At 57.9% G+C, this 57,671-nt stretch carries 41 protein-coding genes (2 of these 41 cut by a window edge); 15 read left to right on the forward strand and 26 right to left on the reverse strand.

Annotation, left to right across the window (positions count from 1 at the left end):
• A protein-coding gene (yidC, locus tag GSQ91_RS02515) for a membrane protein insertase YidC (RefSeq protein WP_158819687.1) crosses the window boundary here: on the forward strand, positions 1–1,629 show its 3' portion. The gene continues 183 nt to the left of window position 1, outside the view; 1,629 of the gene's 1,812 nt are visible here — the last part of the coding sequence; the start codon falls outside the window, past its left edge; the stop codon is at positions 1,627–1,629.
• Between the two features lie 210 nt (positions 1,630–1,839).
• Positions 1,840–2,430, forward strand: coding sequence for a R3H domain-containing nucleic acid-binding protein (locus GSQ91_RS02520; RefSeq protein ID WP_158819688.1), 591 nt, complete (start codon positions 1,840–1,842; stop codon positions 2,428–2,430).
• A 263-nt stretch (positions 2,431–2,693) separates the two neighbouring features.
• On the opposite strand, the gene GSQ91_RS02525 is transcribed toward GSQ91_RS02520, so the two are convergent.
• From GSQ91_RS02525 to GSQ91_RS02560, 8 genes are all read right to left on the reverse strand, one after another.
• The gene (locus tag GSQ91_RS02525; RefSeq protein ID WP_158819689.1) at positions 2,694–3,602 is read right to left on the reverse strand and encodes an NADP-dependent oxidoreductase; all 909 of its coding nucleotides are present in this window, start codon (positions 3,600–3,602) and stop codon (positions 2,694–2,696) included.
• A gap of 205 nt (positions 3,603–3,807) precedes the next feature.
• Positions 3,808–4,161 carry a hypothetical protein gene (locus GSQ91_RS02530; RefSeq protein ID WP_158819690.1) on the reverse strand — a complete coding sequence of 118 codons (354 nt, stop codon included), beginning with the start codon at positions 4,159–4,161 and terminating at the stop codon, positions 3,808–3,810.
• A gap of 12 nt (positions 4,162–4,173) precedes the next feature.
• Complete coding sequence (thrS, locus tag GSQ91_RS02535; protein WP_158819691.1) at positions 4,174–6,210, reverse strand: threonine--tRNA ligase; 2,037 nt, start codon at positions 6,208–6,210, stop codon at positions 4,174–4,176.
• Positions 6,211–6,493: 283 nt separating this feature from the next.
• Positions 6,494–10,039: a TonB-dependent receptor gene (locus GSQ91_RS02540; RefSeq protein WP_254064333.1), complete on the reverse strand. Its 3,546-nt coding sequence runs from the start codon at positions 10,037–10,039 to the stop codon at positions 6,494–6,496.
• Between the two features lie 113 nt (positions 10,040–10,152).
• Positions 10,153–11,082, reverse strand: a complete 930-nt coding sequence (locus GSQ91_RS02545) for a ParB/RepB/Spo0J family partition protein (RefSeq protein WP_158819692.1) — start codon at positions 11,080–11,082, stop codon at positions 10,153–10,155.
• 101 nt (positions 11,083–11,183) lie between these two features.
• Positions 11,184–12,083: a ParA family protein gene (locus GSQ91_RS02550; protein WP_158819693.1), complete on the reverse strand. Its 900-nt coding sequence runs from the start codon at positions 12,081–12,083 to the stop codon at positions 11,184–11,186.
• A gap of 441 nt (positions 12,084–12,524) precedes the next feature.
• On the reverse strand, positions 12,525–13,139 hold the full coding sequence (gene rsmG / locus GSQ91_RS02555; protein WP_158819694.1) for a 16S rRNA (guanine(527)-N(7))-methyltransferase RsmG: 615 nt from the start codon (positions 13,137–13,139) through the stop codon (positions 12,525–12,527).
• A 158-nt stretch (positions 13,140–13,297) separates the two neighbouring features.
• A complete protein-coding gene (locus GSQ91_RS02560) occupies positions 13,298–13,936 on the reverse strand; it encodes an FMN-dependent NADH-azoreductase (RefSeq protein WP_158819695.1) in 639 nt (212 codons plus the stop codon).
• A gap of 93 nt (positions 13,937–14,029) precedes the next feature.
• Here GSQ91_RS02560 and GSQ91_RS02565 point away from each other — a divergent pair, with 93 nt between their 5' ends.
• The 5 genes from GSQ91_RS02565 (at position 14,030) to GSQ91_RS02585 (ending at position 19,131) form a co-directional block, all read left to right on the forward strand.
• Entirely contained in the window at positions 14,030–14,389 is a 360-nt protein-coding gene (locus GSQ91_RS02565; protein WP_158820077.1) for a helix-turn-helix transcriptional regulator, read from the forward strand.
• Positions 14,386–14,814, forward strand: a complete 429-nt coding sequence (locus tag GSQ91_RS02570) for an SRPBCC domain-containing protein (protein ID WP_158819696.1) — start codon at positions 14,386–14,388, stop codon at positions 14,812–14,814. Before GSQ91_RS02565 ends, GSQ91_RS02570 begins: the two co-directional genes overlap by 4 nt.
• Positions 14,815–15,135: 321 nt before the next feature.
• Positions 15,136–16,755, forward strand: a complete 1,620-nt coding sequence (locus GSQ91_RS02575) for a DUF3300 domain-containing protein (protein WP_158819697.1) — start codon at positions 15,136–15,138, stop codon at positions 16,753–16,755.
• Between the two features lie 269 nt (positions 16,756–17,024).
• A complete protein-coding gene (locus GSQ91_RS02580) occupies positions 17,025–18,551 on the forward strand; it encodes a hypothetical protein (RefSeq protein ID WP_158819698.1) in 1,527 nt (508 codons plus the stop codon).
• A 124-nt stretch (positions 18,552–18,675) separates the two neighbouring features.
• Positions 18,676–19,131, forward strand: coding sequence for a DUF5615 family PIN-like protein (locus GSQ91_RS02585; RefSeq protein WP_158819699.1), 456 nt, complete (start codon positions 18,676–18,678; stop codon positions 19,129–19,131).
• A 98-nt stretch (positions 19,132–19,229) separates the two neighbouring features.
• Here the strand turns inward: GSQ91_RS02585 and GSQ91_RS02590 are convergent, their stop codons facing one another.
• From GSQ91_RS02590 to GSQ91_RS02600, 3 genes are all read right to left on the reverse strand, one after another.
• On the reverse strand, positions 19,230–20,528 hold the full coding sequence (locus GSQ91_RS02590; RefSeq protein ID WP_158819700.1) for a hypothetical protein: 1,299 nt from the start codon (positions 20,526–20,528) through the stop codon (positions 19,230–19,232).
• Positions 20,529–21,990: 1,462 nt separating this feature from the next.
• Positions 21,991–22,395, reverse strand: coding sequence for a c-type cytochrome (locus tag GSQ91_RS02595; RefSeq protein ID WP_158819701.1), 405 nt, complete (start codon positions 22,393–22,395; stop codon positions 21,991–21,993).
• 285 nt (positions 22,396–22,680) lie between these two features.
• On the reverse strand, positions 22,681–23,262 hold the full coding sequence (locus GSQ91_RS02600; RefSeq protein WP_158819702.1) for a dihydrofolate reductase family protein: 582 nt from the start codon (positions 23,260–23,262) through the stop codon (positions 22,681–22,683).
• Between the two features lie 702 nt (positions 23,263–23,964).
• Here GSQ91_RS02600 and GSQ91_RS02605 point away from each other — a divergent pair.
• The gene (locus GSQ91_RS02605; protein ID WP_158819703.1) at positions 23,965–27,570 is read left to right on the forward strand and encodes a TonB-dependent receptor; all 3,606 of its coding nucleotides are present in this window, start codon (positions 23,965–23,967) and stop codon (positions 27,568–27,570) included.
• Positions 27,571–27,816: 246 nt separating this feature from the next.
• On the opposite strand, the gene GSQ91_RS02610 is transcribed toward GSQ91_RS02605, so the two are convergent.
• The 3 genes from GSQ91_RS02610 to GSQ91_RS02620 form a co-directional block, all read right to left on the reverse strand.
• Positions 27,817–29,124 carry an MFS transporter gene (locus tag GSQ91_RS02610; protein ID WP_158819704.1) on the reverse strand — a complete coding sequence of 436 codons (1,308 nt, stop codon included), beginning with the start codon at positions 29,122–29,124 and terminating at the stop codon, positions 27,817–27,819.
• Between the two features lie 328 nt (positions 29,125–29,452).
• Positions 29,453–30,877, reverse strand: a complete 1,425-nt coding sequence (locus GSQ91_RS02615) for an erythromycin esterase family protein (RefSeq protein WP_158819705.1) — start codon at positions 30,875–30,877, stop codon at positions 29,453–29,455.
• Positions 30,878–31,006: 129 nt separating this feature from the next.
• Positions 31,007–31,669, reverse strand: coding sequence for a hypothetical protein (locus GSQ91_RS02620; protein WP_158819706.1), 663 nt, complete (start codon positions 31,667–31,669; stop codon positions 31,007–31,009).
• 555 nt (positions 31,670–32,224) lie between these two features.
• Here GSQ91_RS02620 and GSQ91_RS02625 point away from each other — a divergent pair.
• Complete coding sequence (locus GSQ91_RS02625) at positions 32,225–32,854, forward strand: hypothetical protein (RefSeq protein WP_158819707.1); 630 nt, start codon at positions 32,225–32,227, stop codon at positions 32,852–32,854.
• Positions 32,855–33,043: 189 nt separating this feature from the next.
• Here GSQ91_RS02625 and GSQ91_RS02630 read toward each other — a convergent pair whose 3' ends face one another.
• The 7 genes from GSQ91_RS02630 to ruvA form a co-directional block, all read right to left on the reverse strand.
• Positions 33,044–33,790: a gamma-glutamyl-gamma-aminobutyrate hydrolase family protein gene (locus GSQ91_RS02630; protein ID WP_158819708.1), complete on the reverse strand. Its 747-nt coding sequence runs from the start codon at positions 33,788–33,790 to the stop codon at positions 33,044–33,046.
• A gap of 42 nt (positions 33,791–33,832) precedes the next feature.
• Positions 33,833–34,846: a flavin reductase gene (locus GSQ91_RS02635; RefSeq protein ID WP_158819709.1), complete on the reverse strand. Its 1,014-nt coding sequence runs from the start codon at positions 34,844–34,846 to the stop codon at positions 33,833–33,835.
• Between the two features lie 202 nt (positions 34,847–35,048).
• Entirely contained in the window at positions 35,049–36,083 is a 1,035-nt protein-coding gene (locus tag GSQ91_RS02640) for a hypothetical protein (RefSeq protein WP_158819710.1), read from the reverse strand.
• Positions 36,070–37,350, reverse strand: a complete 1,281-nt coding sequence (locus GSQ91_RS02645; protein WP_158819711.1) for a putative sugar O-methyltransferase — start codon at positions 37,348–37,350, stop codon at positions 36,070–36,072. Before GSQ91_RS02645 ends, GSQ91_RS02640 begins: the two co-directional genes overlap by 14 nt.
• A gap of 32 nt (positions 37,351–37,382) precedes the next feature.
• On the reverse strand, positions 37,383–37,712 hold the full coding sequence (locus GSQ91_RS02650; protein WP_158819712.1) for a cytochrome c: 330 nt from the start codon (positions 37,710–37,712) through the stop codon (positions 37,383–37,385).
• The gene (locus tag GSQ91_RS02655) at positions 37,712–38,767 is read right to left on the reverse strand and encodes a hypothetical protein (protein ID WP_158819713.1); all 1,056 of its coding nucleotides are present in this window, start codon (positions 38,765–38,767) and stop codon (positions 37,712–37,714) included. Before GSQ91_RS02655 ends, GSQ91_RS02650 begins: the two co-directional genes overlap by 1 nt.
• 165 nt (positions 38,768–38,932) lie before the next feature.
• Positions 38,933–39,529, reverse strand: coding sequence for a Holliday junction branch migration protein RuvA (ruvA, locus tag GSQ91_RS02660; RefSeq protein ID WP_158819714.1), 597 nt, complete (start codon positions 39,527–39,529; stop codon positions 38,933–38,935).
• 151 nt (positions 39,530–39,680) lie between these two features.
• Here ruvA and mnmE point away from each other — a divergent pair, with 151 nt between their 5' ends.
• On the forward strand, positions 39,681–41,078 hold the full coding sequence (mnmE, locus tag GSQ91_RS02665) for a tRNA uridine-5-carboxymethylaminomethyl(34) synthesis GTPase MnmE (protein ID WP_158819715.1): 1,398 nt from the start codon (positions 39,681–39,683) through the stop codon (positions 41,076–41,078).
• 93 nt (positions 41,079–41,171) lie between these two features.
• On the opposite strand, the gene GSQ91_RS02670 is transcribed toward mnmE, so the two are convergent.
• Positions 41,172–42,161 (reverse strand): TIGR03435 family protein, encoded by a 990-nt coding sequence (locus tag GSQ91_RS02670; protein ID WP_158819716.1) that lies wholly within the window; start codon positions 42,159–42,161, stop codon positions 41,172–41,174.
• Positions 42,162–42,637: 476 nt separating this feature from the next.
• Between GSQ91_RS02670 and GSQ91_RS02675 the strand changes: the two genes are divergently transcribed.
• A complete protein-coding gene (locus tag GSQ91_RS02675) occupies positions 42,638–42,994 on the forward strand; it encodes a PadR family transcriptional regulator (RefSeq protein ID WP_158819717.1) in 357 nt (118 codons plus the stop codon).
• Position 42,995: 1 nt separating this feature from the next.
• Positions 42,996–45,647 (forward strand): ABC transporter permease, encoded by a 2,652-nt coding sequence (locus tag GSQ91_RS02680; RefSeq protein WP_158819718.1) that lies wholly within the window; start codon positions 42,996–42,998, stop codon positions 45,645–45,647.
• Between the two features lie 353 nt (positions 45,648–46,000).
• Here GSQ91_RS02680 and GSQ91_RS02685 read toward each other — a convergent pair whose 3' ends face one another.
• The gene (locus tag GSQ91_RS02685) at positions 46,001–46,744 is read right to left on the reverse strand and encodes a hypothetical protein (RefSeq protein WP_158819719.1); all 744 of its coding nucleotides are present in this window, start codon (positions 46,742–46,744) and stop codon (positions 46,001–46,003) included.
• A 143-nt stretch (positions 46,745–46,887) separates the two neighbouring features.
• Entirely contained in the window at positions 46,888–47,448 is a 561-nt protein-coding gene (locus GSQ91_RS02690; protein WP_158819720.1) for a hypothetical protein, read from the reverse strand.
• A 168-nt stretch (positions 47,449–47,616) separates the two neighbouring features.
• Here GSQ91_RS02690 and GSQ91_RS02695 point away from each other — a divergent pair, with 168 nt between their 5' ends.
• Positions 47,617–48,606: a hypothetical protein gene (locus GSQ91_RS02695; RefSeq protein WP_158819721.1), complete on the forward strand. Its 990-nt coding sequence runs from the start codon at positions 47,617–47,619 to the stop codon at positions 48,604–48,606.
• Positions 48,607–48,665: 59 nt separating this feature from the next.
• Here GSQ91_RS02695 and GSQ91_RS02700 read toward each other — a convergent pair whose 3' ends face one another.
• The gene (locus tag GSQ91_RS02700; protein WP_158819722.1) at positions 48,666–52,871 is read right to left on the reverse strand and encodes a DUF3857 domain-containing protein; all 4,206 of its coding nucleotides are present in this window, start codon (positions 52,869–52,871) and stop codon (positions 48,666–48,668) included.
• Positions 52,872–53,196: 325 nt separating this feature from the next.
• Here GSQ91_RS02700 and GSQ91_RS02705 point away from each other — a divergent pair, with 325 nt between their 5' ends.
• Entirely contained in the window at positions 53,197–56,232 is a 3,036-nt protein-coding gene (locus GSQ91_RS02705) for a DUF2339 domain-containing protein (protein ID WP_158819723.1), read from the forward strand.
• A 20-nt stretch (positions 56,233–56,252) separates the two neighbouring features.
• Positions 56,253–57,134, forward strand: a complete 882-nt coding sequence (locus GSQ91_RS02710; RefSeq protein ID WP_158819724.1) for a M48 family metalloprotease — start codon at positions 56,253–56,255, stop codon at positions 57,132–57,134.
• 117 nt (positions 57,135–57,251) lie between these two features.
• On the opposite strand, the gene GSQ91_RS02715 is transcribed toward GSQ91_RS02710, so the two are convergent.
• On the reverse strand, positions 57,252–57,671 hold the 3' portion of the coding sequence (locus GSQ91_RS02715) for a hypothetical protein (RefSeq protein WP_158819725.1). The gene runs 528 nt beyond the window's last position; the window shows 420 of its 948 coding nt (coding positions 529–948); its start codon lies off the right edge, out of view; the stop codon is at positions 57,252–57,254.

Below are 57,671 nucleotides of genomic sequence, written 5' to 3' on the forward strand. Positions count from 1 at the left end.
ACGGCTCCCGCAACCGCAGGCGCGCCTAATGCTGCCTCCAGCGCTACTTCCACTGCCGCTGCAGTGCAGGCTGCAGGGGAGAGCTCGACGATCGTCGAGAACGAGCTCTATCGCATCACCTTCTCCAACCGCGGAGCACAGGTTACTTCCTGGATTCTGAAGGGCTTCAAGGACAATGCAGGCCACCCGCTGGATCTTGTGCATGAGGTAGCGGCGAAGCAGTTCGGCTATCCCCTCTCGCTCTATACCTACGACGAGAACCTGACGGAGAGCCTCGCACAGGCGCTCTATGTGCCTTCTGCGACGGGCACGCTCCAGGCGCCTGCAAGCCTCAGCTTCGACTACTCTGCCGGCAACATCACCGTGCATAAGACATTCTCGTTTGGCGCCGACTATGTCGTCCATGCCGATGCGGTCCTGCTGCGAGACGGTGCACCGATCAGTGCCCTGCTCTCCTGGCCCTCCGGTCTTGGAGACATGGAGACCCCGCAGGCCTACGGCAGCGAGCAGATCGACACCAGCACCGATGGCAAGGATCAACATCTCGCCTTCAAGAACATCTCCGGTGGCGCGACTCTCAAGCAGCCGTTCGACTTCGCAGGCCTCAGCGATCAGTACTTCGCTGCAGTCTTTATGCCGGACCATCCGCAGGACGCGATGCTGGTAACACTGCACAAACAGATCGACGTGAACAAGGTTTCGCGCATGCCGGGCTTCTCCAAGGGCACAGCGCCGGCTCCGGTGCTCGGCGCAGCGATCGGCAGCCTGGCAGGCCACGACAGCGTGCGGCTCTTCGTTGGGCCTAAGTCCATCAAGGTACTCAAGAGCATCAAGACGGCCAACGGCAGCACGCTGGAAACGCTGCTGGACTTCGGCTTCTGGGGGCCGGTCGGCAAGGTGCTCTTCCTCGGCCTGCAGGCGGTCCACTCCGTACTTCCGCACTCCGTGGAGGCAGTCCACAACTACTCGTGGGGATGGGCGATCGTTATCTTCACCATCTTCATCAACCTGCTGCTGCTACCGCTACGCGTGCAGGGTATGCGGTCGATGCTGAAGATGCAGCGCATCCAGCCGCAGATCGACGCGATCAAGGCGAAGTACAAGAACCCCAAGGCCACCGATCCCAAGATGGCCGATATGAACGCCGAGATCATGAAGACGCAGAAGGAAAACGGCGTCAGCATGTTCGGTGGTTGTATTCCGTCGTTGATCCAGTTGCCGCTGCTCTTTGCCTTCTTCACCATGATGACGCGCGTGGTCGAGTTGCGGCAGGCGCACTGGTACTGGCTGCCGGATCTCTCGTCGGCCGATCCGTATCACATCCTTCCGATCCTGATGGTCATCACGTCGTTCCTGGCGCAGTACTTCACGCCGTCGCCGGGTGTGGACCCTCAGCAGCAGAAGATGATGGCCTTCATGATGCCGGTGTTCTCCGGCTACATGACGTGGCAGTACGCGTCGGGTCTGGCGCTGTACTGGAACATCGGCAACATCATCATGATCCTGCAGCAGCAGGTGATGAACCGTACCTCGCTGGGACGCGAGATGCGGGAGATCGCCGCCAAACGCTCTCGTAAAGCTGCCGCCGCCAAGGTTGGCGGAGCGAGGACCATCCAGGGTCGCCGCTAGATTCGAAATAGAAAGTACTCTGGTGCCCCATCCTGCCGCGCAGAAAGCGCGTGTCAGGATGGGGCACTTTTGTATTTGCGGTGGTCTTCGTGTCTACGCCTCTCCTTTAAAAGGCCGTGCGCGATACGATAAGGACTGGCAAGATGCGCGCCTTGCTATCGCACGGCTCTGTAAGGCATAGTTTTCAAGGGACCGAAGGATAAAGAAGAGATGGAAGACTTACAGCAGGCCGCCGAAAAGGTAGCCTCCCTCATGCGGCTACTGACAACCACCGGCGGGCTCCGCCTTAAGTTTCGTATTACGGCAGGTGCGGGCGCAGCCGACCCTGACGGGTTCGAACGTCGCGACATCTATGTCGAGTGCAAGGGTCCCGATGCGGATCTGCTGACCGAACGCGATGGCGAACTCCTGCGCTCGCTCGAACACATCGCGGCGAAGATTCTGCAACTGGAACCTGAAGATCACGACCGCGTCTCGTTCGACGCCGATGGCTTCAAAGCCGAACGCGCTCAGAGTTTACGCGAGGCCGCGGAGCGGGCTATTGATCAAGTTGAGGACACCGACCAGCCCTACAACTTTCCTCCGATGAGCTCTCGCGAGCGACGCATGTTGCATCTGTTCCTGCGCGACTCCGGCCTGCAGACGGCCAGCAGCGGCGAAGGGCCGCGGCGCTTTGTCGTGCTTTACCCCGAGGGCTATCGCATTCCACAGGAACGGCCCAGCTATGGTGGCCGCGGTCGCGGCAGGGGTCCTTCTCGTGGCCCACGTCGTGATGGTGGCGGTGGCCGCGGGCGGTATTAGCGACACGAGTGTTTTCCCCTTTGTCGATATTCCACTAATAGCGTCATCTCGACCGGAGCATGACGGTTCTATGTCATGCGAAGCGGAGAGACCCCTAGCTGCAGAGCGTGATGCAAATGTTTGTGGCGCGCTTTGCGTCAAGAGACCCCTGTATTTTGCTTGGAGTGGCATTGCTGCTCCAAGCGAAATACAGGGGTCTCTCCACTACGGCGCAAAAGCGCGCCTCCGGTTGAGATGACAAAGTTATTGGTGCTACAGATGCCCTACGCCAGTAGCACAATCTTCCCCAGGCCGCCCTTCTCTGCTGCTGCATGAGCGTCCGCTGCATCGGCCAGCGGGAGCATACGATCGATCGGCAGCACGAGCTTGCCATCGCGAATGACCTCCGCATAATGCACGATGGTCTTCGCATCCGGATGTGAGCTGAAGGCATTGACCTCGACCGTCGGGTGTAGCGCTGCGTTGCTTACAGGACCAACGGTGCTGCCAAAGGCGCCGCCCGGCTTGACCTTGGCAATCAACTTTGTCGCAAGCGCGCCGCCCAGAGTATCGGCGATGGCATCCACGATGCCAAGTTTGTCCAGTTCATCGTCATCGCTGACGTCGATAGCTATAGTCGCTCCGAGCGAGAGTGCCTCTTCGATCTGCTTCTTGCGTACGCCAGCGATGACCTTCGCCCCAATCTCGAGCGCGCAGAACAAGGCCACACGCCCCACACTGCCCAGTGCGCCGGTGAGCAGGACGGTCTGGCCCGACTGTAGCTTCGCTGCTTCGCGGATGAGTTGATCCCCGGTCGTGGTAACGACCGCAAGCGCTCCGGCAGTCGTCATCTCGACGCCTTCCGGTACCTTCGCCAACTCGTCGGCTTTGATGACGGCCAACTCGGCATAGGCCGCACCCGTGCGCCCAAAAACGCGGTCGCCTACGGCAAACTTCGTAACATCCTCGCCCACCTCGCGTACGACACCCGAAAAGTCGTAGCCAAGGATGACAGGAAGTTGCAAGGGCATGTACTCCTTCATCGCACCCGAGCGCAGCTTCCAGTCGATGGGATTGAGCCCTGCAGCCGCAACCCGTACCAATACCTCACCCTTGCCTGGTTGCGGGTCGGTAAAGTCCTCATACTTTAGCTTGGATGGTCCACCATACTCATGCAGAACAACTGCCTTCATCGCAGCACCTCTGCGGAATGAGATGCAGAGGACCGGTACTACGTCTCAGGGCTTGTGACGCATTTAGATGGCGTTGCCCCGTTTCGTCGCGATGAGAGTGAGATTGTTCTCATTGACCTCATCCATAAGTTGCAGGCACTTCGCTTTGAACTCACTGGCAGCTTTCATGACCCTAGCCTATGACCATGGTTATGAAAGCTGCAAGCTATACGAAATCTCGTTCTTCTTGTGCGCGTCGATGACAGGCATGGCAGACCAACTGGGTATTCTCAGCCGTATAGCCATCGATGGCGCGAAAGCGATCTAATTCTGCTCCACGTTCAGGAAGTTCGCCTTTGCATCCGGCGCAGAGGCCTCGCTGGCTCTTCCACTTCTGATCCTTCAACTTCCTTCGTTGAGTGGGAGTGCCGCGTTCGTCAAACTCTAAGCGTTTGGCGATGTACCTCTTCATCGAAAAGAGAATCTCGTCGTTACCACCAGAGGCTTCCTGAAGCTCGAGCCGAAGTTTTTCCAAGAGGGGCAAAATCTTGGCCCTTGCTTCATCAGGTAAGACTGGCATGAGACCTCTTTCCTACAACTCCATCGCGTGACCATCCACCAATTTCTTCGCCCGTTCGATGAATGCGTCGACAGTTACGCTGCCCTCGTCACCCTTGGCGCGAACGCGCACGCTGACGGAGTCGCTCGCAGCTTCCTTGTCGCCGAGGATCAGGATGAATGGCAGCTTCTGCAGACCGAAGTCGCGGATCTTGGCATTCATCTTGCCATTACCGCCATCGAGTTCCACGCGCAACCCAGCGGCCTCGAGACGAGTCTTCACGCTCTCAGCGTAAGCCAGATGCTTCTCGTTCGAGATCGGCACCAGACCTACCTGCACAGGTGCGAGCCACATCGGGAATGCGCCCGCGTAGTGCTCGATGAGCACGCCGAAGAAGCGCTCCACCGAACCGAACAGTGCGCGATGCACCATCACCGGCTGGTGGCGTTCTCCATCTTCGCCGACATACTCCAGCTCGAAGCGTGCCGGCAGATTGAAGTCGAACTGAACTGTAGACAACTGCCACAACCGTCCCAGCACATCGACAAGTTTCACGTCGATCTTCGGGCCGTAGAAGGCGGCTTCGCCGGGAATCTCAACGAACGGAATGCCCTTGCGGCCAAGTGCGGACTTCAATGAGTTAATCGCTCGCGCCCAGTTCTCTGCGGAGCCCGTATAGTCCTGCGGCTTCTTCGGGTCCCATGTTGAGAGCTCGACTTTGAAGTCTGTAAATCCGAAGGTGGTGAGTACGCTCTGCGCGAACTCGATGCACGCTACGACTTCATCTTCTATCTGCTCTGGCGTGCAGAAGATGTGGGCGTCGTCCTGCGTAAAGCCGCGCACGCGCAGCAGTCCATGCATCGTGCCGCTGCGCTCATAGCGATACACATTGCCTAGTTCGGCGTAGCGCTGCGGCAGGTCGCGGTAGCTTCTCGGCGTGTTCTTGTAGATCAGAATGTGGCCGGGACAGTTCATCGGCTTCAACCGGTACTCGGCATCGTCGAGCTCCATCGGCGGATACATGTTGTCGGAGTAATACCCTTCATGTCCGCTGATCTTCCAGAGTTCGCGCCGCATGATGTGCGGTGTAAAGACCATGTGATAGCCACGGCGGATGCACTCGTCACGCATCCAATCTTCCATCGTCTTGCGGATCAGTCCGCCCTTGGGATGCCAGAAGATCAGACCTGCGCCCGCGACCTCCTGGATCGAGAAGAGATCAAGCTGCTTGCCCAGCACGCGATGGTCGCGCGCCTTGATCTCTTCGAGATGCTTGAAGTGCGCGTCGAGGTCCTTCTGGTTGAAGAACGCCGTTCCATAGATGCGCTGCAACTGCTGGTTCTTCTCATCGCCGAGCCAGTACGCGCCCGCAATCGACATTACCTTGAAGGCCTTTACGCGTCCGGTCGAAGGCACGTGCGGTCCGCGGCAGAAGTCGGTGAAGTTGCCGTTCTTGTAGAGCGAGATCTCATCGCCGGGCTTGGTGAATCGCTCGATGAAGTGGATCTTCATGAACTCACCCTGCGCGGCGTAGTCGGTCAGGCCTCTTTCGCGCGGCTCTTCGACGCGCACGAACTTCTCGTCGCGCGCGACAACCTCCGCCATCTTCTGCTCAATGCTCGCGAGGTCAGCCTCGGTGAACGGCACCTCGCGATAGACGTCGTAGAAGAAGCCGTTGTCGGTGGCGGGGCCGTGGCCGAGCTTGGTTTCGGGAAACAGTTCGAGGATGGCCGTGGCCATCACGTGCGCAGCCGAATGCCGCACCACACGCAGGGCAGCGGGATCGCTGTCTTTCAACAGCTCCAGCGCGACGTCTTCCGTAAGCGGCGCATTGAGATCGACGATCCGTTCGGCCTGCGTGGTGTCGCTATACATCGATTCTTCGCTTTGAGTCTCAGAAGAAGGTGTGCCATCCACGGTATGTTCACCAGCGGCGGGCTGCAGAGAACGAACGCGCGCCACCACAACGGCAGCGGCGAGTCGGGGAGAGATGTTATTGGCAATGTCGAACGGCGTCGTACCTTTTGCTACTTCGCGTATAGAGCCGTCAGGAAGCTGGATCTTAATCATGTCACTCACAGCTATTAAGGATAGAGCAACATTCGGTAGTAGGGGGGAGTTGCTGTTGTCGTTGTCTGTTTTTCGTCGTCATCCTGAGCCATCGGCGAAGGACCCCCGTATTCGTGGCGGCATAGACGCAAAGCGCACGACAAGCACTCTTTGTATCGCGCGTTACGTCTGTAGTGGCACCAATGCGGGGGTCCTTCAGCTACGCTTCAGGATGACCACGAAAACAAAGTCCCACGCAGTGCACGATTTGCTGTGCGCTGCGCGGGGCTTTGGAGTTGGAGTTTTAGTAGAGGATCTTCACGCCGAATTGAATGACACGCGGCTCGAAGGTGCTGGTGACCTGACCAGTGTTCGCGGTTGGAGCTCCACCGATGATGCTGCTGACAGGCACGGTACCGCCGACACCGTAGATGCCCTGGGTGGTGCCTTGCGTCCCGCTGATTCCGCCCGGCAGGTAGAGGTTGGTGTGGTTGAAGATGTTGTAGAACTCGGTGCGGAACTCTACCTTCAGGCTTTCGATCGGAGTGCTGAACTTCTTGTTGAGCGCGAGGTCGCTCTGGTAGAAGGCTGGCGTGCGTCCGGGATTGCGGCTGGCGTTGCCGAAGGGGCTCAGCAAGTTTCCAGCGCCATCCTTGATCGGAGGCAGGACGAAGGCTTTGAGGTTGATGTAGTTGACGTAGCCGGTGTTGGCGACCCTGTTGCCGCGGCCCTGCGTGACCGGCTGGCCGGGGACGCGGTCTGGACGATACTCGTTAGCGCCGCGATACGTCGCCGAGATCTGCGGGGAGAGTGCCTGTGCGCCGTTCGGAGAGTAAGTGACGTTGAACGGCGTGCCGGCCTGCATGGTGTTGATCGCGCTGATCTGCCATCCGCCCAGCAGGCTGTCCGTAATCGCATTGCTGCTGCCGAGGAAGTGGCGTCCACGGCCGAAGGGCAGTTCATACACCAGGCTGGTGACGTTTGCGATCGGCAGGTTGTAGTCCGATTGTCCGTAGTCGCCCCTGATGTTGTTGGCGTCTTGTGGGGATGGTGTGTTGCTTTCGAGAGAGGCGCTGTCGTTGTCCAGTGAGTGCTCCCACGTGAACGTATTCAGCAGCGTCAACCCAGCCACAAAGCGCTGTTCATACTTCGCCTGCAGTGAATCGAAGTGGGAATAGAACTCATTCAGCGCTTCGGTAATATCGCTAGGCCAGTTCCCGAAGGGACGTGTAAATTTGCCGTCCGTAATGACAGAGGGGTTCAGTTGGTTTCCGTTGAGGAAGCCCTGCAATCTCACGCCGTGGTTGCCGACGTACGCGATGTCCAGCAGAGTGTTCTTGCCCAGGGTGCGCTGCACGCTCAGGAAGTAGCTCTCAACGTAGCTGTCCTTGGTGTCCTTGGGAACCCAGGTAATGTTGTCGGTGGCTTTGTTGAAGGTCGTGACCAGCGCCGAGGGGAAGCCCTGATCCGCTGTCGCAAAGCAGCTTGGAGTTGTAGTGCCAACGGCGATGATGTTGGCCGGCAGCGGGTTGCAGTGAGGATTCGCACCCGACGCTGCAGTCGGAGCATTTTGTGTGACTGCGGCGAACTGGGCCTGGGGTGCGTTGATTCCCAGGATGTCGCCCGAACCGGCGCGTGTGTAGTGCACATAGCTCATGCCGAAGCCGCCGCGAATTGCCGTCTTCGGATCGACCGCATAGGCAAAGCCTACGCGCGGAGCGAAGTCGGTCAGGTCGGGATTCATCAACGTACTGCCATAGACTCCGCCTCCGGAGTACGGCGTGATGCCATTGCCTGCGACCGCACCTGGTGTGATGGTCAGCACCGATTGTGAGACAGGATCAAAGTTGGATATCCCGTTGTGCTGCTCCGAGTAGGGTGAGCCGTACTCCCAGCGCAGACCGATGTTCAGCGTCAGCTTGGAAGATGCCTTCCAGTCGTCCTGCGCGTAGGTGCTGAGCATTGTCTGGCGCAGGTGCGTTACATAGTAGTTGGCCAGAGAGTACGAGTTGGTGTTGCCAAACAGGAAGTCTGCCCAGTAGTCGTCTGCAACTACGGAACCGCCAGTGTTGCTATATCCCGTGGCGAAACTGTACGAGCCGTATAGCGGGTTGTTGTCGTTCACCGCCATCCATATATGTTCGTACTCAAAGCCGAACTTCAGCGAGTGGTTGCCCTTTACCCAGGTGTAGTTCACCTTGGGGTCCAGCAGAGCGGGATCCTGCCACTGAGGATTCGTGCTCTGGCGTCCGAAGGCCGTAAAGCCGCCGCCGATGGAGATGGAAGGCAAGCCGCCTGCTACAACCGGATTCGAGGGCAGGCCGGGAATCGAGAAGGCGTTGTCGCCGATCGACAGCGAGAACTTGCCAGCCTTGGTGCGCGAGAGGCCTACGCGTGCATCGAGTACCTTATTCGATCCGAAGAGATGGGTGTACCCGAGGGCCACCTGTTGATCTAGAACCCGGATGGTGCCGTTGGTCTGGCCGTCCAGAGGAAGAGGAATGGCGGGGTAGTTGACGCCTGTCTCCTTGCGGTCGCTCACGCGCAGAAACCACGAGCTGCTCGGGTTCTGCTGATAGTCCAACCGCAGGTCGCCCTTGTCTGAGTTGTCGGTAAAGGGCACCTGAACGGCATAGTCGTTGGACGCGATACCGGTTGTGGGCACACCAGAGACCGGCAGTCCTGAGCTGAGTTCTTTGAAGAAGCCAAGCACCTGCTGCGAAAGCGGGTTGATGGCCTGGGCAGGGATGGGAGTGCCACTTTGATAGGTCTGACCTGTAAGGGGATTCTGCACGTTGACGGCGAGGATTCCATTCAATTCATTCTGCGTAGGCAGCGTCAACACACTGAGTGGCTTGAGTGTCTGGCGGAAGCCTTCGTAGTCGAGGAAGAAAAAGAGGCGGTCCTTAATAATAGGGCCGCCAAAATTCATACCGAACTGGTTGCGGTTGAAGGTCGGCTTTTTGAAAGGAGTGATGTTGCCGGCGCTGCCGATGGTGGTCGGTTTGAAGAAGCCGGCTGCATTCAGATCTGTGTTGCGGATGAACTCATAGAGTGCCGCGTGATATTTGTTGGTTCCGCTCTGCGAAGCTACGTTGACCGTTGCGCCGGATGAGCGGCCAAACTCCGCGCTCTCGTTGTTGGTCACTACCTGGAACTGCGCTACAGAGTCTGGCGGCACTGCGATGATCTGGTTATCGAAGCCCTGGTTACTCTCGCCATAAGCATTGTTGTCCATGCCGTCCAGCAGGAAGTTGTTGAACATGCTGCGCTGGCCGTTGATGTTGTACGCACCCGCGCGCACCAGGCTGTTGATGGAGCTGGTCGTTGCGGCGGTCGGCGCCTGACGCGATCCGGGTATCAGGCCGAGAAGATCGGAGTAGTTGCGGCTCACGAGCGGAAACGCCGCGCTCTGATAGTTAGTGATCGTCTGTCCGCGTTCGCTGGTCTCGGTCTCGATCTGCAGTGCTACGTCGCTGACTTCTACCGTGGTCTGTGCAGAGCCTACCTTCAGCGAGAGGTCGATGTGCTGGCGGCCGCCAACCGATACGGTAATGTTCTGCGCGACTGCATCGGAAAATCCTGAAGCCGAAGCTGTAATGGTGTAGACGCCGACACGCAGCGACGGAGCGTCATAGTCGCCCGCACCATTCGTCTTGGTCTGCGTGGCGATCGCTGTAGCCGTATTGGTAATCGTGACAGAAGCGCCCGGAATGGGAGCTCCGGTAGCATCGGTGATCGTTCCTACCAGGCTTCCGTTCTCGTACTGAGCGTGACTCTGAGTACAGATAAAGGCAAACAAACAAAGCAGGACTACGCGACACGCAGAAGGCAGAAATTTCTTGAGCATGGTGGAACCATACCGTCGCGGTCATTACAAAACGCTTAAGACAACATGAATGCTATGTTGCAATGCTGTTGTTCGCACCGTTTTGTATCGCCAGAGTTTGGATTGCTAAAGCTTCAAGCTTTGTATGCCCGATCTCCCAGGGCTGTCAATATCGCATCGAAGTCCTCGATCCCGCTGTACTCGATGATGACTCGGCCGCGGCCCTTCTTATCCTCGATGCTGACCTTCAGCCCGAGCGAACGACGTAGCTGCTCCTGAGCTTCGCGCACATTGGGGTCGACCGCTACTACCGGCTTGTCAGACTTGGCCTTCGACTCCGGATTCATGATCCCCTGCACGTAGTTCTCCGTCATGCGCACAGAGAGATGCAGCGCCAGCACCTTCTGCGCGGCGGCCGCGATGGCTTCCGGTGAATCCAGGCCTAAAAGTACCCGGGCATGCCCAAAGCTAAGCTCGCCGGCTTCCACGCTCTTCTGGACGGATTCAGGTAACCTCAACAAACGAAGGAAGTTAGATATGGATGCACGGTCTTTGCCGGTGCGGGTCGCCATCTGTTCCTGGGTCATATGGAAGTCGCGGCTGAGGCGTTCGTAGGCGCGAGCCTGCTCCATGGGGTTCAGGTCGGCGCGCTGCAGGTTCTCGACGATGGTCATCTCCATCGCCTGCACGTTGGACACATCGCGCACGATGGCTGGGATCGTGCTCTTGCCCGCCTTCTTGCTGGCTAACAGCCGCCGCTCGCCCATGATGAGTCGGTAGCGTCCATTGTTGCCGGGCCGCACGACGATCGGCTGGACCACGCCGGTGGCGGCGATAGAGCTTGCGAGTTCTTCGAGCTTGGCCTCGTCGAAGTGGGTGCGCGTCTGGAATTCGTTGCGGTCGATCAGGTCAACGTCGATCTCCAGCGGTGTGCCATGCACTACTGCCGGGATGGCCTTCGCGGGGCTGGGCGCAACAGGGGCCGATGGCCGCGAGGGCAGCAGAGACTCCAGGCCTTTACCGAGGGCCCGACGCTTGGGGTCGTTCTGATGGGATGTTGACATAGTTGATTCCTGCTTGAGATTAAAGTCCGGCCTGTCCTAAGCGCCGTCGAAGACTGCGCTTTAGGACAGGCATGCTGCCCAGTGGCTTTGGCCGCTGGATACTACGATTTTCTAAACGGCCAATAGCGTTTGGACTCGCCGATGCTTTCGAGTGTGCTGAAGTTCGGGACTGACTTCTGTTTCTTTTTGATCTTGATGCCGTTGCGCTTGAGCAGTTCCAGGCCGAGTTCGCGATAGGCTTCCGAGCCGCGGCAGGCCGGATCGTAGATCACCGCTGGTTTGCCGTGGCTGGGTGCTTCGGCTAGGCGGATGTTGCGCGGGATGAACGTGGTGTAGAGCTTATCCGTGAAGAACTCTTTGAGGTTGGTACGGACCTGCTGCGAGAGGTTGGTGCGGTCGTCGAACATGGTCAGGAGTACGCCTTCGAGCGCTAAGCCGGAGTTGAAGGCGTCGGCGACGCGGTCGAGCGTGGACATGAGTTCGGAGATGCCTTCCAGCGCGAAGTACTCGGCCTGCATGGGGACGAGCAGACCGTCGGAGGCGACCAGGGCGTTCAAGGTCAGGAGATCGAGGGCTGGGGGGCAGTCGAGCAGGATAAAGGTGTAGGCGTTGCGGATCGGCTCGAGGGCGTCGCGGAGCCGGAACTCGCGGCGATCGGCGGTGACCAGCTCAAGATTCGCGCCAATCATGTTCTTGGTGCCCGGAATGAGGCTCAGGTTGTCGAGCTCCGTAGGGAGAATGGCGTCTTTCGCCTCCGTATCGCCGACGAGGACATCGTAGATCGACACGCGCTCTTCATCGCGGGAGAGGCCGAGGCCCCCGGTGGTGTTGGCCTGGGGGTCGCAATCGATCAGGAGAGTGCGTATGCCTTCGAGCGCCAGCGAGGCGGCCAGATTGATAGCAGTCGTGGTCTTGCCGACGCCGCCCTTCTGGTTGACGATGGCGATGACTTTCGTGTTCGACTCGGGCGCTTCTTTGGGGGTTTCGGGTTCAGTGGACATGAGGTAGCGAGATTCAGCCTAGCAGATGTGGAGGGGGATGTTCCACGTGGAACATTGGTGGGTATCTCTTGGGTAGGGATTTGTTCGCTATCAGGATTGTGGCGGAACGTGGTGGAGATGGTGTTGGAGGATGACGTAAATCACAGAATGTTCCACGTGGAACATTCTGGGGTAGCGGATGAAGATGGGCCGGAGCGGTCGGGCTTCGCCCGATGCCCACCTTAGGCGCGATAAAGCCACGCCGAAGATGGGGCACCCGGTTCGGTGGTTGCCCCATAGCAGTGATGTAGCCCTAGGCAAAATACAGGGGTCTTTCCGCTACGGCGCAAAGGCGCGCCTCCGGTCGAGATGACAGCTTTGGGGAATGTAGGAAGAAGAATGTTCCACGTGGAACATTCTTGAGTTCGAGGTCTTCAAATTGTTCCACGTGGAACAATTTGGTTAGGCTGAGACTCGCTCCATGGTTAGCCAGCCTTCGCCGGAGCCCGGGACGGGGATCTGCTCCACATCCTCTATTAAGGAGGGGGTTGCGGAGAGGGTTACCAGCCATCCCCCCTGCGCTACTCTGGGGCGGGCGGCGGCCAGGGCCTCCTGCATGCGGTCTACCGCTCGGAGGGTTACGGCTTCGAACTGGCGCTCGGCGGGCATTGACTCTACGCGGGATGACCATACCTCGGTCTTCAGGCCCAGTGTCCGAACCGCTTCGCGGAGGAAGGAGGCCTTCTTTCCCTGGGACTCGGCCAGTGTGACGCGGAGGTTCGGTAGCCACAGCTGAATCGGTAGCCCCGGGAATCCGGCTCCGGAGCCGAAGTCCAGCAGCGTCGCCTCTGGGGACAACCGGCTCGCTAGATGCTTTGCCGCGAAGAGGCTCTCCCCGAAGTGGCGGCGAACGATCTCTTCCGGCTCGCGGATGGCTGTAAGGTTGGTACGGGCGTTCCAGCGGAGGAGGAGGTCCAGATATTGGCCTAGCTTCCCATAGATCGGGGATTCAGGGGCCGTTGCGTCGATATAGGGGCCGAGGAGTTCGGCGATTTGGGTTTCGCTCAGGGTGGGCATGCGCTTTTGAGTGTAGACCACGGGAGGTGGGAGTTTGGAGATAGGTAAGGCCTAAATGGGCGGGAGCGGTCGGGCTTCGCCCGATGCCCACCTTAGGCGCAAAGAGCGCGCCGAAGATGGGGCACCCGGTTTCGTGGGAGTCCGGATTTTGGATTCACTTATACGGACAAAGCTGGTGCGAAGAGGGATTGGATGGTTTCGAGGTGGGGGGCCAGAAAGGATTGCCGGTCGATCTTGCCCTGCAGGACGTTGATCTCGCCGTCGGCGAGGAGGAACTGCATGGACTGGATGCCGAGATAGCTGAAGTAGGTTCGCGGCCAGGGCTCTAGATAGTTAAGGGCGGCGCTCGGTGAGCCGGGAGTGTAGGCGGCGCCGGCGGTCATGATGAAGGTGGCTCGTTTCTGGTCGAGGGTGCCCTTTGGACCGGAGGGGGTATGGAGGAGGGTCTCTCCGAACCGCAGCGTCTGGTCGAGCCACAGCTTGAAGCTGGAGGAGGTGCCCCAGTTGTACATGGGGACACCGAGGACGTATTCGTCGGCGTCGAACAGCTCCTGGATGAACTCGGTTGAGAGTGCCAGAAGATTGTTCTGCTCGGGTGTGCGCGATGGCCTGGGAGTCTGGTTGGCGAAGACCCACGCGGCGTCGATGACGGGAATCTCGATTTTGGCGAGGTCGCGAGCGATGACCCTTCCTTGAGGGTTGGCGTTGCGCCACTGCTGGGCAAACTCTTGGGTGAGTTGGTGCGAGAGGGAGGCTTCGCCCATGAGGCTGGAGTCGATGTGAAGCAGGGTAGGCATTGGGGGTTCTCTCCTTGGTGTTGCTGAGAGGATATTATTCAACCTTTTGGTTGATAGTCAACCTTAGGGTTGAATTATACTGACGGCATGAGAATGTCCTCGGCCGCCAGGCGGCAAGGTGAAGCAGAGGTTCTGGATGCAGTCTTCAGTGCGGTTGCGGATGCGACGCGGAGATCGATGCTGGACAGGCTGCGCGACGGCTCGCTGACCGTGAGTCAACTGGCGGCGCCGTATGCGATGAGTTTGAATGCGGTCTCCAAACACATCAAGACGCTGGAGCGGGCGGGGCTGGTGCGGCGTGAGATTCGAGGGCGTGAGCACTCCTGCCGGCTGCATGCGGAACGATTTGCGGACGCGATGAAGTGGATGACGTTCTACACGGAGTTCTGGAACGATCGCATGGAGGCTCTTGAAGAGCACCTGATCGAGAAGCGGAAGCGAGGCGGCAGATGAGCGGCCAGACGGTGGTGGTGCGCAAGAGGCTGCCGGCAACGTGCGAAGAGGTCTTCGATGCGTGGCTCGATGCGGAGGGGATGCGGCGATGGATGTGTCCCGGGCCGGTGACGAGTTGCGAGGTGACGATGGAGACGCGTGTGGGCGGGCGCTTCCGCATCGTGATGACCGGGGTGGGTGTGGAGGTCGTGAATACGGGCGAGTTTCGAGTGCTGAATCGGCCTTCGAAGCTGATGTTTACGTGGGTGTCGTCGCGGTGGAATGAGCAGGAGACGCTGGTTACTGTCGAGCTTCAACGGCATGAGGAAGAGTGCGAGTTGGTGCTGACGCATGAACGGTTTCCGCGGGAGCACTCGACCGAGCAGCTTGCAGAAGGATGGGGAGAGATTCTGGAGAAGCTGGGTGTGCATCTGGTGTCGGGGTAAGCCTAATGCCACTTACTTTCCACAGAGAAGGAGCCAGTACGGGCCAAAGCGCCCTATTTGGCTTCTTTGGTCATGTAGGCATTCGCGAAATGCTGAGGTTTCTCCGCTCCCGTTGGTCGGTCGAAATGACAGGCGTTTGGGGGCTGGCCTGTCAGTAAAACTGTAGTATTGGCAGCAGTCCGTTGAAACCCGGAGGAGCGGAACGCAACCTGTCGCCCGGAACGGGGTTGTTAAGGATGAAAGAGTAAAGCCAGGCAGGCGTACGTGGCAGCCCGGGCTTGCGTTTCCGCGAACATCAGGCGGATGCAGACAGGAGCAGTCATGAGGCTGCGATCTTTGCCTACCAATGCGACGTACGGTTTGTTGCTGGGAGTGTTGGCGGTGCCGGGTGCCGTGATGGCACAGACGTACTCTCAGGGGTATCCCGGTTCTCCAACAGGCTATCCGAATTCCCCGAACTATGCAGGGCAACCGGGATATGGCCAGCCGCAGTATTCGGCCCAGTATCCACAACAGGGATATCAACAACCGGGATATCAGGCGGGTTATCAGGCACAGCCGCAATATCAGGGGCAGCCACAGTACTCCCAGCCACAATATTCGAATCAATATTCGCAGCCGGGATATGGGCAGTCCGGAACCGGGCAACAGGGAGGCGGGTTTAACGCCGGTCAACTGGAGCAACTTGTAGCGCCGCTTGCGCTATATCCGGATGCGCTGGTGGCCCAGGTGCTGGCGGCTTCCATGTATCCGGGGCAGGTGGCCGCGGCGGACCAGTGGTTAAGGATGCAGGCGGGAGCCTCTGCGTACGACATTGCGGGAGGGGCGGACGCTCAGAGCTGGGACCCGAGTGTGAAGGGGCTGACAGCGTTTCCGCAGGTGCTGGCGGAGATGGACGGGAACCAGCCCTGGATGAACGACCTGGGCAATGCGTATTACAACCAGCCGCAGGATGTGATGGAGGCCATTCAGGTGATGCGCGATCGGGCGCAGCAGGCGGGGAACCTGCAGAGCACTGCACAGGAACAGGTGACCGGTACGCAGGGCGCGATTGCGATTGCGCCGGTGAATCCGGAGGTGGTCTATGTGCCGGCGTATAACCCGTGGGCGGTCTATGGCGCGCCGGTGACACCGTACTCGAGGTTCTCTTTGATTGGGGTGCTGGGGCAGTTCTTCGGGTCGACCTTCGGGTCGGGGCTGGTGCACTTTGGAGCGGGGCTGGCGCAGACGGCGTGGGTCCATACACCGTTCGGACTACTGAGCTGGGCGCTGAACTGGCTGGGGAATGCGATCTTCTACAACCACTCGACGTACTACTCGCACAGCACGACGGTCGCGAACTGGGGGATACACGGAGGCGGAATCCACGCGTTTGCAGGGTATCCCGTGGATGCGCGGTATAGGTGGGGAGGACGGAACGCGCAGATGCAGCGCAGTAACTACGCGGGACAGTACGGCCGGACAGGAGTGGGCGGGCAGGGATTTGCGGGGCAGGGATTCGGGCACAGCAACGAATTCGGGCACAGCAACCTGGAAAGGCCGCAGCAGATGGAGGCGATGAATCGGCAGCCGGGGCCGATGGCCAGGATGCAGGGGGCGCCCAACGCTGGCCGTCTGGCGTATGGGCCGGATGTCTATAACCGAGGCGGCGAAGCGAACCGAGGCGGTGGCGCGGGACAGTCCTACCGGGCCCCTGCCCAGCAGGCTTATCGTGCACCGATGCAGCAGGCCTACCGGCAACCGATGGGGTCGTTTGCAGAGTCGAGGGGTGGCGGCTCGAAAGAACCGAGCTTCGGCTCGAGGGAGTCGAGCTTCAAAGAACCTAAGATGAGCAGCCCGAAGTTCAGGGAGCCGAAGTTCAAAGAACCTAAGGCACCGAAGTTCAAAGAGCCGAAGGGTTCCAGGGGTTCGGGTGGTGGTAGATCAAGAGGCAGGAGATAGGGAGGTCGCACTATTCCTTTTTCTTTGCGCGGTGGGTATTGCACGATCACGTTGCTGCGACGTAGTTGTTCTTTGCGGCTTGCGGAGTGGCCTAACTCTGGATGATCGTCGGTCCGACTTCTACCCTCCACGCCACCTTCACTCCTCCCGACGTGTAAAGGATGTGCTGAAGATGCTAATCAACAGAAGTGCGTTTGTGAGGAGCAATCCGGCGGCAACTGTAAGGTGGGCCGTTCCCTTGCAGTCGTATCGCGCATATCCTGATACGCATGCCGTTGCCGAACGAAGTTCAACAGCACATACGTTCCACTACAGCCACCAAAGACGATCAGCTCATCCGCGAGATGAATGCAGACCGTAGAGAAGTGGCCGGTGAGTTGGCGGCCAAGGGGCTTTCTAGCTCCAGCGTGCGTGTGCAGCGGGACATCGAAGCTATCGAACGCTTCATCAATAAGCGGATGACGGCTCACGTGGAGATTTATCTCGATACGTTGGCTGAGCTGAAAATCAAGATCGACTCGGCGCTAGAAGCGGAGATAGTTCAACATCTTGAAAGTCTGAAAACTGCACAGAATGCAGCAAGGCCGCCTGGTATGACGGTGACAAATGTTCGTTCGATGCGGGAGATGTACCGCTCTCGCTTAGGGACCGCAGACACAATAGCGTTATCGAATGCAAAGAATCGCTTGAGGATGGCTCGCCTGAAGGACGCTGCGCCGTCTCCCGGGTCTCAGCCCTCAATCGTGAGTCATACACACAATTACACGGCGACCGGGCCGAACGCGCGTGTCAATGTCGGCTCTACTGACAACTCTTCAAATACGATTCAAACCGGCGCACCACTACCGCCTCCAGAGACACCTGAGAAACAGGGATGGACATCTAGCGACCGGCTTGCAGTCGCCCTCTGCTGTATTTCAGTCCTGATGGCAGTAGTGCTGATGTGGATGGAAAAGACTCCCATCTGGGCGGGCGGGACTACCTGCGTGATGGTGTTGCTGGTCATCTATCCTGTGCATCACTTCGTCCGACGATGGAAGCTAAAGATTCCGGCTCTTATTGTGGTGTGGGGATTCATTGCGCTCTTTGGGTGGAAGATTTGGCCGAAGACGGTCGCAGCGGTGCTTCAGCCTGTTGTAAAAAATGAACCCGCTCAGCCTGAGTCAAAGGGGCAGTCGCAGCAGCTAGTATTCCAGCCGAAGGCCCCGATTACCGTCCAGCCGATAGACAATACGTTGCCGCCGTTCGTGCAGATAGAAGTCTTCAGTAATGCCACAGCAAGAGTTATGAACGTGGGCAAAGTGCCTATTCGCAATGTTCAGATTGACACCTCCACTCATATCGTCGACAAAGAGCATCCAACTCCGGGAAAGACGGATGACACGCCTCCCCAAGTGACTAGCTCGAACTATTGGAGCGCTGCTTTTCAAGTCAGAACGAAGGTATTGAATCCCGGCGAACACGATCAGTTCGATCTGACGAAGATGGCTCACTGGAATGACCTTCCGTATTCGCAAGAAACCATGAATGCCCTTAGCCCTGAGAAGCTGGACGAGATTTTCAGAACATTCTTCGTCTTTCGCTTCACCTTTAGGCATGCAGGCACAGGCGAGAAGTACGCTTGCTATCGGGTACATGGCTCTTACCTGAAGTTTCCTTCGCAGGTGGACGATAACACCGCGCAGTCAGGTGCGCCGAACATGTTGCGGTTCTCGAGTAGCCTTAGGGACGTGTTGATCGAGAACGCGAAACAACACTATAGGGACGGGGCGAAAGAGATTCAGTGCGACAACTAACAATGTGAGCCGGGAACGCTCAGGCAGACGTGCCCTCGCGCTCAATAAACGGCGGCATGATTGCCGGGGCTTCGTACCATCCCAGGCGTTGCCGAAGGCCGAGCGCAGACTACATTTATCGGACATGGCATCGTTCAAGTTCCTACTCGATCACGACGTGCGGCATCTCGCCCAATCCTTTCCCAGCAAGCAAGTGTTGATGCTGGAGGATGTGGGGCTGTCGCAGCGTAGCTCTGATGGGGAGATTGTCGAAGCAGCATCGGAGCGCGGCTGCATCATCGTGACGAATAACGCTCGTAATTTTGAAAAGGAAGTGCCGGAGCACATCGCCTCCACGTCGAAGAAGGCGAAGGGTTGTACTCAGGTTCACGGACTAGTGATCGTGGTCCCTTCAGAGAAGTTCGTACAGGAGAAGGCGCTCGCAGATGCAACTAGCACTCTGAGGTTTGAGGGCCGCTCAATCGGCTGGAAAGAAGTGAGTGACTTATGCCTGAAAGTCGTGATTTCAAAGGAAGCTCGTGCAGTGGTGACGAGATTGCCGAGATGCCCATACTGCAAATTTGAGGACGAGAAGGGTTGACGCGCGTACGGGTGACGGACTTGCCATTTCATCATTCCGACTTTGCTATTCCACTTGGTTGTGGTGGTGGCAGCGGTGTTTGCTCTAATCGTTGACGATCAGTGTTGTACTGAAGCTGCGAGAGTAGCCAAAGCCGGTAGGAATGGCGTGATGACGGTAACACAACTAGAAGCGAGTGCCATGAAGTTTTGAAACTTCTCGGCGAAGGTTGACTTTCCCGCGTGTGCGCTCATCTCATCAACCGCCGATAGCAATTGCTCTCGATCAGTCGTATCAGGCTGAGCCGCCTGAATCGCTTCCTTGAGTTTTTGGAACAGCTCGCCTTCGCCCACGCTGACGACATTGTGCGACTGATCGACTGATTGACTGTTAAATCGGGCATTTGGGCCGTTGACGTTATAAATGTTCGTGACGGAGCCTGCGTGTGAATTTGGAACGCGATCCGTTACCTTTCGAACCTTCATTTGATAGTTTGCAGGAATCCCAAAATGACCGCTGTGAAAGCCGGTGTCTATAATCTCCCATTTGTCAGTCTGTCCACTCGGTAGGAAGCGTTCCACGATGTCACCCTCTACGCAAGGCAAGTCGGATTGAAACGTAATTACCGAGTTGCCGGTTGCCTGTCCGCGAAAGTTGTGAATGGTCCCATCCGCCTTCCGTAGGATGAGAGGATCATTTGCCAAGTCTTGCATCATCGTCTGTGCCTCTGCGTTCATTATCGCAGTGTTCGATTTTTCGTTGGCATCGATAAATCTTAAGAGCAACCGTGTGTTCTTTGTCAGTTCACTGAGGTTCTTCTGAGTATGCTGCAAACCTTTGACCAGCGCGTCGTAGTACAGATGAGTTGGAATTGCAACTCCTCCCGCAGTGATAGCACGCATGTCCCTAGAGACCGATGCTCTGTGTGCGTTGATCTGTTGCCGCAAATACTCTTTTGAATGGGAGTCATCGAACGTGGCTGCCTCAATGTTTGAGGCGATCGTTGTGAACCGCGGATCTGAGTTGGTGTTTTTGGTTGGAATCTCCACAACCAAAGCATCCCGCAAGTCGCGGGGCTTCGGCACCATGACCTGGTATTTTTCCTTCCAAGCCGCAAGATCAACGCCGCTAATGCGCCTGATTTCTGCTTCTGTCTCCTCAACAGTTGGTATAAACCAGCCGTGAGGCCATCCCATCTGTGTTCCCCACTCGGCGTTGAATTCGCGCCCATGTGGAGGTCTCTGAAAGTGCTCGTAATACATCTCCGCGTGGTGCCCGAGCGTTGAACCGCTCCAAGAACGCCCGACGTTCATAGAAGCAGAGTGAATTTTCACTGCGTCTGCCGCCAGCGTGGACGTGATATCTCCCTCCAAGGCAATCAACTCACCGATGATCTTTGCGATCTGAGCGCGATCCATTGCTACAACTTGAAGTCTCCTATTTCAATTATAGGAGTCCGTTTGGTGTGGATCGAAGCCCACCTTAGGGAGAATTAGAGATAGACGGGGCACCAAGGGAAACTAGGGACAGGAAACGTAGGTTTCAAAGTGTTCCGCTCCGGGTGTCGAAACAGATTATGATGTTTTTCTCATTTACGTGTGGATGCCTAGAAGTTGCTGGCGGTTTAGCAGCCGCGCGTTTTGATCATAAGTAACTAGTAAGTCGGCATGCGGGAAGTGATCTCGACAGACCTCTGCCGCGCCTAGGCAGGGTCAGGCTGTTCCAAGAGGCGGGTGGTCCATGCGTATCTCGCACCATTTGGGTGCCCCGTTCATGCGCGTTCTTTGCGCATGAGTGGGACAGCGAGGCAAGTGTCGCTCGCACAGCGTGAAGCGCCAACTGTGACGCTTCAGCGTCATGGGCCGGAGTAGCAGAGGCCTTTAGGCTAATGGCACTTACTTTCCAATGGCGTAAAGGGATAGGCCTTTACAAGGCAGGGTGGTGACGCAAAGAGCGCCACAGATAGTTGCATCTCGCTCTGCATTAATGGGGTGCAGGAACCCTTGGCTAAGGGTATAGCGCGGCCTGTTGCGCAACCGAGATATATCGCCCCTTTGGGGCTTGTACCCGTGGCCGTTTGAGTCCCTGCGCTCCAAGAAGATGAGATCATTCGCCACAAAATAAGTGAAAGACATCGTAGGCCGATCTGTCACCTTTGGTAACGCAAGCATCCACGAAATGCTGAGGTTTCTTGAGGCAGAGCGCGGTACGAACATTTGCATCACGCTCTGCATCAAGGGGGTTCTCCGCTCCCGTTGGTCGGTCGAAATGACAGGTATGGGGTGGTTCTTAAATACAACTGCTGTTTCAGTTGAAAGTGAGTGACATTGGGCTTCAGTTCCGGACCGTTTGTTGGTAGCCAAAAAAAGCTCGGGTCTCAAGCCGACTGCACCGTACATCAGGTAGCTGCCCACTCATGCGCAAAGAACGTGCATGAATGGGGCACCAGGCATTCGTGCCACCACAGACGCAAAGCGAGATGCTGCCAATGTTTGTGATGCGCTTTGCATCAGTGCCACCACAGACGCAAAGCGAGATGCTACCAATGTTTGTGATGCGCTTTGCATCAGTGCCACCACGAATGCGGGGTCCTTCGCCTATGGCTCAGGATGACGGCGAAAAACAAACAATATCCTTCCGTTCGACGATCTTCTTTGCCTGTCTTCTCATTTGCGAAACGAGCTTCAGACCCACAATCCCTGATGCAGAGCGTGGTCGATACATTTGTGACGCGCGCTCTGCGTCATGGCCCTGGCCTGCTAGAGCAGTTCCCGTATTGATGTGAAGTGGAGAATCCCTGCGAGTGCTGTTTTTCTTGGGGAAAAACAGCGTATAGACCCGTGGCTCGCTATTCCCCTATACGGGAACTGCTCTATCGCATTACTTCCTGGCAAAGGAGCGCACTAAGATCACCATGTTCCATAGGTCTTCGGTTTTTTCCCGGTCACCTTCCCCGGGCATCTGTCCTTTGCCGTTCTTGATGATGTAAAAGAGTTCTCCGTCGGACAGGTCTTTCAGGGCCGCTGAATCGGTGTAGTCCTTAAGGGTCAACTTCATATCGGCAACCAGCTCGCCTTTGCCGTTGCCGTTCGCTCCATGGCACATAGCGCAGTCATAGCCGTACATCTTTTTCGCGTGCGCCTGCGATTCGGCTGTGGGCTTTACCGGATTCACCATATGAGCCGCTTCAGGGGGAATGCTCGCCGGAGCGGCAGGTGCGGCAGGTTCCTGTGCCGTGAACGAGAACAGGCAGAACGACGAAAGGGCCAAAAGTAACTTCAGCATACGAGTCTTTAGCTCCTGTATTGTCGTGCGGGAGTATATGCCTGAAGTGGTTCCGTGGGGAAGCTTTATTGTTTCTCTTACACACGATCTTCTTGGGAACGCGAACGAAGAACGGGAGAAAGCAGGTTCGCTCGCTGCGCTCGGAATGACAAACCAGAAAAACAAGAGCAAAGGCAAAGGCCAGAACAATGTCGCAGCCCACTCATGACGATGAGGCCGTCATGAATGGGGCACCCAGAGGATGGAGGGTACGTGTGGGTGGCTGGTGTCAGCCACTCAACCGAATTATGCGGTCTTCAAAGGCCCGGCGATCTTGTAGGCATTGATAACGATGCCTGAGGGCAAAGCTTTCGAGCTGACGAGGTCGAAGGAGCGTGCCGGGGTTCCCTCCGCAAAGAAGCGCTTCCCCGTTCCCAACAGCACCGGATAGACGAACAGGAGGACCTCATCGGCAAGCCCATGTTCGAGCAGCGTCGATGTCAGCGTGGAGCTTCCCCAGAGGATAAGGTCTGGGCCGTCCTGCGACTTGATGCGGCGAACGCCCTCGACGAGGTCCGGTCCAACGCCCTCGAATGGGCCCCATGCAAGGCTTTCCGGACGGTGGGTCGCGACATATTTAGTTCCCGCATTGAGAGCGTCCGCCATCGGACTGCTCGGAGCCTTTGGCCAGAAGCCGGACAAGATGTCGTAGGCGCGACGGCCAAGCAGCACATCGAAGCTCCCGCCACATGCGGCGAAGAGTGCATCCCGGCCAGCGGGGGTCCGATAGGGCGCGTTCCAGTCGATGTAGGGGAATTTGTCGTTATCGGAGGTGTGCTGGATCACGCCATCCAGCGAGATGTGTTCGATGATTTTGAGCTTTCTCATTTGAGTCTCCTTGTTTTGGGGTTGGAGTTTCTATTCTGTTGGTCTGCAGGCTGGCTAATCTCAGGCCTTCACTATGACGACGAACAGTCGAAACAGATTTCTACAAACGGTCGAGAATTTTATTTCGCCCCCGGTCCTTTTGTTTGGAAGCAGACATTGTTCTTCCCCTTTGTCTATAGCCATAGCCATAGGGAGTCGTTGTCGCTCATAGCTCAGCGGCCTTCCAGAAGAGAACCCACCGGGTTGGTCCTTACCCATGATTTTCTGGGCGACGCGAACGAAGAACGGGAGGAAGCAGGTTCCCTCGGCGGCGCTCGGAATGACAACCAGAAAAGCAAAAGCAGAAGCGACGGCAATCCTTTTCTACACTCTTTTGGGATCTGTCCTAAGCGGCGGATAGAGGGATGGGCTGACGGGCATGACACGTACTGCTGCGAGAGACCCTCGTCGCCGGGTGTTCCTTTTGTCCCCAGTTTAAACAGTTTCACTTTTGAACTTGACTGTCCTCTAGTGGATCAGATACCTTGCCGTCCAAATGTAAACGGTTACGTGGGTAAGCGTTTACCTGCGTGTCGGTGGTCGAACGCCAGTGGCCGGAGCCAGGGGACAGAGAAGAAGTCGCTGCCCTTTGTTTCCACTGGATATTCACTGCACGCGAAACGGAAAGGGAGTGGACCTATGAAGTGGAGAAGCTTAACCCTGATGTTGGTTGCTAGCGCGTTCTCAACGGTGTTGTATGCACAGAACGCTACATTCACCGGACGTGTCACCGATTTATCCGGAGCAGTGATTGCCAAAGCGCGAATCATCGTTCTCAACCAGGACACCGGCGTGAACACGCCCACAACAAGCACCAGTTCGGGCGTTTATACGGTTCCCTATCTGGCGCCCGGGCATTATTCGGTGTCTGCCCAGGCTCCTGGTTTTAAAAGAGAAAACAAGATCGACATCACCCTGGAAGTTGCTCAAACAGCGGTCATCGACTTCACTCTTCACGCAGGTGGCGCTACTGAGACATTGACCGTAAACGCCGATGCGGCATTGGTGGACTTCGGGAAAGCCGATATGGGCGAGGTAACCGAGAACACCCGTGTGACAGAGTTGCCGTTGAATGGGCGCGATCCGGGGATGCTTTCTATCCTATCGGCCGGTGCGGTGTGGACCGGTTCTATCCAATACCAGCGGCCATTCGACGACACCCAGCAGAACCTCTCGATCAATGGCGGCGGTGCAGGAAATGTGGAGTTGATGATCGATGGTGTTCCGAACACGACATCCAGCATCAACAATACCGGCGCGGCGAAGATCGCTTATGTTCCTCCGGTGGACTCGGTACGGGAGTTCAAAATCATCACCACTCCCTACGATGCCCAGTATGGGCTGATGGCCGGCGGCGTAGAGGACGTGATCCTGAAGTCGGGCACGAACCAACTGCATGGAGACGTGTACGAGTATGCCCGCAGGACCTGGCTCGATGCCAATAGCTGGCAAAACGACTATGACATCGGTCAAGCCACTCCTGGCACGAACACCACACCGTACTCCACTCCGAAGATGAAGTGGGACCAGTATGGTGCGGAGTTGGATGGACCGGTCATTCTGCCCAAACTCTACAATGGCCGGGACAAGACCTTTTTTACGATGCAGTATGAAAACTTCCACGAGGTCGAGCCAAATACGGTGACCGTTTCGGTTCCCAGCCCGCAGTGGCTGAACGGCAACTTTACCAATCTGGTCTACTACACCGGCTCGCAATATGCTCCGATCAGTCTTCTGGATCCGGAGAACATCTCGCAAAATGCACAGGGGACATGGACTCGCGTTCCCTTTGGTCCGACAGATACGATTAACCCGACTGCGGCGGCAAATATCATTCCTGCATCGCGCATCAATGCGATGGCGCAGAAGATACTGTCCAACTATCCGGCGCCGAATACGATTACGGCTGCGGGCGCCAATCCCTTTGCCAACAATTACACCGCTGCAGCGCCCGACCTTGATCGTTATCGCAATGTGCTGGGGAAGTTGGACCATAATTTTTCCGCAAAAGACCGTTTCAGTCTGGATTATGGATACTGGGAGCGGGTGGAGAACCGCAGTTACGACGGCTTTACCAGTCCGGCACAGGAGGGGCAACTGCCCCACGGAGAGCGCAGCCAAACCTTCATTGCGGAAGAGACGCACACCTTCAGTCCCACGCTGCTGTTCGACTTTCGCGCTGGTCTTTCCGTGAGAGCCGATTACAGCTACGAAGGGCCTCTCTTCAATCCGACGAGCCTGGGATGGAGCGCTGAGCAGGTTGCCCAGATGGGACAACAGGCAGCGATTGAGTTCCCTTATTTCGATATCAGTGAATTTGCCGGCCTCGGTAACACCGGCAACAGCCAGACGATCAGCCACTCGCTTTCTTTGTATCCTTCGGTCACGTGGATCAAGGGCAAGCATGTACTCCATGCCGGCCTGGATGCGCGCTTCATGCAGTCGATCGACCAGGTCGTGTCCGGCGGCAATAACTTCTGGGTGGACCGCACCTGGACACAGACCAACTGCGGCTCGTGCGGCTCCTGGGATGCGGCCAGCGGCAATTCCATTGCCTCGCTTCTGCTGGGAAATCCGACCTCCGGCACCAATACCATCAATGTGAATACGTTCTGGTCGTCGCACTACTGGGCTCCTTATATTCAGGACGACTGGAAGATCACTCGGAGGCTGACACTGAATCTGGGGCTGCGCTGGGACTTTGTGCCATCGGAGACTGAGCGGCATAACCGCGGCAATTATGCTTTCAGCACGACGGCGGTCAATCCCATCAACTCCGAGGTCTCAGTTCCCGGCTATGGCCAGATTCTTGGCGCTGTCACGTACCTGGGAGTCAATGGGAATCCGCGCAGCACGTATCCGCTTACGAAAGACGATATTCAACCGCGCGTCGGTCTTGCGTTTGCTCTGGACGATAAAAGGGTGCTGCGCGCCGGCTTTGGCGAATCGATGCGGGCCCCGCAAAACGCTCCGTCGACCTTCGGATACAGCGCGGTCACGAATTATCAGGCCAACGATCCTAGCCGGCCGGGCAGCACGTACCCGAATCTTGCCAATCCGATTAATAATCCCTATGACTCTGTTGTTCAGCCAACAGGGTCTTCCCTCGGTGGTCTGGAGATGCTGGGCCAGGGGCCGTGGTTTCTCAATCCGCATTATCAGATTCCGAGCTTCTGGTATTACTCCGTGGGCATTGAGCAACAGTTTCTGAAAAACGATGTCGTGAACATCGCCTATGTCGGGTCCCGCCTCTACAACGGCGACAGCAGCGACAATATCAACCATCAAAACGCAGCGGCCTGGATCCCGTGCAATCCGCAGATGGGTGGGCGAAACGAGGTATGCAGCAACAATAATGTTCCCAACCCATTTCTGGGCATCAACGGATTTCAGGGGAGCAGTGATTACACTTCCACAACGATCAATGCCCTCAACTACACTCAACCATTTCCTGAGTTCGGTGGTATCACCGAGTACCAGCGCAATGATGCCCATACCTGGTACAACTCACTTCAGGTGACTGCGGTGCACCGGTGGACCAACTCTCTTACCCTGCATGGCACATGGACCTGGTCGAAGCTGATGGATTCGGGTGGATGGGCAGATGAGACGTATCGCGTTCCAATCAGAACTATCGATGCGAATGATTACACCCATCGCATCACGCTCTCCGGCGTGTATCTGCTGCCGGTTGGACGCAACCGTACGTTTCTGTCTCACACGAATCGCGTTGTGGATGGCGTTCTCGGCGGGTGGGAGCTGGGCAGCTTATACATCTATCAGACAGGCGCGCCGTGGGTGGTCCCAGCGGGCGCGAACTACCTCCTCAATGCCTACGTAAAGCCGCACATTCAGAAAGACGACGGGTACATCCGTATGGTGGCAGCGTGTGCGACGCAGTACCAGGAAAACAAGAGTACTGGCGTCTATTCACTACAACAAATTCCCTATGACTATGACGGAAACTGCTCTTCGGGAGCCAACTTCCAGGTGGTGCCGAATTACGGCGAGCAGCTGAATACGGTGTATTCAGGAATTCGTGAACCCAGGACGCACCAGTTCGATGCCAATCTCTCGAAGAATTTTGAGCTCGTCGACCGGCTTAAACTACAGGTACGTGTGGAAGCCTTCAATGTGCTCAATCATCCGCTGTGGTCGGGGCCCGACAGTAACCTGCAGGACTCAACCTTTGGCCTGATCGAACGAGGCACATCGGGACAAAGCAACCTGCCACGACAGATGCAGCTTTCCGCGAAAGTAGTGTGGTGAAGCAGGGTGTTCGATGTAGGCGAAAGGTGAGCCGGACGGACCTGATTCAACTCAGATCCTGGCCCAAGGCCCTTGTTGGTAGGCGAAAGAGGCCCCGGGCCTAAAGGCCAATTGTTCCGACTCTTTATTTCCGCTCGGTATGCGGGTCGCGATAGCGTCTCTGAAAACAAGTCGCTTCGTAGCATTGACGGGAGCCCTATGTACCTGCTGCAGGAACGAGTCGATGCTGCAGGGCATGTTGTGGATCTATTGCAGAGTTGCGCTAATCGGTTGGGTTTCGAGTCCCTTGATTTCCTTGGAGCGGAACACGAAGAAAGCCAGTATAAGGACACCTAGGCCTGACATGACGAAGACGAAGGCTATGCCACGTCCGGGGCCGGTCCCCACTAAGCGCCCGAGGAACGAATCAGCAAGGGCTCCGTGCATGAGAAACAGAGGATTGAACACGTGATCCGCCAGGAACCCCGAGCCAAGAAAGGCGATGACGAGGCCACTGTACGTGATGATGGACACAAAGGACCAGACGCGGCCCTGCTTGCTGTTGTCGATATTGTTGCGGATCAACAGGTCGATGCTCATGTTGACGAAGGGAATGACAAAGAAGAAGAGGAATCCCGGGATGACGAAAAGGATGATGTTTGTTGTAAGACCGAGAAGAGAGAAGAACAGTCCCATCAGCCCCAACGAGCATGACAGGATCGTGACGAGGTGCTTCTTCCCTCCGACGACGCCAATAAGAAGACTGCTGACGAGCATGCCGATCGCGCACACCGACTGCGCGATTCCCATCGTCCTGGCATTGGTGAACGACAATATCATGGGCCCAAGGAGCGCTTGCAGCAGCCCGATGTAGAACAGGACGAGCGCTGTGATTCCGATGAGCCAACGTATGCCTTTGTTCGTGACGGTAGCTTGAAAGCCTTCGCGCAACTCGTCGAAGAAGCGGCCTGGCGCCTGCCTAGCCGCGAATGGAACCATCTGGCGGCGGACGATGATCACCGTGATGATGGCGAAGACGTAGGTCATGATGTCGATGAAGAGGACGTATCGGATATCGAGAAATCCCATCAAGATGCCGGCGATGAGGGGTGAGAGCAGGAACTGCGCAGAGCTGGCCAGTTGGATGAGACCGCTCGCCTTCGCAAAATCATCGGCCGGCAAGAAATCGGTGATCGATGCTTTGTACGCCGGCGCATGGACGGCGACGAAGATCGAGCTGATCGCGACGCCTAGGTAAATCTGCCAGAGCTGAATATGTCCGATGGACATCATGAAGAGAATAAAAAGTACGCCTGCCGCGCCGCCGCAATCGGCGATCACGATTAACAATCGACGGTCGAAGCGATCCGCGAGCACGCCGCCAATCGGTGTCAGAAGGAACTGCGGCAGAAAGCCCCAGAGCATGATCAGCGCATAGCTGGTTGCCAGATGCGTGGTCTGGAAGGCATATACGCACATCGTGAATGCACTCAAGCCGCTGCCAATCGCGGATACCATTTGCCCGGTCCAGACGATGAGGAATTGGGAAAAGCTACCTTGGCGGTGCGCACTCATGTCACTTTCCTCGGTAGCGCTCTGAATGATGACTCGGATAAGACTACAACGCATTTGAAGGTCCGACATTTCTCAGTGGTGCGGACGAGATATATCGGGCTTTCAGCCCTTGATTCATTGTGTAGTCTCGCACCTGGGGCTTAGACGCAAAGCGCGCCACAAACATTTGAATCGCGCTCTGCGTCAGGGGCTTGCGCCTCAGGCGGGGATATACCGCCCCTTTGGGGCTGGCTCCGTACCGCTCTGCGGATTTGTGTAAGTCCTAAAGATGCGTAAGTCCTGTTAGGAACAGAAATTGGTGACTGTTCAGGCGTTTGCGCTGCCCTCGCTAAGACCGATCAATCCTGGGCTGTTTGCGTTGTCTCCGTCTATAGGCCAACCAGAGGAGCAGTACGAGGAAGAGAACCATTAAGCTGACAGCAGCCGGAACATAGTGTTTGCCTACCATGATCAAAAACAAAAGCGGAGAGACCCGCAGATGCGGGGTGTGCACATTCTTTACCCAAATTGCTCCGTCAACGTCATCGGCTAACGGAAGTGTCATTGGCGTGGCCTCGAACCAGAGGCGCTGGGGACCAGCCATTGGTGAATCCGGGGGCAAATGGCGGAGATCGGTAAAGCATACCTCGGGGCAATGTCGAGTCGTAAATGCTTTAATGCCTCTGGAAATGCCGAAAACGCGCGTATATCCGTAGTCGTCATTGGGGTTGCTGAAGAGGACAATCGTGCCGCCGCCCAGAGCGAATGTCCCGATCGTGTATAACCGCGGTCCGAGTGTTTGGTGAAGGATTTCACCTACAGACGTGTTCTTTCCTTCAGAGTCGTAAAACAGATGAGATAGATGGGCCCAAAGGATCAGCTTGCGGTTTGGCGAGGCCATCTTTAGAGATAAGGCGTACTGTGCTGCCAGTCGATCACGGGTCTGCTTATAAGTTCGCCAATTTCGCTGGCTGACTTCAGCACCTCCGACGGTTTGGCATAGGGCAAGCGACTGCCGCAGATTCTGCGGAATGAGACGAAGGGCAGCGGCGTGCATTGGAAGATTGGGGTACGCGGCCTCAACCCTGGGCGCGGCGATAGCGATCCATTGCTCGAGAAGTTCGATAGCCTGCTCAGCTTTCTCTTCCTCTGACGATTCGTAGTTGCCGCATGCGCCTATCAAGGGAGTCAGCGCGGCCTCCCAAGCAGCGGCGTTGAATCCGGAGGGTGGTGGCGCATATTGAACAAGATGTTCCTGCAAGAGTCCGAAAACGCTCGGTCCTTGCGTGCCCCTACTGGTCCCAGGTTGAATGTCGTAGGCCGTTATATAGAGAGGATGGCTGCTCGACCAGGTACTACGCTCGTAAGCAAAGATGGAACTCATCTCCTCCGTATTCCAGAGGGGAAACAGACCGGAAGTGGAGTCCGACGCGTTGTCGGGGTGCTTTATAAAGTCATCCTGGCTAATCCACATGTCCTCAGGGGAGCCTTCGAAGGCCAGAACACGATAACCAGAGTTCTGATTGATCCAGCGAACGATACCCAATCGAGCGAGCGGGAATTCATGTGTGATGTGGATCGATTCGGCAAGCGACACGACCTCGACATCTTTAAGCAATGGACTCAAGAACGCATATTGCTCGTCGGTGGGCGCGTTCAGGTCCAGGGGTTCAGCGCGCTGCGCCTGCAAAAGAGAAGATGACCCTCCTGCGATCAACAACGCAAGAACATAGACGCGAAAGGAAAGGGTGATATTCCTCGAAGATATAGACACGGTCGACTCCGGGAAGGCATTTCTTCGACATGACACAGGCTGTGACTCTTAATACGCGCAGCAGAAGCTAAAGTTCCAGCGAGGCAACGCTGAGGCCCGGAAGATCTCCATAGCTACAGGATGCTTTCGTCAGCGGTCAAAGTGCGGAGAGCGATGATCCGTGCGCTCCAGCGTCGGTGTCGCTTCGAAAGCGCCCTTGCTTGCAGGCCATGTAACCAGGTACTTCGCAAGGTAGTGGAGGTGGTCATCTGATCCGATCCGGTAGAGTTCCAGATCGCCATCCGAGGCGGAGTAATGGCCATAGAGAGCAACGATGGGATGCTTCGGGTCGAAGCGTGTGTCTAGGGTTACCTGCTCGGCGATACCATCCAGGATGACCTTGTAACGGGTGCCCTGCTTCTTCAGAATGCGGAAGGAGCTGTTGCCGTCGCCGGAGGATTCGAGGCCGTTGCCCATGAGAAGGACCTCCGGAGTGCCGTCACCATCGAGATCCATCAGCTTGATTCGTGCCTCCCAGATTGCTTGGTGCCACTCGGATCCAGGGGAGATGCGCTCGCTCCAGTTTTTGTCGCTCACGAAGGCGTCGTAGCTCGCTTTGAAGATGGCGTCGCGTTCCGCGCGGGAGAGAGGCGCAGTCCTTAAGGTAGGGTGAGCCGGCCAGCCGCGGCTGAGTTTCCAATTCCATTTGTATGGCTCATGGAAACCTGTTTGTACTTGTGCGGCTGCAGAGGCTAGAAGGAAAAGGATGATCGCCGGATAGAGGGGGCGCAGGGATCTGAGATGGGGTGTCACGGCTTACACCTATAAGTAACGCGGAGCGGGCAGGGTCATTCCGACTATAGAGAGAATGTCATAGGCTCGCGCGTTGGGAAAGAGCCAAGAGGGCGGGCGATAGTGGTGGCACGATATCGCGTGCTTTCAGCCCGCTACACTCCCCTGACACTCTACCCAGGGCGACGCTTTCCTCGACGCAACGTGCTTCGCTCGTTGCGCGGAGTCCGCTTGCCCTGGGCTGGTATATCTCGGGCCGTTGGCCCGAAGGGGTGTCATACTCCGTTTTCCGGCAAATTGCGTTATGTGAAGCGTATTGGGAATAAAACTGGTTCTGATTGGTGCTTGTTTGCGGCCCCGAGTCTGCTGCTACTTCCAAGAGCAGAAGCAGATTCCCTCCGGGAATGACAACAAGAAAAGCAAAACCCAAACCCAAACCCAAAACCCAAAACAGAAACGCATCTATAGGGGTTCTGTTCTCTTCCGGTGCAGTTGTCTTCGTCGCTTCGCCGACGTGGGTGGGAGGCGGCGCTGATGTCGTAGCTGCTACTCTGTTGCAAACGGAGAGTCAAAAGAATGCTTGATGTTCATCCACCTCACCATGGAATCTCTGGGGTTCGCGATTTCTTTATTCACCTGCTTACGATCACGGTCGGGCTGCTGATCGCCCTCGGGCTGGAGGCCGGCGTGGAGGCGGCACAGCATCGCCACGAGCGCAAGGAGGCGGAAGCGACGCTGCGCGAGGAGTTGACGCAGAACCGGGTTACGCTCGTGTCGATGGAGAAGGAGACCAATCGAGAACTCGATGCGCTTGCGAATGTGCTGAAGTTTCTGGAGGATCTTCGTGAGGGCACGAAGGGTGATCCCAAAGTATGGGACTGGGACTTTAATGTAGAACCCTTGCAGAGCGCGGGTTGGCATACCGCGGCCGCTACCGGCGTCTTGAGTTACATGAATTACGGAGAGGCGCAGCGATTTTCCGCGGCGTATCAGGAACAACAGTTCTTCGAAGAGGCGGTGGCGAAGGCCTTCAGTGACGATGAACTCCTGGCGACCTACATCGTAAAAGGACGCGACCCGCGTGAGATGAAGCCGCCAGACATTGAGAGCGCGATTGGGCATGTGCGGCAGGATATGGCCGACATTCGAACGATGTCCGACATTACGCGCGCTACGTTGACTCTGTACGACAAGGCCTTGAAATAGTAGGAGTCGCCAGGGCGCGTTTCGTATGGGGCGGTCGTTCCAGATGTGGGTTTCTGCGAAAGTAGTCAGAGTAGGTAGCAGGGGAACGAAGATCGTGTGTTTCCGTAGCTTCCTCTACAACGCAAGCATCTGCTAAATGCTGAGGTTTCTCCGCTCCCGTTGGTCGGTCGAAATGACAGGGTTGGGGGTCTATACGGTCGTCTTCCCTGCTTCGTCGACGAGGCGTTGGAAGAGGGCGCGGGAGGCGGAGCTGATGTCGTAGCTGCGCTCCGGATGCCATTGCACGCCGATGAGAAACTGCGGCGTGAGAGCGGGGTCGTTCTCGACGGCTTCGACGACGCCATCGTCCGGGCAGCGCGCTACGATGCGCAGGCCGTCGCCGGGAATCGCAATCGACTGATGGTGGCTGGTGTTAATGGGGAGGCGCAGATAGTCGTCGACCAGCGGCGCTTCCGTGGGTTCGAGCAGCGAACCGAGCACGCTGAATTCGGAGATCATCGCCGTATGCGCGATAGCGACCGAGCGACCGGCGGAGTGGTTGACCGGCAGCGGGCTGAGGTCCTGTACGAGCGAGCCGCCGCGCCAGACGTTCAGCGACTGCACGCCGAAGCAGATACCGAGCACCGGCTTGGTGTGGGCGGCTGCGTCTTCGAGCAGAAGATTGTCCATGGTCTCGCGTGCGGGGTCAGCGGGCGAGGTGGCTGGATCGGGTTCGGCGGTGTAGCGTGTGGGATCGAGATCAGCGGGGCTGCCGGGAAGGACGACTCCCTGGCAGGTTGCCGCAAGCTCTTTGATCTGTGCGGGCGACAGGGTGAGATCGATCTGTACGGGCTCTCCGCCGGAGCGGGAGACCGCCTCGGCGTAGGCCGGCCACGAGCGCTGGTTGTAGGAGAGGTCGGTGCTGGTGGGTACGGGAATGGCGATGCGCGGTTTCATGGCTCTGGTTCGATGGTAGTTGAAAGCGGGAGTGTTTTCTGGTTATTCGTAGTGCCCACACTTATTGAAGCCATCCTGCGCTCGGGAGGCTTTTAGATCCGCAGGACGGCCTCTTAGACGCCAGGCCTGGTAGTAGCCATGAATTACGTTGAGACCGGGGGCCTCGGAGAAGCGCTCGTCGGACAGGATGCGGGCCACGAAGAAGGTGTGGCTGCCGATCTTGTGGATCTTCTCTACTTCGAGCTCTCTTACTCGCAAGGCGAAGACCGGCACAGGGATATGGAATGTGGACGAAGGCTTCGTCGCGAAGGGTAGTTCGTTCCAATCAACGGATTGCCTGAAGTGGTGCGCGGCAAATTTAAAAGCTATGGACGAGTGCGAGAGTGGCACACTGCTCAGGGCGATGCGTCCGGTTCGTTCCACAAGATGTGCGGCCCGCCTGGAGTCTTTCAGGGCAAAGCCGAAGCGGTCGTTGCCAAGGTCTCCCATGATATTCATCGGGAAGATATTGCCGCCTAGTTCATCCTGGATGCTGCCGAGCATGACAGGGTGTGGGCGGATGAACGACACCATCGCGGCGCGGCGGTGAAGAGAGGACATCGTAACTCCAGAGGTATTCACCGTTGCCCACTGCTTATAGGCGTGCAATAAATAATGGGCATAGAGCTGCAGCTTCGGCAGGCAATCATTCTTTGCGTTACGCGGCACGAATAAAAAGAATTCCGAACCGGCTGCCGGGATCGTTTCTTTCCATGTAAGTCCGATCTCACCCAGCACGCGCTTCTGTCCGCTTCGTTCGCAAAACTTTAGGGACAGGCGATCGCGGTCTTTACCCGCAGGTGCTCTGCCTTCTTCGAAGGGAAGGCAGAGCACAAAAGGGTCGGAGCACGCGGTAGAGTACCGGTAGGTGACATCTACGGGTGTACCCATCCCATGCAGCCATAAGGCAATCTCTGTCTGCGGCTCGACGATTCCTACGGTGAACTCCTCGGGAAGCGCGGTTTCGCCGAAGAAGAGATGCTTGAGCGCTCTGCGGGTTTTGGGAAGGATCGACATGTTTTTGCCTGCTCTGCTGGCAGATAGTGTTTGTAGTCGTACTGGCGAAAAACGGGAGAAAGCAGGTTCCTCGCTGCGCTCGGAATGACAAGCTAGAAAAGCAAGTACAAAAGCAAAAGCAGATTCCCTGCGGGAATGACAAACCAGAAAAGCAAGAACAACTTTCAACGAGTCGCAGTGCTATAGCTTTCGTGAAGCTTCTTTACATCGGTAAACGATCAGATGGCCCGTCGCCCTTGATACGCGCATTCTCTATTAACAACGACACCAGTTCCGTGCTGTGCCTTTTGTATCGCCAGGCGGCATAGTGTCCATGAGCTACAGCCCACTCCAGGCCTTCGGCGAAGAGCTCGTCGTGGACGATACGTGCCGCAAAGAAGGTATGGCTCCCAAGCTTGGGAATGATTTCAACTTCCATCTCCCTCACTCGCAGGGAGAAGATAGGGACCGGAACTCGGAATGCCGTCGATGGTTTTGTTGCGAAAGGAAGGTCATGCCAGTGAATGGATTTTGTGCCATGATTCGGGCCGAGGCGATAAGCGACGTCAGCCTGCGGCATCGGTATGCTGCTCAGCGCAACACGTCCGACACGTTCTACAAGGTGCGCGGGAAATTTCGAGCCTTTTAGCGAGAATGCGAAGTAAGAATCGTCGATCTGCCCCATCACGTTCATGGGGAACATATTTCCCCCGGACTCTTCGAGCACACTTACCAGCATGATCGGACGAGGGCAGATGAAGATTACCTCCATTGCACGGTGATCGAGGGGCGTCATCTTAAAGTTAAAGCTTTGGTCACCGCCGGTGCGCCATATCGAATAAGCAGCGCGCAGACGGTGGGCCCAGAGGCGCAGCCGCGGCAGACAGTAGTTCTTCGCGCTCGTGACCTCGAAGAACATAAGTTCCGGGCCGGACGTGGAAGAGGCCGCAGTATATTTCAGACGGAGTTCGCCCAATACACGTTTCCTGCCATCGTGTTCACGGAGCTTCAGCGATAGGCGACTACGTTCTTTTTCACTGGGCACGCGGTCTTTATCGAACGCGATACATACCGTGAACGGAGCGGCGCAGGCCATGGAGTGATGGAAGGTCACGTCCCGGGGTGTGTCCATTCCATACAGCCACACGGAGACCTCGGCCTGTGGGCTTTGCAGCCCGAGAAAGAATCGCAGAGGAACCCTCATACTGCCGAATACAAAATTCGCGGCGAGCCTGCGTAGTTTTTTAACGATCGACATACGAATGTTCTCCGAGGTTCGTGCGAGTAGCTTTTATGGATCGATCTAATTGATTTTTTATGGATTGGTTTAATTGATTGATGCGATAAAGTCGCTCTATCTCGGAGGCGCTCACGAATTTATGATCGTGCCAGCCCGAGGGGAGCTTTTCCTTCAGCCTGAAAGACCTATAGTTTTGGCCTATCAGTGAGGGCATGGATGGCTCCGCTCGATCTACGCCGACGGAGTAGAAGAAGTCTTTCGTCGTGCGTTCGATGTTGTCGAGATAGCAGGTCAGCGCTTCGGGGGAGAGATCGGACATGGCGTGAATGCTGAAGGTAATAGCGACGCTCGATGACGGCACCTTTTCCATCTCGAACAGAGGCATTAGGATTACGTCTACCTGGGAGATCGACTCTTCGGTCAGAGGCTTCTCGCCGTAGAGGAGAAAGGTGAGATGAGGGAGGGCCTTCATCAGATAGTAGGAGGTCAGTGCGATGCTCTCGGGGACATCGAAGTCGAGGTATTTGATTCCGGGCCGGTCGCGAAGCAGATAGTAGGCTGTACCGCCGAAGCCGCCACCAATCTCAACGACAGTCGATGTTCCGGATTGGAGCAGGTCGGCCAGTCTGTGGGCGCAGTAGTGCCGAAAGTCGGAATGCACACTGACGAGGGTTCCATCGACCAAGGCTCCGAAGGGGTTGCCGACATCAGGCGTGGCGAGGTCGTGCAAGGGGTAACGGCCTTCGGTTCGCGACTGCCAATGGTCGATGCGATAGAGGGTGTCGGATAAGTAGACGCGGCGATGAATATCTTTCATCGTCGAGCCGAAGTAGTTCCTGGTCATGCCGTAGGGCACACTGACCAGACCGGTGGAACAGGGGTCGCGAAAGAAGTTGCTGTAGATGGCGCGCAGAGCTGTAATGTCGCGGGTCATCAACGCATGCATCACGGGGCGCAGACTCCGCTGCTGTATCTCTTCCCACCATCGGGTGGCTTTGTAAACATCGGGCGCGGTGTGCTGCTGGGCTATGTTCTCGAGGTGCTGCTGCGCGGCGGTTGCGATGTAAGCGGTGCAGATTCGATCGAGAAGTGCGGTGTCGTCGTCGCTCGTATTGAGGCGGGAAGCAAAGCCTTCGGTAATGCTCTGGAGGTTGTAGCGAGGATCGTGGGCGAAGCTGCGCTCACCGCGCTCGGCGAAGCTGCGCATGTCCATACGCGTCGCGACGAGTTGCTGCGTGGCGCGTATGGACCGTAATGGCTGGAGCACATGTTTGAATTTGAGCACGGGAGACTCCGAGGCAGGCTGCAGGAACAAGACTATGGATTGAAGAAGCGCATGAGAGCCTGTTCGTCTTCCTTGCTCAGGTTGGCGCGTACACGCATATGCTTGACTACCGTTCCAGAGATGCTGGGGGAGAAGCCCTGCGGCGCATTGTGGCAGCGCTCACAGTTCTGCGCGAAGACCTGCTGGCCATCACGAGGTTGTGTCGCGTGTACGGCTTTGACCTTCGCGGGTTTCTGGTTGGTAGTGGTTGCGGCGGAGTTGGGGTCGGACGTCTGAGAAGAGAGTGGGCCCGCAGCCAGTAATAAAACACCCAGGGAGACGGCTGGAATATTCTTCGTAATATTTTTCAGTAGGTTGTTCATTATTTTTTACCCTTCCAGGTGGGAAAGAGAAAGCGATAGATGAGAGCCGTCTCCCAGATATTGACATTGCCTGAAGAAGAAAACTGCCGCGCGTAACTGGTGTTCATGCGCACCTCATGCGGCAGGTGATAGTCCAGGCCGAAGTCCACCCGCTGCGTATTTTGCGCAGGCAGTTCGTCGTTGTTATCGGGACTGTTGCGGAATGTCTGCTGAATGCGGAAGATCGGCTCCAGCCTGCCGATAGCGCTGTTCTCGCCGTGGAACTGGGAGAGGCGATAGTCGGTCTCGACCCAGTAGCCCTGGGAGTGCGGGCCGTGGGCGTACTCGGAGCGAAGCTTCAGCGGAATGTTTGCGGGCTCCCACCAGACGTGGGTTCCGATGGCGTTCATCTTGTCGTGCTCGAGCAGACGGCCATAGGAGGTTCCAATTTCAAGCCGCGCTTTCGGCAGGTAGAGCTCTACCTGCCCGCCCGTAGAACGGGATGAGTTGATCTGGAAGTCGGTACTGCCGGCGGAAAAATACGTCGCATAAGTAATCGAATAATTTTCGTTCGAGACAATGTTGCCGCGAATCTGTCCGCCTGTGCCGGAGCCGCTTCCTGGATTGCCAATGCCATAGATCAACGGGGCATCCTGCAAAGGATTGATCCAGATAGGAGAGAGCCGCTCGTTGTAGGTGCCGAAGGGAATAAGGGAGAAGCCGCCAACAAGCGTTACGTGCGAGTTCAGAAAATAGTCCGCCTGCGCATAGGCCACTCCGACATGGAATTGCGTGTCGTACCCGGTGTGCGGCTGTGGGTTGATGCTGTCGACGATGTAAGCACGCGACTCGAACAGAAGATGCTGGCCGACGGGCGCTACCAGCACGGGAGTTAGTGCAGGTTGATAACTTGTATTGCCACCGGTGGTGTTCGTTGTGAAACTTCCGGCGCCGGAGATTAATGGGACGTCCTGGGCCACCAGGGCGGATGCGAGGCAGAGCGCACCCATTGAAAGCAGCGCGATGGCGCTGCGATGCGAGAGTCTGATGTTTCTTAAAGGCGTTAGATAGCTCATCGTGATTTCAAGCTATCGAACGGCTCAATGAAGTGTGTCCGGGAAATGTCTGAAGGGTGTCATCGGTTTGTCATCGATGAGGTTTCACCCTGGTACAGCTTCAGTTCATCAACGCAGTCATGCTCAGCGGCCGCATTAATTACCGACAGATTTGGCTCATCCTCTCTATCGCACCGCCGACATTGCGGCCCGGAACAACTGCTCGAAGTCGCTGGCTACAGAGGTATCCTTCGCGGCGGTCTCTACCGCCTTCTGCGCAACGGGGCGGGGGTAGCCGAGGTTGACCAGTGCGCTCAGTACGTCGTCGGCGACGGCGCCCAGGGACGGTTTGGCGCCGGTCTCGGGTACGGAGCCGACCATGTCGTCGAGTTTGTCCTTCAACTCCAGGACTACGCGTTCGGCGGTCTTCTTGCCGATGCCGGGGATCTTCGTCAGCGTCGCGTGATCGCCTGCGCGGATGGCCCCGACCAGTCGTTCGGCGCTGATGCCGCTTAGAACGGTGATCGCTAACTTGGGGCCGATGCCGGAGATGGTCAGCAGCTTCTCGAAGAGGCGCTTCTCGGTCAGCTCGGCAAAGCCGAAGAGCGCGAGCGCATCCTCACGCACATGGGTGTGGACGTGCAGCTTTACTGCCGAGCCCTCCGCACCGAGCTCGGTGAAGGTGGAGACAGAGATGGCAAGCTCGTAGCCGACGCCGTTGCAGTCGACGATGACGGCGTTGGGGGATTTGCTGAGAATGAGTCCTCGTAGATGGGCGATCACAGGGCGATTCTACTAAGAACAGGAAGGCAGGAAACAGCAAACAGCAAACAGGAAACAGGAAAAGCGGCTGCACGGTGCTATTGGAGCGGGTTTGGTACGTTTTGTTTGCTGCTTTCTGTTTCCTGCTTTATCGCCTGTAGTCTAAATATCGATGTCCACACCGCACCCCAGTTCGCTTGATGCCGATACCATCGTCGCCGTTTCGACGCCGCCGGGGCGGGGTGGGATTGGCATTGTGCGGCTGGCGGGTCCGCAGGCGCTGGCTGTCGCGGCGCGGCTGCTTCAGCTGGCGCAGCCGCTGGAGCATGCGCGTGCACGCTTTGCGCGCGTGCTCGATCCGGAGAGCCCGGAGGCTAAGACGCTCGATGACGCTATTGTTACTGCGTTCCTTGCGCCGCACTCCTATACCGGCGATGACCTTGTGGAGATTGCCGCGCACGGCTCGCCGGTCATCCTTGAGGCGATCCTGCGCGCGGCGCTGGCGCAGGGAGCGCGTCTTGCTACGGCGGGCGAGTTTACGCAGCGAGCCTTTCTCTCTGGGCGGCTCGATCTCACGCAGGCCGAGGCGGTGCACGATCTGATCGCCGCGCAGACGCTGGATCAGGCGCGCGTTGCAGCGCAGCAGATGGGTGGAGCGATGAGCCGGCGCGTTGCCCCGGCGAAGGAATCGCTGCTCTACCTGATCGCGCTGCTCGAAGCTGGAATGGACTTCGCGTCGGGTGAGTTGGATGACGTTGACGTAGTACCGCCTGCTCAGATTGAAGCAGCGATCATTGCTGTGATCACACCGCTGGAGGTTCTGGCTGCTAGCTTTCGTCGCGGGCAGATGATGCGTTCTGGAGCTTCCCTGGCGCTGGTGGGGCGGCCCAATGCGGGCAAGTCGTCACTCTTTAATCGGCTGCTGGAACGCGACCGCGCGATCGTGACGCCGCTGCCCGGCACTACGCGCGATACGGTCGAGGAGTCGCTCGCGCTGGGCGGCGTTCCGCTGCGCCTTATCGATACGGCGGGGCTGCGCCTGCAAGGCGATGCTCCGGCCGATGAAGCGGAGGCGATTGGCATTACGCGCTCGCACGAAGCGCTCGCCGATGCGGACCTGGTGCTGCTCATCCATGATGCTACGCAGACGATGACGGAGGAAGAACGCGCTTTGGCTGCGTCGCTTGAAGGCCGACCGCATCTGCTGGTGCTCAACAAGATCGACTTGAGGGATGCGTACGGACTCTCCAGCGAGGGGGCTTCGATTCTTACGTCTGCGCTCACAGGTGAGGGGCTTGATACTTTGCGTACGGCAATCCTGCGCGCGCTGCAGGCGGAGGGTGCTATTGCGGACTCTGGTGCACTGAACAATCTGCGTCAGCAGGAGGCGGTTGCCGCAACACTGCAGGCACTGATTGCGGCGCAAACGGCGAATGCGAATGGGCTGCCTCATGAGCTTGTGCTGCTGGATCTGCACACAGCTCTGCGTGCGCTGGACTCGCTTACCGGTGCGACTACGACCGACGATATTCTTGGGCGGATATTTTCGACCTTTTGTATTGGGAAGTGAAGTTCACTTTGCCTCAGGTAAGGTGCGGGAGAAGAAGTTGAGGGCTGTAAGCCCTGCCTATCTCGCCAATGCAGACGAGAAGGTTTCGCGGGTCTAATTTTCAGTTGGATGTTCCACGTGATTGATGACGAAGACTTTTACTGTCGCTTTCTGAGCTTCAAGTTTGAGTCCGAGTTGCTCCTGCAAAGCCTCCCGAAACGTCGGTCCTGATGGATCCGGATGGAATGTCTCGTCGGGTGGCAGAGGACCGTTCAGCTCAGGCGAGTATTCGAGGGTAAAGTCGAATGTCCCTGGCAGCCCCGTCCTGTCTACCAGCGGGTGTCCCAAGCTAGCTATGGCTAATGCGCTTAAAGCATCAGCGATAAAAGACAGGGTCGCATCGCGGGCCCCTAGTCGAAGCCGACCAGGGGAACTAGCTGGAAGCACGACAACTCCATGGCAGGCAGCAGGAAAGCCTCCTGAAACGGTTTCATTTGACTCAGCAGTCGGCGCAGTCTGTGGACACGGCTGCGTAGATGAGTGTGGCAAAAGGTTTGGCCCCGTGACTCTTGGCTTTGCGAGAACGAGCGCTAATACCCCGACTTCGCGGTCCTGCTTGTCGATCACCAGGCTGAATCGACTTTCAAGGAGGGACCTCATCATATCGCGCAATTGGTCTTTGCCTGGCTTGCCTTCTACAACCGCTGATATGTCGAATGACTCTGTTCTCACCCACTCTGGTACGTTGTCGGCTAAGTAATCCATCTGGTTATCCGTCAGATCGTAGGCAAATCCGACATACTGAAGAAGCCCCAAATGTGTTGCCCTGAAGTTTCCTCTGCGAGGCACGTAACTCCGGCCAGGCCCAATCGGAAAGTCTGATACCGGCCGCCCGGGTGACTTGTCGGACCTGATGGAAGCAACTTCAAAAGTCTCCTGAGACTTTCCAGAGGGACCATCCAAGGATTGCGCTGCTACGCTCGAGAGTAGATTCGCGAAAACTAATAGCGCCACGACGAGTCGCGCCCATGATTTTTTGCGCCGGAACGACCGACCTGCGACTGGTTCGATGCGCTTGAAGATCTCTGGGGCGATGTACCGCATGACCGATTCTCCGTTGAACTGCGATAGTCTTCTCGATCATAACGATGTCCCGCGTTACTATAGCCCGTTCGAGCGATCGGACGATAGTTCACTTGTGCGTACGTCTCATCGCGGTGATCCCGGAGCGCCTCATTCGTATCTATGGTGAGGCGATCGATGTCGGAGTTGCGGCAGTTGCAGAGTCGTCTCATCGGCGGTCGTCGAAGGGTGCTTTGGTACAACAAAAGCGTCGTAAGCAGGCACGAGTTAGGCGGCCTGCTTTGGGGGCCTGATCCTCATGCCATCGTTCCGCTGCGGAGTGCAGGAAAAGCCTTGACGCAACGGGCGCGGCGGTTCGCAACGGAACGCGACGGCATTTGTGGGGAATTTAAATACAAGTCGCATTGGATATGGCTTATCGGGTAGTGCTCGAAATCCTTGACAATCGATAGTCGAATGTCTACCCTTGCCACAATATCGAGGGTAGATTGTCTTCTATGGCGAAACAAACACAGCCGCGCGCAAACCTCTTGCAGGGCACGCTGGACATGCTTATTCTGCGGACGCTTCTGCATGGACCTGGACACGGTCACGAGATCGGGAAGCATATTCAGCGGACCACGAACGACTTTCTGCAGATGCAGCACGGGTCACTCTACCCTGCCCTGCATCGCCTGGAGGAACGGGGATGGATCAACGCTAAATGGGAGACTGCTCCCGATCGAAACCGCGAGTTCAAGTACTACCGGTTGACGGACAAGGGTAAGAAGCAGCTGGTGGTCGAAGAGTCGCAGTGGAAGCAGATGGCGGAAGCGGTGGCGCGCGTGATGTGGCCGACATCCGAGGAGATCTGAGATGAGATGGTGGCAGATACGGAAGCGCGATGCGGAGCTCCAGCGGGAGTTGCAATTGGCCATAGAACTGGAAGAAGAGGAGCTGCGTGAAAACGGCATGTCGGCGGAAGAGGCCCATTATGTAGCTCGGCGCGAGTTTGGCAACACGACGCTCATTCGAGAACAGACCCACGAGGCATGGGGTTCGGCATTTTTCGAACGTCTGTTGCAGGATGCTCGCTATGCCTTGCGGCAGTTGTGGAGGTCGCCGGGATTCAGCATCGTCGCGATGCTGACGCTGGCGCTGGGCATTGGTGCGACGACGGCGATCTTCACGCTGGTCTATGACGTGATGCTGCGTCCGCTGCCGTTCGCGCAACCGGACCGCCTGGTGACGATGGAAGAGAAGGTGGCGGAGTGGAGCAATATCAATCCAACATTTCCGGTGAGCGCGAACCACTTTGCATTCTGGCAGCAGCACAGCAGCAGCTTCGACTCGATGTCACTGATGCAGCAATGGGCCATGCCCCTTGGCGGCAGCGGACGGCCTTTGCAGATAGAGGCCCTGATGGCTACGCCGGGAATCTTTTCCGTGCTGCAGGTGCAACCGGCTCAGGGAAGAGGGTTCACGGTTGAGGAAGCGCAGACGGGGCAGGGGCATGTTGCGGTACTCACGTATGCCCTGTGGCGCAAGCAGTTCGATGGAGATCCGAACATTCTGGGTAAGACGATTTTGCTGGATGGGTTTCCTTACAAGATTATCGGCGTGATGCCGCAGTCGTTTCACATGCCTTCGGTACAGACCCTGGACAACCTTGGGAGTTCCAATCAGCACGTCCCGATCGGCATCCTGTTGCCGCTGGTGTTCTCGAAGGGGCGGCTGGCCGAAGTGATGGGTGATCTGAATTACTTCGGGCTGGCGCGGCTGAAGCCGGGAGTCTCGACCGCTGCGGCGAACGACGAACTGAATGCGCTGCAGCAGAGGATCTCCGCAAGTCTGCCTGCGAGTGAGAAGGCTGCCCTCTCTGCGACGATTACGCCCTTTCAGGTAAAGCTTGTAGGAGATAACCGAAAGCCGCTCATGATTCTGCTGGCGGCGGTAGCGGGGTTGCTGCTGGTGGGGTGTGTCAATATCACGAACCTGTTGCTCTCCCGCGCGATCAGCCAGAAGAGGCGATTCGCGGTGGCTGCCGCGTTAGGGGCAAGCCGTGCGGAGATGGTACGCATGGCCATTCGCGAGACCGCCATGTTGACCGTTCTGGGCGGTGGGCTGGGAGTTCTGTTGGCAGCGGGTCTCGTTCCGAGCATGCAGCGATATCTGCCTCCTGCGCTGAATTTTCGAGAGTCTCTGCATCTGGATTGGGCTGGAGTAGGATGCGCGCTTCTGCTGGCGGTGCTGGCAACACTGGCAGCGGGAGCAACGCCGGCGTTCATCGTGTCCAATACAGCTCCGCAGGAAATTCTGCATAGCGACTCGCGTCTGACCAGCGAATCGTCGAGAAGCTACGGCGCTCGTCGCATTCTGATTGCCGTTGAAGCTGGGGTGAGTGTCGTTTTGGTACTCACGACGGGACTGCTCATTACGAGCGTGGCGAAGCTGATGAAGGTAGATTCCGGATTTACAACGGAGCGGACAATGACGGCGACGGTGAATCTGCCCGCAGAGTCCTATCGCGATGACCAGCATCGCGCGGCGTTTTACCGCGAACTCCTTGTGCGTATGAATGGGTTGGCGGGTGTGGAGCATGCAGCCTTCACGAGTGTCCTGCCATTGGCTGGAGGCGGATGGGGAGCGATGGCAAGAGTTACGGGAGACAGTCGACCGGATCCGCAGTTGCCGCTGGAGAGTGTTCGCGCTGTGAGCCCCCAATATTTTCCAGCCATCGGGCTGCGGACGATCTCTGGGACAATCTTCGGCGAAGGGCACTGGGAGAAGAATCTGGCCTTGGTTTCAGAGAAGACAGCGAAGACGCTATGGCCGGGAAAAGATCCGCTGGGGCGGCAGTTCAACCTGGGAGATCCAGCTACCGAAAAACCATTCACGGTGGTTGGCGTGGTCGCGGATGCCCGGACAGTCTCGTTGGAGAAACCTGACGATATGGTGATTTACGTGCCGTACTGGTATCGCTCAGAACCGATGGGTGGGCTGGTGGTGCGGACTCATCAGGACCCTTCGGAGATGGCGGAGGTGATTCGGCAGGCGATTTGGGGAGTTGATCCAGGTGTGCCGGTTCCGACGGTGCGGGCGCTGGGTGGCCTCGTTGCAGATTCGGTGGCGAACCGGCGCTTCGAGATGGATCTGCTGCTGCTCTTTGCGGTGAGCGCGCTTTTTCTTGCAGGGCTCGGCATCTATGGGGTGCTGACGTATTCGGTCTCGCAGCGCTATCGCGAGATGGGATTGCGACTGGCTCTTGGAGCGCAGCGGGCGAGTCTCTATGGGCTGGTGCTTCGCGATGGGCTAGTACCGGTTGCCATTGGTGCTGCGGCTGGAGTTGCTGTGGCCTTCGCATGGGCGCGTATGGTCAGAGGCTTGCTTTTTCAGGTCAGTCCCTATGATCCGGTGCTGAGTGCTGGTGCGGTTGGAGTGTTGTTGTTGGTCGGGGCAATGGCGTGTCTGTTGCCGGCGCGGCGGGCTGCAGGTGTCGAACCGATGCAGGCATTGCGCACGGAGTAGGCAGGTGCGATGCATTTGGCTCAATTCCGTTTGCGGTTGAGGGAATACGAAAGAGAGCAATTTAGTCGTTGCGGCTGCGCCTCCACTCCAGCGTTACCACCCAGCGAGCAAAAGCGGCTCGCTGGGGCCCGGTTCTTCGGCAGAGAGGTAGGCTCCTGCGGAGCGGCTTTTTACGGCTTGGCTGAAGCCAGACCCTTCCGGGATTTGCGTCGCCGTACAGCAGGGGTGATGCAACCAAAATACAGGGGTCTTGATGCGCGATACGAACGTTGTGCCGCGCATTGCCTCAGAGATTCGTGCAGCCACCAATGCGGGGTCCCTTAGCTGTTCTTCGGATGTTGTCGAAAAGGCACTCAATCACGCTTTCGTGGTTTCGTGAGTGCCTCTGCAAAGACGGCGGCTGTCTGCCGACGTGTCTCTGACATGGAAGGCTCCAGATGAAGGAGATTGCTGGCAAGCCCATGCTCTCGAAGAGTGCCGGCGAGCTGGGTTTCGTAGGACCAGAAGCGTGCTCCGTCTGCTCCGAACAGCACTCCCGTAATCGTGACAAAGTTCGTATCCGGCGCTGAGGCGGCGGTCATGAAGTTGGGCTGGAACGGCTGATAGTCATCCCGCTCTGTGACCATGAGAACCGCATCGAGGCCGAGATGCTGCAGCGCCTGCGCCAGATCGGGCGAGGGTCGCGTGAAAATGTCGGATGAGAGAACAGAGTCGCATGCCTCCGCCATCGTATGACGATTCTCGTGTGTCTTCATGAAATCCATCAGACTTCCATTGGGAAGCAATGTAATGGATCGGGTGCGCGATGTAAGCTCGTGGGCAAGATACTGCTCTGCGAAGGGATCGGGAAGCTGGCCAGATAGATCGAAGCAGCCTTCGGTATCGAACTGCACGGTAAGAATGGCCAGCCTGGAGGAGCGAAGGTCCAAAGGAGCGGGCTGTGTCTCCACGACTCCACTTTCGGTAGTGATCGTTGGGTCGGTGTACAGAGAAAGATACAGGGCTCCCGAGAGACCACTCAACAAGAGAAGCAGCGCAATGCCGGTAAGCACGGGGTGACGGCGGATCACAGATCGTCGAAGCATGTCCTCTGCCATCGTTCTTCTTTTCTCCTTCATGATTGGTACTGTCGGAGCATCGATCAGGCGTCCAATTCATATTCGGAAGTATTGGCAACGGAATGACTCAAGGGGCGTCCTGTCGGATCGATTGCCGACTCTGGAGTCAGCGTCCGCAATGCTTAATGGCACTTGCGAAGTTCAAGATTTCCGACGATGTGAGCGTCACCTTGCGAACACTCAAATCGCGCGTGCCCAGCAAGCTCTCGAATGCCGTTGAACACGGTCCTGTCATATTGAATGTCGACATCCCAGAGCGAACATTGTTGCCGGTTAAAGGTGACCTCTTTGTCGCTGTTGGGTATTTGCACGGTCACATGCTCCACGCCGGATTCGGGCTGAACGATGCGCGCTGCCAAAGCCGGATTGGTGCGATCGGAGAGGCTAACGCCATAGAACATCCGCGCCTGACCCGACACGCACTCGGAAGCGTACATTGTCCAGTTCCCGCCGGTGCCGCTGGACGCCAGCGTTCCACGGGCGCCATCAAAGTAGTACTGCGGGTGAGGGTCATCCGGAGCGGTCAACCAGTCGTGTCGTGCCTTCATCATGTGCTTCGGCAGCGGTCCAATCAAAGCCCAGATACTCACGATCACGAGTGCTGTCGTTGTGATCAGAATCCGTCGAATAACGCGCCACCATCGGGTCCAGGCAGACGGGGTTTCGGAGTCAGGTAAGAGCATCGGATGCTTCAATTACGACCTCACGTCAGGATTGCAGCGGAATGCGCAAGCTGGCTAAAAGCGTAGCATCACCTGCATCGGAGGGAACACCAGTACTGTATGGGACCATCTCAAGAAACGGGCTCTTATGTACGCTAACGAAAAACAGGCATCTGAAAACACATGAGCATGTCCTTCCCAATCTGGTTTGCGATTTGGCTTGTGCTCGGCCATTTCTGGCCGGTAACGCTGGTTGCCGCTGGCTTGCTGGCCTTTGTGGCTGTGCGCTGGGCCGGAGTGGTCCGTATCCTCAGTGCGATATTGTCCTGCGTGCTGATCCTATGCGTGGCCAGCTATGGATATTTTGATCTTGCGTCCACGCGTGCACGCAAAGCACAAGACGAATACGAGGCGGCGGAACGGAAGCGCCTCACCGTGACGCTCATTACAGATACCGTCGTAGAGAACACCGAGCCTCCGCTCAATGCTACTGGCACGCTGCCTGCAGGTACCACGGTGGAGTGGAACACGGACAAGCACGACTTCTTCTACTGGGCCGACCTGCACAGCCCGGCCCGCTTCGCGGGCGTTCTCTGGCAAGGCCATCTGGAGCACAATGCACAGGGGTTCTGGTCCGGTACCCTTTCTGGAGACCAGACCTTCGGTTCGTGGCATTGCAAGGGCGGAGGAAACGCACAATTCGACTACCACAACGAACTCATGAGCTGCATTCTGGCGCAGGATTACCACGCCGCCAAGCAGATTTTCCCGGCCGGCTTTGAACTGGAAAGTATTTCTCAGACCAAGTTCACGGTTCCTGAAGGTGGTGTCCTCTATCTCTCGGAAATCGGCCTAACACTCATACCTCATCAGGTGGTTTATTTGGACGAGAGTGGCCACATCGGATCGGTCACTCTGAATCCATTCGATGAAATGCAGCCCGATCCCGTTCTACCCTTCCGCGGCGTGCCCCTGCACAGCGGGTTCGAGTATGCCTACGCCCACAACGATCCGGCCCAGCCGCTGATCGGCATTCGCGTCGAACTGCGAGATGACCTGAACTGCGTCGGCCGCACTCTGCCGATAGGCACGGAAGTGATCCTGCCTCTCACAGGCGACAGCCTAACGCTGGATTCAGAGCAAGACCGCAACCAGCAAGTTCCGGGGTGTCTCCATTAAATGAGACACAGGACAAATCGTCACCGCGACGAAGCAGGATGGCATTCATCCTCCATTTGTTACTTGCCCGGTGTATTCAGCGCGGTGATGCGTGCCTGCGCCAGCAGGTAGGTCGACATGGGGTCGATGTAGGTGTGGTCGTCTAGTTCGTGGGCTTGGACTTTGCGGTAGGCGCTCAGGGCGGCGTCGCGTGCGCCGTACTGTTCGTAGATGAGTCCCAGTGCGTACCAGACCTCTGAGTTCGGCTCTGTCAGGCTGCTGGCGGCCATGGCCTGGTCGAGCACCTGGCGGGCCTCCGTGGTGCGGCCCTCTGCGGCGTAGATGCAGGCCAGAGTGTGCAGGTCAGCAAAGCTGGAGTTCTTGCTCTGCATGTTCGACTGTTGTGCGGCCTTGAGCTCTTCTTCGCCGAGGTGCTGGTCGAAGAGTCCCAGCCATGCGTAGCCGTTGTAGTCGTTGGAGTTGGCCTTGCCGGAGTCGAGAACGGCTTGTGCTGCCTTGCGTGCCGCGGCGTAGTTGTGCGCGCTCTCGTAGGCGCGGACTTGTTCGGAGAGCAGATCGTGGTCTTTGGGACGTTTCTCCAATCGTGGCGTCAGCATCGCGAGCCATGCGGCGGAGTCGCCCTGCAGAGCATAGGTCTGGCCGAGAAGTTCGAGGGCTGTCAGTGAGTCGGGCTCCTGGTCTAACAATCGCTTGGCTGCGGGTAGTGCGATAGCGGGCTGCTCCGCGCCGGTTGCGGCGTAGGCGATCAGGAGATCGAGGTCGGTCTGGTGTTGGCCGCTGGCTTTCTCGCGGTCCTCGGCCAGTTCGGCGAGATAGGGCTTTGCGTCTATGGATCCCGCGAGCAGAGAGAGCGCGGCGAGGCGCATGGCTGCGGGCGAATCGGCGTCGGGCTTGGAGCTGTCGACGGTCCAGAAGCGCGGGAAGATCGGGCCGGCGAAGGCATCGTCGCCGCCTTGCTTGTGGAGGAGGTCACGCTTCCAATCGAGGATCGCTTTGGCCTGTTTGGGATTGTTGTGGGCGAGTGCGAAGAGGACGGCGTTGCCGAAGTTGCTGCTGTCGGTGTCGCCGCCAACGAGGCGATAGGCTCCATCTTCGCGCACGACGAAGGAGTGCATGGGAGTGCCGCCCGGGGTCTGGACGAGGATGGGATGGCCCGTCGCGTCGTCGCCGCTGGCGCTGAAGGCCATGTTGCCGACCATGAAGTCGAGAAGCACGATCTCGGACATGCCGTCCGCGCGGGCGACCGGGCGGAGGGAGCCGGAGGAGAGGAGGGTCTTCTGCACGTCGCGTTCGAAGGCTGCGTCTGAGGTGTAGGAGTGGCGGCTCAGGGCGGCGGCAATCGTGTCATGCGTTAATGTTCCGGCGAAGAGGCCGAAGGTGACGCTCTGCATGGGCGCGGCGGGATCGGAGGCCGGCAGCGGAGCCAGTGAGGCCGGATGGAGGGCGCGATACATCTCGATCTGCCGCGCTGTCGTTGGAGCATCGCTGCCTGTAGCGATGCCTGCTTTGAGCACCTCGGAGGCTTCGGGATAGAGCCGCAGTTCGGCCAGGAGGGCGCCGGCGGCGAGAAGATTCTTGTTGCGGTCGGCGGAGGCTACGTTGCCTTTATCGGCTTGCGCGATGCCTGCTGCAGCTCCGTGCTGCGCAACGGCGGAGACGATAGACAACGCGGCCCGCGTGTTCGTGAACGGCAGGGTCGCGAGCGTGCGGTCCACTTCGGCGTACTGCTTGGCATAGAGCAGGGCGTAGAGGAGGTTGTCCTGGTCCTGTGCGTTGGCGGCGGGTTCCTTATCCTTGGTTCGCTCGATCAGGTCGCGATATTGGGCGATGGCCGCGGTCAGGTTGGAGTCGTCGCCATAACGAATTCCGCGCGGGCCGAACTCGTAGAGCACGGCGAGATCGAAGCGCGGATCGTTGTCGTCAGGGTCCAGCACGCTCGCCTGTTTGTAGGCCGCGATGGCGCCGGCGAGATCGAAGCCTTTGCCAAACTGTACGCCGAGGCTGTCGTGTTGCAGCGTCCAACCAAGATTCAGGAAGGCGACCGACGACTTGGGGTCGAGCTCGATGGCGCGATGTGCCTCGGCGCGCGCTCCATCGCCGATGCCGGCTTGGAGCAGCGCTGTGGAGAGGCGGACATGGTGCAGGGCATCGGAAGGATGTGCGGCGATGAGGGCGCGGTCCGCGTCCAGCGCGGCGCGGATGTGGCCTTCAGCCAGCGCCTTCGCGCCGACCTGGTCGAAGTAGATGCCTACGTAGTCGCGCTTATTGAGCTCCAGGACGGCGGAGCGCATGGCCAGGGCCTGGTCGGTGGTCAGTACGCCGGAGCCGCTATCGAAGCGGAAGCTGGCAGTGATGACGCCTGGTTCGGAGTCGCTGTAGGTCTCGGTCAGAACAGCGTCGCCTAACGGCGTTGTCTTGTTGGGGGGCAGGGAGCGCAGCACAAAGCCGTCGGGAATGAGGATGCGGACGCGGCGCTCGTCGAGGAATGGATGAAAGACATAGCCGGGTGCGCGGCTCTGCTGTGCCAGCTCGAGTTCGTGTTTGGTTTGAGAGGGAGTATCCGGCCCTACGACCGGTGGCGGAACGGAGAACCAGCGAGGCAGGCTGTTGATGGCGAAGTTGGGAAAGACGACCACGAGAGCTTCGTTCATCTCGGTGTCTCCGCGGCGAGCGCCCTCGATATCCAGAGAGAGGCGGAAGGGATGCGACAGGTCCTGGGCGTCGCCATGCGTAACCTTGGTCAGAGACTTCGCGAGATAGCTGCTTTGGACGTAGCCTTCGAGGTTCTGGTGAATCTTGTCGGTGTCCGTGCCGCCGTAGATGGAGCGATAGTTCGCATCGATAGCGCCGCCGGTCTCGGAGGTTTCGACGACATGGGCAGGCCCTTTTTCCGAGAGTGTGAAGACGCGGGTCTCTACCAGGGTGGAGTCCTGCGGGCTGGGGTCAGTCGTGCGCAGCAGACCGGTGGTCTCCGGCGCGATGACGAGGGCCATGCGGCCTTCGTCGTCGAAGGGCAGCGTGCCCGGCTGAAATAACGCCGCAGTGGCGTCGATCCAGAGCGCCGGTGCTGCGCCGGAACGGGGGACATACACGATGGCGTGATCGAACTGGTTCATCCCCGGAAGCTCTGGCGTGACGTCGATGCCGGGCCCGACAGAGAGCAGCGCGAGGTTGGCCGGGATGTTGGCGGCGCGCAGCATGGCGACGAGCAGCGTGGCTTTGTCCTTGCAGTCGCCATAGTGGCGGTGGATGACCTCGGAGGGACGCTGCGGCGTGAGCCGGGCAGCGCCGAACTCGACGCCGGTGTAGCGGACTTCCTGGTGCAGCCGCGCAACGATGGCGCGGATACGCTCGATGCGGTTCGAGGGAAGATTGGTGGGGAGAATGGACTGCGTGTCGGCGGGAACGGTCTGAGGATCGGACAACGTGGCATAGGCTGCGGCCACTGCCTTCCACGAAGCTCCGGTTGCGAACTCGACCATCGGGGTGTCGGGTGTGTTGGTCTCGAGATCGATGTCGGAGCCGTGCAGCGCGGGAATCGAGGTCAGCTCATAGACGATGTGGCGTCGTCCCGATACTTCGGAGCGGTTGATCGCGAGTGTCGGCAGATGATGAACGGCATCCTTATAGGGAAGCGTTGAGGGCAGATCGACGATCACTCGCGAACGCGCCATGGGCACGTTCTGGCGAAAGGCGAAGTGGTAGAGGCTGCCGCCGGTGAAGTAGGGCGTCTTTTCCTCAACCGCTTCGGTCTCCTCGATGATTGCGCCTACGGAGATTCCCGGTAACGGCGCGCGCCGCACGTGCGCGGAGGAGAAGGTCTCGTCATCCTCGGCCTTTACAGGAGCGTCGGTGATGGTCTTCTGGTCGAGCTCTGCGAAGTGGCTGTCGGTCTGGAGCACGCGCGCGTGGAGCTGCACGGGCTTTTCGTACCAGGGGTCCCAGTCGGCTGAGACCTCCGACCAGTTGTCGATGGCGGCGGCGGAGTCGATGCGATAGATCAGGCGGTGCTGGTAGAAGAGCGTGCCATCGTCTGCGATGCGGTAGCTGCCCTCTTCGAGCAGGACCTGGACGTCGTAGCTATGGTCTGCGGGAATGGCGGAGGAGGCGGCGCGCAACTCTTCTACAGAGGAAGCAAAGGGTGCTCCGTTGAAGGCGGTGGCCTCGGTGGTTGGAGTGGAGGCAGTTTGGGCCGGCAGGGGCGCAGAACTCATGAGCAGAACGGAGAGAAAGGCTAGTTTGGCAAGGTGCGGAAGGTGTGGCATGGGAATCGTTCGCTCAATCGGGAAGTGTAGCTCGGAGCGAAGGTATCACGACGTGGGAGTCTTCGGCGCAAATTTTAGGGGTTGGTATAGGGAGAGTTATGGAGGGGTCTTCGCCGTCATCCTGAAGCGTAGCTGAAGGACCCCCGCATTCGTGCCACCACAAAGGCAAAGCGAAACACCACCAATGTTTGTGATGCGCTTTGCGTCTGTGCCACCCCGAATACGGGGGTCCTTCGCCTACGGCTCAGGATGACGACGAAAAACAAACAACGGCAAAGACAGACGCGAAAAGCCGGATTCGTGGAATACTCAACTGCAAATCGCTATGGAAGACTTTGTCCTCGTTGTACTCGTGCTTGCCGTTTTGTGGCTCTTTATAAGGACGCGGGGCCGTGCCGCTGACCGCAGGAAGCTGGCGGAGCATAACGACCTGATTGGCCGCCTGCACCAGCGCGTTCTTTTGCTGGAGGAGGCCGCTCGCGCTGCGTCGCCTGCAACACAGCAGCCTGTCGCGGAGCCGATTGTGCGCGGAGGTCCGTTCCCTGCCGCTGTGGTGGCCACTTCGGCCGAGCAAGGCGTGCCTCAACTGCTGGAGCCGCTAGTCGTGGCTCAGACTGTAGCGGTGCCGGTGTCTGTGTCAGTTGACGCCGTGCCGCAGGACATTGTGTTGCCAATGCCGAGTGCACCTTACGAGACGGCTTCGGCTGCTGAGGCTGCTGAGCTTCCGACAGAGATACCTGCAGCGCATGTCCCTCCGCCGCCACCACCGCCGAAACGGCATGTGTCGTTCGAGGAGCGCTTTGGCCAGAACTGGCTGAACAAACTTGGTATCGTCGCGGTGGTCATCGGACTTGCGGGAGGACTCGGTCTTTTGCTGCGTACGATTGGACCCGCTGGCAAGAGTGCCATCGGGATCGTACTCAGCCTCGCGATATTGGGTGGAGGCATACTGCTGGAGCGCAAGCAGCAATACCGCATCTTTGCGCGGGCGCTGATCGGCGGCGGTTGGGCGCTGACCTTCTTCGTTACCTTCGCGCTGTATCACGTGGACGCGCTGCAGGTGCTGCAGTCGCAGACCGTCGACCTGGTGTTGATGTTGATCGTTGCGGCAGCGATGGTGGCGCATTCGCTGAAGTACAAATCGCAGGTCGTCACCGGGCTCGCGTTTCTGCTGGCGTTCGTTACCGTCGGCATCAGCCACGTTACGATGTTCAGTTTGGTTGCAGGCGCGTTGCTGGCCGTGGGGCTCGTCTATGTTGTAGCGCGTGAGTACTGGTTCGAGCTCGGGCTTGCGGGGCTGGTCGGCGTTTACCTGAATCACTTCCTCTGGCTGCACCGCGTGCTGCCCGATGGCGGCCAGCCGGGCCATCCGTTCCCTGGGTTTATCGGCAGCGCAGCGCTGTTGCTGTTCTACTGGCTGATCTTCCGGCTGTTCTATGTGTTGCGTGTGCCGAAGACACGTACTCAGGAGTTGGTCTCGTCGTTCTCGGCGATCTTAAACTCCGTTGGCCTATTGTCGCTGCTCAAGTATCAGTCGTCGCATCCGGAGTGGGCGTTCTACGGGCTGCTCACCCTTGGTGTTGTAGAGTTTGTCTTCGCCTTTGTGGCGCGGCGCAGGTGGCGCGGGGCGTTCATCGTGCTCTCGAGTATTGCGTCCATTCTGTTGCTCGCTGCAGTTCCCCTCCGCTTCAACGGATCGCACTGGACGCTGCTCTGGCTGCTGGAGGCTGAGGTCCTCTTCATCGCTGGGCTGCGCATGAAGGAGATCGTCTTCCGGCGGCTGGGCGTGATCGCCGGTTTTGTTACGACGGCGCAGTTGTTGGTGGCAGGCGTTGCTCCACTCGTCGACTTTCGTCAGGTTCAGGCGGACGCCACTCATCATCTGCACCTCGGGATTACGCTCTCTGCGGCTGCGGTTCTGTTCTGGTTCAATGCAGAGTTCTGCACCCGGCGCTGGAGCTTTATCGTTGCCGACGAGATCGATCGTGCGGGGCTTGGTTTTACCTCGTATATGGCGCTGGGGGTTGCGACGCTTGCGCTGTGGGTCTTTTTTCCGGGTGCGTGGACGATTCTTGCGTGGCTGGTCGCGGTTCTGGTGCTGGCATGGTTTGCGGATCGGCTCTCGTCGCGCAATCTTGCTACACAGGCCGATATTTTGGCCGCGGGTGCGATCCTGCGCGCGGCCACTGTTAATCTGTTCGTCACAGATCATTGGCACGGGCTTTCACTACGCGCCATTACCGTTGCGCTGAGTGGTGTGTTGCTCTATGTAGCGATGCGGCGCAAGACACGCGCGCATGGGATTGTGGCTGACTACATCGCCCCTGCCTACTCGTGGGCGGCGGCGGCACTGATCGGTACGCTGCTCTGGTATGAGCTGGAGCCCATCGCTGTGGCGATTGCGTGGGGTGTCTTCGGGTTGCTGCTATTCGAGGTGGGCACGATGCTGCGGCGTAACTACCTCCGTCATCAGGGGTACGCGCTGCTGACGGCGAGCTTCGTGCGCCTGTGGTTCTCCAACCTCAATGTTGGCGATGCATCTCACTTCCTCAGTCCGCGGCTTTACACCATACTGCCGCTGATCGCGGCGTACTTTTGGGTCTATCAGCGGTTGCATGCGGAAGAACAGCGTGCCGAGTTTCCAGTTTCGAGCTTCGAGAGGAATGCGGGTGTCGTAGCCGCGTGGTTTGGTACTGTCGCGGCATCCGCACTACTTTACTTTGAAGTGCGGCCGGATTGGGTCGGCATCGCCTGGGCGCTGTTTGCGCTGGGGCTTATCGCGCTTGGCTGGTGGCTGCAGCGCACGCTGTTTGTCGCGCAGTCTCTTGTGCTGCTGCTTGCGGCGGCGGTTCGCGAACTGATGTTCCACCTCTTCTCGCCGGAGCCGCTGGCGACTGCGTTTACCAGCTCGCGTGTCTTCTGCGTTGGAGCAGCCTGTGCGCTGATGCTGCTGGCTTTGCCACTGGCGTTTCGGGTGCGCAGCCAGCTCGCGCCGCAAGCCGCGGCAAAGTCTGACTGGCGCAGGTACACGCTCTTCCGTCCGGAGCAGCCGTTCTTCTTTACGCCGCTGGTACTCATTGCCGTGCTGCTGTTCATTCAACTGCATGCCGGGATGATCACCATGGGATGGGGGGTGCTTGGACTGCTCGCATTCCTCTTCGCGCTGACGGTAGGAGAGCGCAGTTACAGGCTTGCGGGGCTTTCGCTGTTGATGCTTGGGGTCTGCAAGATCATCATCTATGACATCTGGCGTATCTCCCTCACGGACCGGTTTCTTACACTCATCGTGATGGGCGCGGCGTTGTTGCTGGTGTCGTTCCTGTACTCGCGCTACAAAGAGACGGTCCTTAAATTCTTATAAGTTCTTGCGGAATTTTTACTATGAAGCGCTGGCTCCCTCTTTCCATCATTGTTATCGCGGGCATTCTTGCGATCGTTGCCGTGCAGTGGCAGCGCATCTCTGCGCGGCCGTCTGCGCAGAGCCTTCTCTCGGCTGCGGCTGATGCGCAGCATGAGATGACGCGGGTTCCCGCGCACTTCGACCGCATGTCCGATAGCGACGAGATTGCGCTCGGGGATCAACTCGCGAGCGAGTATGCCGAGCGCTGGGTGTCGCCCAAACAGGATGCGGCAAAGAATCACGCCATTGAGGCTTACCTGCAGACTGTTGGAGAGCACGTCTCGACGGGCGCGCGGCGCAGGTTGCCGTACAAGTTTCACTACATTCCGGATTCCGATTTTGTGAATGCGTTCGCGCTTCCCGGCGGGCATGTCTTCGTCGGCCAGGGACTGCTGGCGCTTATGCAGAGCGAGGATGCGCTCGCCGCCGTGCTGGGGCATGAGGTGGAGCACATCGACCTGCGCCATTGCGCGGAGCGTATGCAGACGGAAGCGCATCTGCGTAATCTCGGAGCGCTGGGCGATGTCGTCGGGCTGCCGGTTGAGGTCTTCCTCGCCGGCTACAGCAAGGAGCAGGAGATGGAGGCTGATCGTGACGGGACTGCGCTTGCGGTAAAGGCGGGATACTCGCCGCTAGGCATTCTGCAACTCTTCGGAGAGTTCGAGAAGCTGGAGCAGAGGGGTACATCTGCCGGGGACAAGCCTGCTACTCCTGTCGATGAGGCTGCGCAGGTTTCGTTGCAGACGGTTGCAGGCTACTTTCGGTCGCATCCTCCGGCGGTGCAGCGGGAGCAGCAGGTGCGCGAGTTGATGCGTTCGCAGCACTGGGATACGCCGCCGTTGAGACGGTTGCGGAAGTTTTGAGGGGTAGTGTTATCCGCAAAGACCTAAAGATCTGGGTGACATGAGCGAAAAACGGGAGACAGCAGGTTCCTCGCTTCGCTCGGAATGACAACCAGAAAAACAAGAGCAGATGAGTTCTTACGCCCGACGCCGATACCTGACTGCGAACTCGTATCCCTGGTTGGGCGGGAACAACTCGGCGACGAGCCGCAGACGCGCGGCCAGTGCTGCTGGAGCCAGTAACGGATACTCGCGCTCGCGCAGTTCGCTGTAGTCGAAGTCCAGTGCGAGCGATAGCAGATACAGCGCGACCGCATCCGAGAACGCGGCATCGATATACAGCCCGCGCTCTTTTTCGTCGACGGCGGTCTTGGTCGCTGGCACGCTTGAAGAGGCGTTGCTGAACGAACGAGGCTTGGCTGCCAGCCCTAACCCACGTCGCGAGGACAAGACCAACGGTTCGGGCTCGGCGTTTGCAGGGCGGCCGAAGGCTAGGTTGCGTGACTCCCAGGCGTCGAGGCTGGTTTCGCCACGCACGTTGTCGAGTGCCTGCTTCCA

The sequence above is a fragment of the Granulicella sp. S156 genome (assembly GCF_009766105.1).
GTDB lineage: Bacteria > Acidobacteriota > Terriglobia > Terriglobales > Acidobacteriaceae > Granulicella.

Coding starts and splice junctions, on each gene's coding strand:
- GSQ91_RS02520 (WP_158819688.1), top strand. CDS start 1,840: ATGGAAGACTTACAGCAGGCCGCCGAAAAGGTAGCCTCCCTCATGCGG.
- GSQ91_RS02525 (WP_158819689.1), bottom strand. CDS start 3,602: ATGAAGGCAGTTGTTCTGCATGAGTATGGTGGACCATCCAAGCTAAAG.
- GSQ91_RS02530 (WP_158819690.1), bottom strand. CDS start 4,161: ATGCCAGTCTTACCTGATGAAGCAAGGGCCAAGATTTTGCCCCTCTTG.
- thrS (WP_158819691.1), bottom strand. CDS start 6,210: ATGATTAAGATCCAGCTTCCTGACGGCTCTATACGCGAAGTAGCAAAA.
- GSQ91_RS02540 (WP_254064333.1), bottom strand. CDS start 10,039: ATGCTCAAGAAATTTCTGCCTTCTGCGTGTCGCGTAGTCCTGCTTTGT.
- GSQ91_RS02545 (WP_158819692.1), bottom strand. CDS start 11,082: ATGTCAACATCCCATCAGAACGACCCCAAGCGTCGGGCCCTCGGTAAA.
- GSQ91_RS02550 (WP_158819693.1), bottom strand. CDS start 12,083: ATGTCCACTGAACCCGAAACCCCCAAAGAAGCGCCCGAGTCGAACACG.
- rsmG (WP_158819694.1), bottom strand. CDS start 13,139: ATGCCCACCCTGAGCGAAACCCAAATCGCCGAACTCCTCGGCCCCTAT.
- GSQ91_RS02560 (WP_158819695.1), bottom strand. CDS start 13,936: ATGCCTACCCTGCTTCACATCGACTCCAGCCTCATGGGCGAAGCCTCC.
- GSQ91_RS02565 (WP_158820077.1), top strand. CDS start 14,030: ATGTCCTCGGCCGCCAGGCGGCAAGGTGAAGCAGAGGTTCTGGATGCA.
- GSQ91_RS02570 (WP_158819696.1), top strand. CDS start 14,386: ATGAGCGGCCAGACGGTGGTGGTGCGCAAGAGGCTGCCGGCAACGTGC.
- GSQ91_RS02575 (WP_158819697.1), top strand. CDS start 15,136: ATGAGGCTGCGATCTTTGCCTACCAATGCGACGTACGGTTTGTTGCTG.
- GSQ91_RS02580 (WP_158819698.1), top strand. CDS start 17,025: ATGCCGTTGCCGAACGAAGTTCAACAGCACATACGTTCCACTACAGCC.
- GSQ91_RS02585 (WP_158819699.1), top strand. CDS start 18,676: ATGGCATCGTTCAAGTTCCTACTCGATCACGACGTGCGGCATCTCGCC.
- GSQ91_RS02590 (WP_158819700.1), bottom strand. CDS start 20,528: ATGGATCGCGCTCAGATCGCAAAGATCATCGGTGAGTTGATTGCCTTG.
- GSQ91_RS02595 (WP_158819701.1), bottom strand. CDS start 22,395: ATGCTGAAGTTACTTTTGGCCCTTTCGTCGTTCTGCCTGTTCTCGTTC.
- GSQ91_RS02600 (WP_158819702.1), bottom strand. CDS start 23,262: ATGAGAAAGCTCAAAATCATCGAACACATCTCGCTGGATGGCGTGATC.
- GSQ91_RS02605 (WP_158819703.1), top strand. CDS start 23,965: ATGTTGGTTGCTAGCGCGTTCTCAACGGTGTTGTATGCACAGAACGCT.
- GSQ91_RS02610 (WP_158819704.1), bottom strand. CDS start 29,124: ATGAGTGCGCACCGCCAAGGTAGCTTTTCCCAATTCCTCATCGTCTGG.
- GSQ91_RS02625 (WP_158819707.1), top strand. CDS start 32,225: ATGCTTGATGTTCATCCACCTCACCATGGAATCTCTGGGGTTCGCGAT.
- GSQ91_RS02630 (WP_158819708.1), bottom strand. CDS start 33,790: ATGAAACCGCGCATCGCCATTCCCGTACCCACCAGCACCGACCTCTCC.
- GSQ91_RS02635 (WP_158819709.1), bottom strand. CDS start 34,846: ATGTCGATCCTTCCCAAAACCCGCAGAGCGCTCAAGCATCTCTTCTTC.
- GSQ91_RS02640 (WP_158819710.1), bottom strand. CDS start 36,083: ATGTCGATCGTTAAAAAACTACGCAGGCTCGCCGCGAATTTTGTATTC.
- GSQ91_RS02650 (WP_158819712.1), bottom strand. CDS start 37,712: ATGAACAACCTACTGAAAAATATTACGAAGAATATTCCAGCCGTCTCC.
- GSQ91_RS02655 (WP_158819713.1), bottom strand. CDS start 38,767: ATGAGCTATCTAACGCCTTTAAGAAACATCAGACTCTCGCATCGCAGC.
- mnmE (WP_158819715.1), top strand. CDS start 39,681: ATGTCCACACCGCACCCCAGTTCGCTTGATGCCGATACCATCGTCGCC.
- GSQ91_RS02670 (WP_158819716.1), bottom strand. CDS start 42,161: ATGCGGTACATCGCCCCAGAGATCTTCAAGCGCATCGAACCAGTCGCA.
- GSQ91_RS02675 (WP_158819717.1), top strand. CDS start 42,638: ATGGCGAAACAAACACAGCCGCGCGCAAACCTCTTGCAGGGCACGCTG.
- GSQ91_RS02680 (WP_158819718.1), top strand. CDS start 42,996: ATGAGATGGTGGCAGATACGGAAGCGCGATGCGGAGCTCCAGCGGGAG.
- GSQ91_RS02685 (WP_158819719.1), bottom strand. CDS start 46,744: ATGGCAGAGGACATGCTTCGACGATCTGTGATCCGCCGTCACCCCGTG.
- GSQ91_RS02690 (WP_158819720.1), bottom strand. CDS start 47,448: ATGCTCTTACCTGACTCCGAAACCCCGTCTGCCTGGACCCGATGGTGG.
- GSQ91_RS02695 (WP_158819721.1), top strand. CDS start 47,617: ATGTCCTTCCCAATCTGGTTTGCGATTTGGCTTGTGCTCGGCCATTTC.
- GSQ91_RS02700 (WP_158819722.1), bottom strand. CDS start 52,871: ATGCCACACCTTCCGCACCTTGCCAAACTAGCCTTTCTCTCCGTTCTG.
- GSQ91_RS02705 (WP_158819723.1), top strand. CDS start 53,197: ATGGAAGACTTTGTCCTCGTTGTACTCGTGCTTGCCGTTTTGTGGCTC.
- GSQ91_RS02710 (WP_158819724.1), top strand. CDS start 56,253: ATGAAGCGCTGGCTCCCTCTTTCCATCATTGTTATCGCGGGCATTCTT.